Below are 54098 nucleotides of genomic sequence, written 5' to 3'. Positions count from 1 at the left end.
AATCCAATTCCTAAAATAACAGACGCAATAGCTATTGCTATATTCAACTTGATAAAGTCTTTATTATGTTGCATAGTAATTAACCTTTAGATATATAAGTGTCATTCTGAGTGTAAAACTGTCATTAGTCGCGTAGAGAAGAATCTCTATAAATTTCGATATTTATTAGATGCTTCACTACGTTCACCATGACAATTGTTAATATTTATTAGATGCTTCACTACGTTCACCATGACAATTGTTTTTCTTAATGAACAAAAGTAAGTAGTTGATAAATCAGTTGAGATAATCCAATTAAGAGGATGCTGAAAACCCCTAATAAAAAAGCAAAAAACGCTACAAATAAATGATTATTAGCTAAATTAAAACCTAAAATAGGAACAGATTGTAATGTGGATAGCGACACCAGCACAAACGTAAATGTGCCGCCGACAATAATAAATAAATGTTTTTTATTGAGAATTTTTTTATATTGAGCATAAACCATAACAGCTAAAACAATAGCAACTATACTAAGCCCTATTCCTGGAAATAAATTATTTAAAAATACTGCTAAAAGACCAATTTCAAACCCTGTTAGAAAAGGCGCCATTAACCACTCATAACTAGAAAAATCTGAAGAGTGTTTGCTTTTTCGTAAAGCAGTAAGCGCTTCAGATGCAGACTGAAATCTTTCAATTGGCTTTTCTTTGAGCATTCTTTCTAGAATATTAGCAAGCTTATCACTAATATTTACAGAGGGGCGCCAGTTCCAAGTATTTGTATAAGAATCTATAAAAGATGTTGGTTGTTTCGCAGTTAGTAAAAATAAACAGCTAGCGGCAAGAGCATATAAATCTGATGATGGAAATACTGCACGTCCATCCGTTTGTTCGGGTGGTGCAAAACCAGGTGTGTAAACATTAGTAACTGCTTCAGAGGGCATATTACTTGTAGAATTTTCGCTACTGTGTTTTGTTCCAACAGCGACAACTTGCTTAACGGCGCCAAAATCAACAAGATATAACTTACCGTCGCGTGAGCGCATTGTATTAGATGGCTTAATATCCCGGTGAATAGAGCCATTATTATGGACAAAATCTAAAATTTCTAAAACAGCTTCTAGTACTGATGTTACTTCAGCTTCCGAAAACTTGCCCTTGCTGTAGAGTTCTTGTTCTAAATTTTCACCATCGATATATTGCTGCACCAAATAGAACAACTCAATAGGTTCTTCACGAGTGGGAGGTTCCAACGCAAAAAACGCAAACAACTCTGGAATTTGCGGATGGGCGCCAAGTTTCTCTAGAACTTCGGCTTCGCGATGAAAAAGCTGTGTAACTTTTTTAATTTGTTCAGGCTTAAAATTTACTCCGGGCTGTAACTGCTTAACTACACACTCTCGCATTCCCGGAGTACGACGGTCACAACTCAAAAAAGCGGCGCCGAAACCACCTTGCCCCAATTTTCTTATGGGTACATAGCGACCATCTAAAATTAACGGCATCCCGCAACTTACACAAAACTTTTGCGGAACATTCTTAAGAACAACAGCATTATCTAAATCAGGAAAAGAGTTAATCGGTTTTGGGCAGCCAGGACGAGTGCAACAAATATCCAAACTATCCTCCAACAGCTTATATGGTGTGTAACTATATACTGCTCCTATTTATGTATCTATTCATAAACATACGTCAGAACAATATTAACTACGCTACCCACTCACTATATCTATTCATAACTTTATATTTCTTAAAATATATTCACTCTTCTTAAAATCCAAACACAAACCTTAACATATCTTGTGGCATAGGCATACGAACTGCAGGATTAAAGTAAGTAAAATATCTATCATAAGAGTGATGTCAGCAAGCAATACCCCTAAGTAACGTAAATTAGTATATGACAACACAAATTTTAACAACTGACTTCTGAATTTCTTCAATAATATAAACCCTCGCACCTAATGGAGAAAGGTCATGATTAAAGTCAACCTGGTGCAAATACAAAAAAAATTGAAAGAAGTTAATTACCCAATTAACAAAAAAGATTTGATAAAACATGCTGACGAAAAAGGTGCTAATGAGAAAATTCTTAGGTTTTTCAAGCAATTACCTTTAAGAGATTATCAAACAGCAACTGATGTAAGTGAAGCTCTCAATAATCTTGACTCATAAACGCGCGTGTTGTAGAGACCGAATTAATTCGGTCTCTACGCGAATATAATTTTTGACAAATTATATAGTCTGTATACATAATCCACGTTATCCCAATATAAATCATTTAGCAAATAAGTATGAAATTTGCAGACGCAACAACTGCTGATTTTCCAAATTTTGAGAATAAACCTCTAAACCCAAATTTGTGTGAACCAAGAAAAATTAACTTTCAGTTTAATAACATTCCAAAACTTTGGTTGAATAATAATTCTGCTCTAACTCATTTTTTTAATGCGATGAATTTATTTCTACCTGCATTTGAAGGATTTATGGTGCGGGTAATGAGAAATCAATTACCTCGTATTCAAAATACAGAACTAGAGGCGCCAATTCGGGGTTTTATTAAACAGGAAGCAACTCACGGACAAACGCACCAAAAGTATAACAAAATACTTGAAGCTCAGGGTTACAAATTTAAGACAGCATTAAAAATAGCCGATTTTTTCTTTACTGAAGTATTAGAAAAATACTTAAGTCCTAAAATGTGCCTAGCTTTAATTGCAGGTTTTGAGAACATGACAACAATAATATCTTATATTGTTCTTAAATCTAATATGCTTGTAACTGCCAACCCAACAATGCGTTCGTTGTGGGAATGGCACGCTGCTGAAGAAATAGAACATAGTGGACTAGCGTTTAAATTTTTAAATTATGTAGATAATCGCTATCGGATACGTATATTAGGAGGTTTGTTAGGAACTGTAATGGTTATTGGAGCTATCGTAGTTGGTATGGCATTGTTAATAATGCAAGACCAAAGCTTAACAAATCAAAAAACATTTCATGATTTGAGAAAATTCTTGTTTACTGAGTACAAATTTTTACCATTAACCTTAAAACATTTGACTCCATACTTTAAATTAGAATTTAATCCGAAATCAGAGGATTTATATCAGTATGGTGAAAAAGTTTTCTTAAATATTTAAAGTATGTTATTTTCACACTAAGAAAGTCTCTGAGCAAAACACCCAGAGACAATGCGGCATGAATATTAGAGGAATTCAAAACTCGAAAAACTAACTATTGGAGTTGAAAAGCTGCTGTTTCTGAGTTTTGGAAGCTTGCATAATTTGTTGTACTTGCTCTTGCTGTTCAGATGAAAGATTTAAGCTACTAACAGCTGCACGCATTTTTTGACCAGAAGCTAGCGCAGTTTGAAACTGTTGTTGCTGCTCAGGTGTCAAAACTGCTGAAACTTCTTGCAAAGTATTGCGCTGAACCTGTTGTAATTGAGATTGTTGCTGTGGTGTCAGCTGTTGGTTTGTCTTTTGACCACCTGGACAAGCAAACGCCGCAACAGGAAGGCCCACAGCAAACATAGCACCAGCTAACACGGGTAAAAATCTCAGCTTCATCGAAATCTCCTGAAAATATAGAAGAGGTAGATGATTACTACTGTGAGAGATAAAAATGACAACAATATGTCAAGCTAAATAAATTTAAGAATATTTTCGGCGCAATCAGTCATACAGTCACTGGCATCGTCCCCTATCACGAAGTACTAGCTTCTATTAGATATTAGTATTTTGATCCCCCCTGCTTTTTAAGACTTGTGTGTACACCGTAGCGCGATTTCGGGGGGGTTGGGGGGGATTCTTAAGTTCACATCAAAAATGTCAAACTAACTAAATTTACAAATAATTTCGGCGCCAATTTTTATAACTTTTATATCACTATGATTCATAACCCACTGCAAACCCCGTATATTGTCTAACAAATGGTTCATGAAAAGCCAAAACTATATCTTCTTTTGGAACTCCCAACCTAACTAACTCATTAGCCATCCCAACCTCAGTTCCATCATGTTGAATCCAAATTTTTCCATCAATTATATCTAAATGTAAAACACACCCGTACATCCGGCGCCTATTTTCCCACCCAGCATAAACCACTTGATAATGGTCACGTACAGTATCAAAAACTAACTCTGATTTAACCTCACTATCAGAAGAACCTTCGTTAACGTAATCGGTTAACACTTGTTGAATATATTTCCGGTATAGCTCTATTTTTTCCATTCTATAATCTCCTCTTTTTTCGGGTCATAAATCATTAATTCAATCTGGAGTTGTTGAATAACTTTTTGCACAAATTGTAGTTGAAAAAAAGTTTGATAAGTTCCAAACGGAACAGCTAAATACAAAGCACGCTCAGGTTGTTTTTCTTCTAATGCTACGCGGTAATTATAAAATTGACCAACAGCAGTATGAAATTCAGTAATATTTGACGGATTAATAAAACTTTTAATTTCAACAGCTATTTTCTCTCCTTCTTTTTCTGCTGCTATTACTCTTTCCGCTCCTAAATCTATTTGCATCTCAACCCCACCAGCTTTAATCGTGAATGGGTCTCCCGTAATCACCCAGCCTTCCTTCTCAAGAGCTTTACGAACTGCATAGTGAAAGACATCTCTAGCCATCCAATAGCAACCTATAATCTAAAATCTATTTCCAATAATATTATAAGTATAGCAAAAACACTTTAAACTAGCTTAATTTTAGACGCGCTCCTTTTAGAGGTTGTTTGAAAAGTCTAAAAATATACATCAAACCCCTCTCCAAACCTCTCTCCGTATCGGGGAGAGGCTTTAAAAAGCTTATATTATCGTTCCCCTTCCCTCGCGCGGGTTGGGGTTAGGGGTTAGGTTTTGGTAAATATTAATACTTTTCAAACATCCTTTTAGCCTTAAAACACCGTGGGGCGCCAAACCAAGTTTTTATGAATATTATTAGTAATGCTATTGACGCATTGCTTGCGTGCGATAAAAAGAAAAAACAAATTATTATTCAAACAAGTATATCTAATAATGAAACAATCGAAATTAAAATTAGTGATAACGGGTCAGGTATTCCAGATGAAGTCAAACATAAAATATTCAACCCCTTCTTTACCACCAAACCCGTTGGACAAGGTACCGGATTAGGTTTATCTATCTGCTACCAAATTATGGAAAAACACCACGGGAAAATCTCTGTTTCCTCCCAACCCAGAGCAGGAACCGAGTTCTTACTGTCTTTACCTTTGAAAATTGGAGTAGGAGCGGCGCCTGTCATATTAAAATAGCAGTAAACTTAACTGTTTTATTTTTGTGTCTAAATGTAAAACACACCCGTACATCCGTCTCCTGCTTGAGCGCGCTTAAGAAAATCAACTAGTTGTTGTTTCACTCTAACTAAATTTATAAATAATTCCGGCGCGAATATATATATATAGCATGTAGGAATATCATTAATTTGCCTCGCAAGCAATTCCATCTTTATCCCGGTCTAATCTACTAGCCCAAGGGTTCATGAATACGTCGATATTTTTAATACCCTGCGCTTTTAAGTCTTTACAATTGCCCGACTGCACCGAAACAACGCTATTTTTAACTGATGTGCTTCGAGTAGGCGCCAACTTGGTTTGAGTTTTAGATTGTTGCTTAAATGCAATACTACAATTCGCCTCTCGGTATTGAGCAACTAAATCATTAGCTTGTGCTTGGTTTTCGGCAATCGTTTGTCTAACTGCTTGATAAAATTGTCTTTCGGTAAGTTTTTTTACAGCTTTTGGACTATCGGAAGCTATCACCATTGCCATTACTTGAGCTTTATACTCCTTATCCACGGCGCCACAGCCAATGTTTTTACTAATATTAGCAACAAGTTTGGTGGGAGAAACAAAGGTACTCTGAGGTTGATAGACTACAACGCGCTTCAGAGCGTCTGAGCTTCTCTCTATTATAGTTTCCCGGCGTTTAATAGCAGTCGGCGCCACAGATAATGATTTAGAAGTAGTCGTTTTAATTGGTTTTACTGGTTCTGCTTCTGCTTGAATTGTTTCGTGGGATGAATTTTCAGATATATCTGTATTAGAAACAGTAGTTTCAACGGGCGCCGACTCCGTTGTTGTTTCCTTCACTGCAACCGCTACAGGTTTTTGTACTGGTGTTTGACTTATTTCTCTGTCTGGCGCCGAGCATCCGACTGTAACAAGTGTGAGTAATGATACAAGTACTATTCTGTTCATCGTGCAAGTCTCTGATTCAATAACTGAAAGTACTTTACACAATTCAGTATATCTACTCAGGACAATTTACTGGAAATAATTTATAGAATTTATATGTACGTTTATGGTGCCTAGGAACCGTTAGTAGATGGTGCCGATGAATTACATATTTCTCGGTTTCGGCACCGTTTATTGTCACATTAAGCTACAGAATCAAGTAAACCTGACATATCTAATACTCTTTGCGAGTAAATTTCCGCAAGTTTTGCTACTTCTCCTCGACGAAATTCATCTAAAAAAATATTGTCTAAATTTATTTGCCAGCGCACGAGTTGAACTTGGATGTTAACTAATTCCTCGGCTTGTTCCGGTTCAATTTCTGCTGCTATCCACTCGATAAACCACTCTGTCTCGTCTATCACAACTTCTACGCCTTTTTTAAACGCACTATTACAAAACGAACGAACGCGCGCTAAGTTTGAAGCGATATGTCCTAACCGATGAGGAATATCAACGCTAAGGAAAGAAGATTTTTTTTCATCTAAAGTCGATTTGGTATCCACCGATTAACTCCTCTGTAATTTGTTTTACACGTTCTTTTATCGTTGGGTCTTGAATTATCATCGATCTATTATTTTGGCTTGGACGAATATTAATAATCGATTCATAATCAATCGATTGGTTGAATGGTGTCCAATTGGCACCCCAAATATCTCGTTGCCTGCTACCATCCTCCAATAATAGAGCCTCGCACCAAGCGTGTTTTTCTCCTCCTCCAGCTAGTATGCCGCGTTCGATGTCAACTACTACCTTGATGTAGACTCTCAAAGTTTCTAGCATTTGCTCAACCTGTTCTAAGGTTGCACGTTCCCTAATTATAATTATCAATCCTCTACCCCCGTAGTTCAAATTTCATTTGATAAAGTGCCATCACTAATTGATGCGAACCCCTTGAATAAAGCTACCTCAGTAAATAGTACAAAAGTTCAGAAAAATTTTATATAGCTTTCTTTGCTATATATATAGCTTACAATGCTATAGTTATTCTTATTGCTGCAATACTTTAGCCGCGAGCTTATCAACAGGCATCCGCGCTATGCTAGAAAAGCGAGTTGTGTTGATGTGTGGGAAATGAGTGTTGTATTAAGTACGACAAGTGTACGGTGGAAGTTGCGTGAAGTAATGGCGCGCCGTAAAATAACCAATAAGGCGTTGGCGCATGAACTGGGTATCCATCAAACAACTGTGTCGCGACTAAAAACTCAAGATGTGCTGCCAGAAATTGGTGGTGTAGTGCTAGGACAAATGATTGATGCGATAAACAAACTAAGTAAAGATAATTACGGCACCTGTGATTTACTTGAGTTAATTGAATTAATTGCTGCCGATAAATAGCGCCTTTAATTGTAGATAATTTAAGTAATAACCTGTAAAAAATTACACGATAGGTACGAAAGTATGAAAAAAATCTTACCGAAAATGAGAAACGATGAAGATGCGGAAAGCTTACTAAAGCAAGATTTATCTGAATATCTTCACAAAGATAACTTTAAACCTGTAACTTTTAGATTCAAACCTCAAGCTAAATAGGCTTATCGGCGCCCTACCTAGTTTCAAAGTTATTAAAAATAGCTAACGCTTCCTGCTTTACAGTGTGACCTTTATACTTGAGTTAACTGGACAGGCAGGGATGCTCATCCCACAAGAATTAGTTTAAATCTAATAGTGCAAATTATAATCACGGCAGTTCAGTCTTACCAAGCTGACGTGTTTTTAGTATAATAGTATTCATAGATTAAATTTAAAATTGACTATCTTGAAGTTTTTATTCTAACTTGTGGGTCTTTTGTATGATTAATAGCATCAATGTGGCTCGCTACTTTATTATCAGAGCTTATGAAGACGGTATAGAAGCTGAAATGACCAACATGAAAGTTCAAAAGCTTCTGTATTATTCACAAAGTTTACATTTAGCTATGTATGACGAGCCACTGTTCTCTGAAGAAATTCAAGCATGGCGGTATGGTCCTGTCTGCCCAGAAGCTTACAAATTTTACAGTAATTTTGAAGCCAATCAATTACCCATTCCTAGCAAAGATAACTTGTCAGAAATTGCTGAAGATAAGAGAAAGCTTTTAGAAGAAGTTTGGGAAAATTTTGGGGCATATAACGCTTATCGATTAAGTAATATGACTCATGGAGAGTTTCCTTGGAAAAAAGCACGTAAGGGACTACCTCCTCAAGCAAGTTCAACTGAACAAATTCGTCTTGAAGACATGAAAGCATTAGGTTATCAAAAACTTGATACGATAGAGCGCTGTCATCCAGCCTATGAAGCAGTTATGTCTAAAGTTTTAGAAGATGCTCTAAATATAGAAATTTCAAATCCTGTTGGTAAAGGAGAAGTTCGTGACTGGCTCAAATCCCTTCTCGATTGAAAAATCTGATAATTTTAGACGCTCTTTGAAAAAAATAGCTAAAGCTCTTGGAGATGATTTTATAGACCTTCTCACAGAAGTTCTAGAAGGTTTAATTGAAGACCAGTATCCAGTAAATTCACGCCAAGAGCCTTTACCTGCAAAAATTCAATTACCAGAAGAATGGACATTTCACAAGCTTGAATTTAAGTATGGCAAAGGAGCATCAGGACAAATTCGATTAATGTATTTAGTCAATTCGACTGATTATTTAATCTATCTTGTCTGGATTTATAATCACGAACAATTTGCCAAACGTCCTGCCGATTCTGATTTGAAAAGCGTGATTAAAGAAATACTTGAAATTTAGATATTTATATGTACGTATATAAACAAATCATTTAAGAGGCATCGCCGCCTGTCATACTAAAACAGTGGTAAATTTAACTGTACAGCTTCTCCATCGTATGAGTGTATTTTTGCAATGTTTCGTTTAACGGTTCTAGTTTCTTGCATGGTAGTATTTGTGGAAATGCCGTCAGCTACAATAGTATCTACATTTAGTAGTTGACGTACTGCTACTTCCATTAACTTTTCACTATCACCAACAGATTGTTTTAGTTGCGCTTCTAATTTGTCGCATAAAGTCATTAACTGGTTTACTTTGGTAACAATACGAAGCTGTTGACTAAGTGGGTACAAAGGTATTAATAAATTTCTACATTGTTCAAGTGATAAATTATCTTGACCTGCTGTTCCCTTAGTTTCTTGTAATACTCTTTCCAATGTTGCATGGCAAGATAATACATAGTGAAGAAATTTATTATCTAAATATTTTAGTGGTCGAAATATAGCTAAGGCTTGATTTATATTCCATTCTGGGAAATGATGAGGAATAATAGCTACTTTACCTAAAGGTGGGCCGACAATATTCATTAAAACATCACCTGGATAAACTTTAGAACGTTTTAATTTTGTCTCATGTGTAATTCTTGCGATATATGTAGGCTTATAAAAAAAGTCTATTTTATTATTTACAATATTATAAACCTTTAGATATGGAATATCTCCTTCTGCCAGTAATTCATTGTTCGCTGGTGTTGTTCCTTTGGTAATAAAGTCACATACGCATATTGCTGGGATATATATAGCGTTAGGATTATTTGATTGAAGTTATTTTCTAACATCGGAGAACTTTTGTATAATATTTTTCTTATCTTTTTCACTTAATTCTAAAGAAAGTCTTTCCTCTTCTAACTCATTAATAGTTTTTTCTAATGGCTCATCGCGCGGGTCTTGCGGCGCCAGCTTACCCATCACAGCTAGTTGTAAAATTGCTTGACGCAGTTTACCAATATTTTCGGGAGTACTATAAAGTAGGTCAAAGTTATTGTAAATGCGCTGCCAGCTTTTGTTGAATTCTTCTGGCTCGCGCGCGCTCTTCAGTTGAGCGATAGCTGTATTATTAATTGTTACGCGCGCTTCTCGTTTTTTTTGTTGGCGTGCTTCGAGTTCATCGCATAGTTTCATTAGTTGGTCTACTTTGGCAACAATGCGATGCTGTTCTGCGATAGGAGGAATGGGTACTTTATACTGCTTTATAACTCCTAAACCTAAATCAGGAACGCCTATACTTTGAGTTCCAATATGCGCTTGATTTAATGCTAATCGTGAATCTAAGAATAACTGTAAATATTTACTATTAATGCATTCATGTATTGGACGAATCAGACAGCACGAGTATGAAATAAGGAACTTTTTTTCTACTTCAACTAGTCTTGCTTTTCCTAATTTTGCTCCAATTCGAGAATAGATTATATCCCCAAATCTCGGCTTTATTTTTCGAGAAAGCCTTTCAAAGTCTTCTTCAGATATATACTTAGGATTACTAAAATCTAATGTTCCGTCGTCCTTAAGGTCTTTGGCAGACAAAAAGGGTACTCCAACATCTACAGATTGAGGCATTTTATGGTCAATATCACCGATTTGCTCACATACACAATTTAAATAAGACCAGCACCAAGTGGCTGGTATATTAAAAATACCTTCGCAAGTTAGCGATAAAACTTCAGTATTACTATTTCTTTTCTTATTTTGTTTATTCTCTAAACTTTTACTCTTTTTAATCTTTTTTAAAAGTATGATAGATGGTTCATCATCTGGATTTTGCGCTTCAAAGGTATAGGAGATTTATAATCATCCTCAAGTAGTTCCCATTCTGCCTCGCGGTCATCAAAAATCTTAAGAAAAATCATCCATACCAGTTGGCTAATGCGTTGGGCGTCACCGTCTACCCCCGCATCTTTCCGCATAATATCCTGAATCGTTTTGATTGTGGTGCTGATTGACATAGGGCGGGTTTACTGTGCTTTGGTAAATAATGGAGTTCTTGGTTAACCCGCCCGTACAGGAGAGGCGGAGTTAAGATATTTTATGCTTTGCTGTAGGCGCCTGTATCTATAAGAATTTTCAGACATATAAATATACCATTTTTGTGCAGTGCCTTGTTGCATGTCTTGTGGAATGGGCATCCTTGCCCGTCCATTGCCAAGCATAAGTAATAATACTTAACTTATGACCAAAATAATTAATCTCTATAAAATTTGATAAATATAACTTGATATAAGTAAAATGTTAGAAACACTGTAACTACAGTCATGAAAACAGAAAGCGAAAGAAAAGAAATTATAAATACTATCAACGAACTATTAGAGCAAGCTTATGATAGTACCCTTGATGAAATACTTAGTTATCTACAAAAAATTGATGATATCGAAGATGGCGAGGTTTTAATAGCTGTTAAAGAAGCTAAAGAAGATATTCAAATTAATGAGACTGTAACTTGGGATGAATACAAAAATTGTGAGACATTCTAACAAAGGCGCCTACACTTTAAAAAAATCTCCTCTAATCCTCTAAAGTTTTGTATGTGTAGCTCTTTAATACGCATAATTATAATTAAATAACCACTTACATCATTTTAAACTAAGTTAACATTCTAGTTGTTTGGATAGTACTTAATAACACTGTAGTCATTTCGATCCCCCCCTAACCCCCCCGCGTGGAAGGGGGGGAACTTTAAACTTCTCTCTTATTAACTCTTTCTTTGTGTCCTTTGTGTCCGCTTTGTGGTTTTTTCTCCTCTCTCCGTGTACTCTGTGTCTCTGTGGTAAATATAAAAAGACATAACCTTATATCTTTGACAGATATCACTTGCGATATTGCCATTATTTCAAGCCGGTGCGTGACGCTACAAGTCTTATCACTACGCTCAAATTTTTTCTGCATGCGTCACACACCCTACGTCTATTTTATAATAATTGTACATCCGTTACATCCGTTACATCCGTTGCCAATCTTTCCATCACAATATATTAATACGGACAGGCGGTTAGCTATCCTACGGGTATCATATAAATTTGTGCTTTCAACTCTCGCAAAGCTTGCTCATACTTCTGCTTATTCCCAAACAACCTAACAACTTCCAAAGCAGTACCAAACTCGCTAATAGGCTTTACTTTCAAAACATTAATATCCTCAATGCTTTCCACACCTTCATCAACATATTTATCTAACAACGCATTCAAAACCTTCTTAGCTTTATCACTATACTTACTCAAATACTCACTTGCTCTAACTTGCCCCGCACGCTCACTTCTATCCACTACAGGTTTATCAAAAGCAACATGGCAAATTAAATCAAAAGGGTCATAATTTCCAACTTCTTGGGTTAAAGCTTCGAGTAAAATACCTTGGTCGAGTAATGAGTGAATAACGGCGCCTTTTCGTTCAGCGATATTCCAGTAATCAACAAAATCATTAAGATTTGCAAATTTTTGATGTACTATTTTGCGAGTGTAATCTTTGATTGATTCGGTAATTAGATTACCATTTTTATCATAATACTGCGTTCGTTCAGTTTGAATTGCTACTTCTACGTTGCTAACTGTATATTTACCGCTCGTACTACCCACTTTACCACGTCTATTTTCAGGTGGTACTAATGAATCACCAAGTTTCGGCTCGTATACTTGTACAGGGTCGCCATTAAACTTAGGGTCTGCGAATAACTTCGTGGCGCCTTTAAAGTCAATAATAGTAAAATAGCGTTTTTCAAATTCTTCATTAATACGAGTTCCACGTCCAATAATTTGCTTGAACTCGGTCATCGAACCAATATTACGGTCAAGAATGATTAATTTACAAGTTTGAGCATCTACTCCTGTAGTCATCAGTTTAGAAGTAGTAACAATTACCGGATATTGGCTTTCTGGTAAAATAAAGTTATCAAGTTCTACTTTCCCTTCTTTATCATCGCCTGTTATACGCATTACGTACTTACGATTTTTTGCTACTAAGTCAGCATTTTCGTTTACTAGCGCGCGACGCATCCGTTCAGCGTGGTCTACATCCTCACAAAATACGATAGTCTTATCAAAGCGGTTGGTGGCTTTGAGAAATTCGGTGATACGTTTGGCTACTAGTATATCTCGCTTTTCTAGTACTAAAGTTTTATTAAAGTCTTTTTGGTTATAAACGCGGTCTAGTATTAACTGGTTATATTTATCAAGTTGTCCTTGTTCTGGTTGCCATCCTTCCACATCTTTATCTATATCTACTCGTACTACTTTATATGGCGCCAGAAAACCATCTTCAATACCTTGCTTTAGTGAATAAGTATAAACAGGTTCGCCAAAGTAGTCTGCATTACTAACTTCCTTAGTTTCTGTAGGTGTGGCAGTTAAACCTATTTGGGTAGCTGATGAGAAATATTCGAGAATTTCACGCCATGCAGAGTCTTCAGCAGCACTTCCTCGGTGACACTCATCAATAATTACCAAGTCAAAAAAGTCACTCGAAAATTGCTTGTAAATATTTTTCTCTGCTTCTGTACCTGATACTCCCTGGTACAAAGCAAGGTAAATTTCATATGATTTATCTACCTGACGCTTCTTAATTTTAGTCATCGCCGAACCAAACGGTTTAAAGTCGTTTGTTTTGGTTTGGTCAATAAGAATATTACGGTCTGCTAAAAATAATATCCGTTTTTTGGTCTTTGATTTCCACAGGCGCCAGATAATTTGGAATGCGGTGTAAGTTTTTCCTGTACCTGTCGCCATTACCAAGAGTACACGGTTTTCGCCTTTGGCTACAACTTCAACGGTTTTATTTATAGCAATTTGTTGGTAGTACCTTGGCGCCTTACCACTGCCATCATCATAATAGTCCTGAGTCACGATAGCTTCAATGCCGCTATCAATACCTTTATATATACAGTAACGCTGCCATAGTTCTTGAGGAGAGGGAAAAGCATCAAGAGGAATTTCTTTTTCTTTAATTCCTGTGGTGATAGTAAAGTCATGTTCAATAAAAGCATCACCGTTAGAACTGTAAGCAAAAGGTAAATCTAGAATTTCTGCATATTCTAACGCTTGCTGCATCCCGGCGCCGACACTATGATTATTATCCTTTGCTTCAATTACCGCAATCGGAATGCCAGGTTTATAGTACAGAATATAGTCCGCGCGCTTTCCTTGACCTCGACTCACTATTTGACCCCGTACATGCACACGCCCTTTGGTAAAAGATACTTCTTCCCTAATTTGGACATGTAAATCCCATCCTGCTTTGTTTACCAGTGCAGGTATAATATATTTGCTACAAATATCCCGTTCGCTAAGGTCTTTCTTATTTAATGCTTCCATCGAGTTGAGCTAAGGTTGGCGCCTAGGCTTAAAGTAAAAAATGATTCACTACTCTACTTTAACCTACCCAATAACCGATGTGTCCCGTAGGATAGGCGTCCCGCCTGTCCTAGAAATGGCAGTTGCCGCACTTACAAAAATTTGATTTTGCGGATCGATAATTAAGTCCCGAATTGTAGAGGGTAACTTGGGATCATCTGCTAAGTACCAAATCAAAACATGGGTATCAATTAGCAATTTCATTCCATTTCGCCTGCAAAAGCTGCTGCTATTGATTCAGGTAGCACATCGAAATCGTTAGACATATGTACTTGACCACGCCACTGCCCATAAGGACGAGGCTGTTGGTTCGCATCATAACTATCTGATATATCAAACTGTACTACTTCTTCACCTAGTTTTTCGCGGCTATTTTCTTCTCTAATCACTTTTTGAACAATCTTGGTAATTAGAGATTCTAATTCACTCACTGTCAAACTACTAATTGGATAATTGGATGCTAGCTGTTGATCTGTCATCTAAGCCTCTATTTAATCGCTATACTTCAGCCTTATTTTAAATCACATTTAGGCATCTTGTGGAACATCTGTCCCAGATGTCCTCAAAATACTAAGTATTTTATGGAAATCGAACAACAATACTTAATGCCAATATTACGGCTTCAAGAGCTTTTTCTTCTAATACACCAAGCTTATCAGTAAAACGCTCTATAGAAACAGAGCGAGTCTGTAAAGGATTTGCAGCAGAAAGCTTAGATAAGCCATTTTGTGTAGAAGGATTAATTTTAATAATCCAAGGGATAGATGAAAATGCAGATTTCCAATTAGTAATTGGGACAACAAGACGTAATTTTAGCCCTTCTAATCCATTATCACTAATAACGATAGCTGGACGAGTTTTTTGTACTTCGTCTCCTCTAGTTGGGTCTAACTGAACCCACCAAATGTCACCTCGCAGAATCTCTTTACTCATCATCCCAGCTTTCATCTTCTACATATTCTTCTGCCCATTCCATTTCTTCGCTACCAGGTACAAAGTACTCAGCTAATTTAGCAGCGTGCTTCGCTAAAATAGCTTGACGCTCTTCTGGGGATAGTTTTAACAGTTCACGCAGGGCAGTTAATTGCTGGTCAATTTCATCGTTCGTTGTTGTAACATCGTCTTTTATAAAGATAGAAGTTAATTCTTCGTTTGTACTCATGGCTAGTACTCAATTAGTAATATTTATTATATTGTAACCTTTTCCGAATCTCATAATTTTGCAACTTTCATGCTTTCCAAATTTCTTTTACCGTCAACTTTAATTCTGGAAATATTCGAGAAATTATAATATCATTACCTTGATACTTTGCACGTTGATATTTCCCGTTTTCGTCTAGCAAATAAACAAATACTGTTGGAACTTTGGGGTTTCCTAGATATTGTCTCGAAGCTATGGCTAAATAATCAATAATCCAGTATTCAAGAATGCCCAAACGTTGGTAATCATCAAGCTTATCAATATAGTCATCTTCCCAATTTGTTGATGTCACTTCTACTGCTAATTGAATAGGTACATCTAAGGCATTATAGTTTGAGCCGTCGGAACGCCAAACAGTTTTATCTATGACACTGACATCTGGTTTGCGTCCTTGCACGACACCATATGAAGTTGTAGTTTGGATAGCGGTTGTAGTTTTTACTACATAATTTAAGTTTAAGCGTTTAATTTCTTCTTGATACGAGTCAGCAGTATAATCTGCCGTATCGTCGTGTTGTCTTGTCGGTCGCATTTCAACAATTTCTCCATCCACCAATTCATATAATCCCTCTTCTAGGCACTGTTCGAGAAATTGCTCGAATGTTAATTTTTGTTTAACTGTTGTATTCATAAAGAGAAAAAAATATATTTAGCATTTTTCTTGAGCATAACATTCGTGGATATAAGCGGCGCCCCTGTTGTACCTGATTTATTCGTTTGATTCGAGAAACCCGGTTTCTATGCGTTTTTGTCGAAGATTGTTTTATTCAGTGATGGAGAAACCGGGTTTCTTAGATTGGCTGTTTTGTAATACAGTAAGTTAATTACTTGTATGGGCGCCTACAAAGAATGAAGGTGGCGCGTAGGGAATCGAAATGTCACAAAATATTAGAAGTCAGGCTATTACTCAAGGGGTGCAGCGTTCACCAAACCGTGCGATGCTGCGTGCTACGGGTTTTCAAGATGAGGATTTTAATAAGGCAATAGTTGGTGTTGCTAACGCCTATAGTACTATTACCCCTTGTAATATGGGGCTGAATGATTTGGCGGTACGCGCGCAGGAGGGTATTCGTGCCAGTGGTGGAATGCCGCAGGTGTTTGGTACGATTACCGTTAGCGATGGTATTTCTATGGGAACTGAAGGGATGAAATATTCCCTGGTGTCGCGCGAGGTTATTGCTGACTCTATCGAAACTGCTTGTAATGGTGAGAGTATGGATGGTGTACTCACCATTGGTGGGTGCGACAAAAATATGCCTGGTTCGATGATAGCTATCGCTCGGATGAATATCCCGGCTATTTTTGTTTACGGTGGTACGATTAAACCTGGTAGTTATAGAGAATGTGATTTAACTGTTGTTAGTTCGTTTGAAGCTGTCGGCGCCTTTAAAGCTGGTAAAATTCCCGAAAGCGAATTAATCGAGATTGAAAAACGCGCTTGTCCAGGCGCCGGTTCGTGTGGTGGTATGTATACAGCAAATACCATGTCTTCAGCATTTGAAGCAATGGGAATGAGTTTACCTTATTCTTCTACAATGTCCGCCGAAGATGCGGAAAAAGCCGAAAGTGCCGAAAAATCAGGTTACGTTTTAGTAGAGGCAATTAAAAAACAGCTTTTACCTCGACATATCATCACCCGTAAATCTATTGAAAACGCCATTTCGGTAATTATGGCAATTGGTGGTTCAACCAATGCAGTATTACATTTTCTCGCTATCGCCCACGCTGCCGAAGTTCCTTTAGTATTAGATGACTTTGAAACTATACGTGCGCGTGTACCTGTACTATGCGATTTAAAACCCAGTGGTCGCTATGTAGCTACAGATTTACATCGTGCAGGTGGTATTCCTCAAGTTATGAAAATGCTACTTGACCATGATTTATTACATAGCGATTGTATTACCATTACTGGGCAAACAGTGGCAGAAACTCTTAAAGATATCCCTTCTGAACCACCTGCCAATCAAGATATTATCCGTCCTTGGTCAAAGCCAATGTACGCACAAGGACATTTAGCCATTTTAAAAGGTAACTTAGCAACCGAAGGCGCCGTTGCTAAAATTACAGGTGTCAAACTTCCGCAAATAACAGGTCCAGCGCGTGTATTTGAATCTGAGGAAGAATGTTTAGATGCTATCCTCGCCGATAAAATCAAACCTGGTGATATATTAGTCATCCGCTACGAAGGTCCCAAAGGTGGCCCAGGAATGCGCGAAATGCTTGCTCCCACTTCTGCTATTATTGGCGCCGGTTTAGGTGACTCGGTAGGATTAATTACCGATGGTCGCTTCTCTGGTGGTACCTATGGTATGGTCGTTGGACACGTGGCGCCTGAAGCAGCAGTTGGCGGTACAATCGCACTGGTACAAGAAGGTGATAGTATAACCATCGATTCACCCGCACGGTTATTGCAGTTAAATATATCTGAAGAAGAACTTGCGGACCGTCGCGCAAATTGGAAACCAAAACCACCACGTTATACAAAAGGTACTTTGGCTAAATATGCTAAATTAGTTGCTTCGAGTAGTTTAGGCGCCGTAACTGATTTAAATTTGTTTGAAGGTTAACAATTTAAAGTTGAAAGTTAGGAGGCGCAGAGGCGCGGAGTTAGAGAAGGTATAAACTGTCATTCTGAGCGCAGCGAAGAATCTTTAAGGTTTCGATAATTTATAGAGATGCTTCGATAATTTATAGAGATGCTTCACTACGTTCAGCATGACATGGAAAAAAACTTCTGAGTAACATCCTTTGCTTTGATGACTTGAACCATAAATTTTGATTTTTATTTTGATTTTAAAAAAGATATTTACTGCTAACTTGATTTATTAAATAATTTAAAAATTAGCCCTAAAAGTCTGTAATCTGTAGCTTAACCCCTGAATCGAGTTTAGGTACTGTAAAATATTGAAGCTTTTCGCCTAATTCAGGTGTTTGTGTCTTTTCTACTGTTGGACATTCTCTAAAAAACGAACCTGGGTCATTAAGTATTTCTTGCGCGTCAATTCTACGGCATTGGTCTTCACGTACTATAGATATAGAGCTAGCTGATTGATTAAAAGTGTCTGTTTGCTCTATGCGATTACCCCACTTACTATCAATAGTCGCTGGTTGTGTCGTCAATATCCCGGCTTGATTATATTCTGGTGCTTGGTCAGTACTGAGCGTTCGAGCATTCTGTGCAAAAGCGCGCGGCACCAGCATATTTAGCGCTACACCTGTTACAATAACTATCATCAACGATTTGTTTAACATAGATTTAAGCTTTGATTCCTATTGCCTATATTAACGAGTATAGCTATAGGGCATCACAAATGTAAGTGGGATTGTTGTTAATAGATATAGAAATTTTAGTAGAAATTTTATTTGTAATAATTAAGTAAAACTGCTGTTAAGTAGAGTTTATTATTTATTTATTTGCCGTAAAAATACTTATTAACTTATAAATACAAATGCTCAAACTTTTCTTGTGGGGTCTTGTGGGGTCTTATGGGGTCTTATGGGGTCTTATGGGGTCTTGTGGGGTCTTGTGGGGTCTTGTGGGGTGGGCATCCCTGCCCGCCTTGTGTATGAGACAAGTTTGGAACGGGCAAGGATGCCCATTCCACAAGAGTAGACAATTAGCTCCATGCTGGATGTGTTAGGAGTGAGGCAATAACACGCACACCGCGAAGCTGGTTTGATAAAGGCAAATGACCTTTCGGCGCCTTTAAATCCCATATAAACTCGTTCGGGTATCTTGTCCAGTTATTACCAGATTTCCAGCCAATTTTTGTCCAGAGATTATCCCAGTTTTTACCGAGAGAAAGCCAAATTTCACGCTGTACAGAAAAACCGAATTTCCCTTCTGAGTGAATAAGCCATAACTGATTTATTGTTTGTAAATCGGTTATAGGAAAACTTTCTACCTCAGTAAAATATAACCACTTACGTGCGCTCGCACTAGGCCCCGCAAGTTCACACATCTTTTGGATTGTCATTTTGTCGGCAGCTTGAAAATCTTGAACAGCTAATAACTGTTGCAGAGGACTATAATCTATAGCACATTCTGATTTCAGTGGTACTACACCCGTAGGAAAGTAGGTTTGTAAAAATTCTTTAGCTTTCCCATATTCAGAATTAAACAATATTTGATATACTTTGCCATCTACCAAGCTGACTGGGGTTTGGCGCCGATTATATAAAAATTCCATTAATATATCGAATCCATTATCACCACGACTAACTAACTGGGGGATCAGCTGTTGTTGAGCTTGAAAAGACCCATCAATTAACTGGACGCGGAGTGAATCGATATCACTTGGATAGCTTGATAAAATCATTGGGTCTGTCGTCATGCAGTTTCTCTAAAAAACACAGTCTAAAGATTTGTAGATTTGTTAAGGGAATGAGCGTGGTTATTTTGAGCAAATTTGCCTAAAGTTCTGATAAATTCGCGCAAAATGTCGGTTTTTGTCCGACCCACCGCTTGACAGTGCGTTTCTAACATAGCAAACTCTTGCTCACTCACTCGAATTGTTATTTCGCGTTTTTGGGTCATTTGCTGGTATTTTGCTGTATATCTAAGAGCCTACACTAATCAGGCACCCTTTATAGAGCATAAATTACAAATACTTGGCATTTATATAGCTAATGGTTATCAGTATGATAAAACAGTACAAATGAATGCAAAAGTCAAAATTAACAATTTATTTGAACTTGCTATATAATTCGTACATTGCGATTAGCGTTTGCATAGCACAAATGCATTACTTGAATCGGCTCTAATAAATAGGCGCCTCATGATGTGAGAATAGAACAGGAAAATCTGCGGAAACGAGACGTGTTTGTTTAATAAACCCGAACCTACTGACGGGTTATATTGTGTTGCGGCAAAAATTTAGGAGTGTTGTAATGTACGAAAAGCTTACCCCACCGAAGACGGGAGAAAAAGTTACTTTTAAAAACGGTGAACCAGTGGTTCCAGACAATCCAATTATACCGTTTATTCGAGGGGATGGTACGGGGATCGATATTTGGCCAGCGACTCAGAAAGTTTTAGATGCAGCAGTTCAAACCGCATATAAAGGTAAACGTCAAATTAGCTGGTTTAAAGTTTATGCTGGTGATGAAGCTTGTGATTTATATGGTACATATCAGTATTTACCTCAAGATACTTTAACTGCGATTAAAGAATATGGTTTAGCTATTAAAGGTCCTCTTACTACTCCTGTTGGGGGTGGTATTCGCTCTTTAAATGTGGCTTTACGTCAAATTTTTGACCTTTATGCTTGTGTACGTCCTTGTCGTTATTATGCTGGTACACCTTCTCCCCACAAGAACCCTGAAAAGCTTGATGTAATTGTTTACCGTGAAAACACTGAAGATATCTATTTAGGTATTGAGTGGAAACAAGGTGATGAAATTGGTACCAGATTAATCAAACTTCTGAACGAAGAACTAATACCAGCGACTCCCGAACACGGTAAAAAGCAAATCCCTCTTGATTCGGGTATTGGTATAAAACCAATTAGTAAAACTGGTTCGCAGCGTTTAGTGCGACGTGCTATTAAACACGCTTTAACGTTACCAAAACAAAAGCAGATGGTGACTTTGGTGCATAAGGGTAATATTATGAAGTACACCGAAGGCGCCTTTCGTGACTGGGGTTATGAATTAGCTACGAGTGAGTTTCGTAACGAGTGTGTTACTGAGCGCGAATCATGGATTTTGGAAAATAAAGAAAAGAATCCTAATATTACGTTAGAAGAAAACGCGCACATGATAGACCCTGGATATGATGCCCTCACACCAGAGAAAAAAGCGCAAATAGTCAAGGAAGTTGAAACAGTTCTTAACGCAATTTGGGATACTCACGGTGCAGGCAAGTGGAAAGATAAAATTATGGTCAATGACCGTATTGCCGACAGTATTTTTCAACAAATTCAAACTCGTCCTGATGAGTATTCGATTTTGGCTACGATGAACCTCAACGGAGACTACTTGTCTGATGCTGCTGCTGCAATAGTTGGTGGTTTGGGTATGGGACCTGGCGCCAATATTGGTGATGCGTGTGCGGTATTTGAAGCAACCCATGGAACGGCGCCGAAACATGCTGGTTTAGACAGAATTAATCCAGGTTCGGTGATACTGTCTGGTGTGATGATGCTTGAGTATATGGGTTGGCAAGAAGCTGCTGACTTAATTAAAAAGGGACTAGGAGGCGCCATTGCTTCGGGTCAAGTTACCTACGACCTAGCACGGTTAATGGAACCCGCTGTTGAACCTCTCAAGTGTTCCGAATTTGCTGACGCAATAATCAAAAGGTTCAATTAACAATTTTTTAATATTTGGGTAAAGAATAAAAGGAGTGAAAACGTTTGCTGTAAAGGGTTTTCACTTACTTTTAAAACTTTATCCTAACTCAATTCATTACTTTAGATTTTTACACTTCAACCTTGCGGTCGAATAAACATCTTTATAAATACTACGTGTGGATGGTGATTTTAGCGTGAAGTAGTCGTTATTATTACCCATAGTCATTTCTAGACAACTAACTTTCAATTATACTGTGAGCGGTTGACAACTAAACTTTTGAAATAACTATTAGCTAATGGCTTACAGCTAATAGCGAACCTTTATAGCAAATTGATAAAAGTCTAAATAATTATGGACATCAGAAACATGACGACTACTACACCTACCCGAGGACAAATAGAACGTACACTATCACAGCGTATTCAAGGTTTCTATCGGGAACAGCTAGGACATCAACCAAGTAAAGTTACTTGTCAATTAAATGACCGCAATTTGGTAATTGTAATCGAAGATTCTATTACACCACCGGAACAATTGCTAGCACAACAAGGTCATCAAGAGTTAGCAGAACAGGTTCGTTCCGATTTAGACGAAGCAATTCGGCCCCAGCTAAAAGATATAGTGCAGGAAATTTTGAACGTTGATGTAGTTGAAGTACTTAGCGACGCTAAGTTAGAGACTGGGCGTACTGGTATGATTGTAATTTTAAGCGACCTACCCAACTTTCGGGTTCCCTCTGCTAACGCAAAACTTAGGAGACGGGATGGAAATAATCGACACGAAGAAGAATCAAACTAAAAGATTATTCCAAGCACGAATTAATACTAGCGTGAGGATTGAGCTTTCTATCTAGGTGTTGATGTATCATAAATTCAAAGTCCTCAATCATGAAAGGCTTTGAAAGATAATCATTAAAACCAGCGAATAAAATACGCTCTCTATCCTCCGCTGACGCTAAGGCCGTAACAGCGACAACGGGTATATGATAAGTCAAAGGCTCCCGCTTCAAAAGCTTTACTATATCAATACCGCTTAAACCAGGTAATAAAACATCCAACAATATCAAGTCAGGTTGATGCTCTTTAGCTAAAACAACAGCACTATAGCTATCTTGCAAGCAAATAGACCTGCACCCAACAGCTTCTAGCGCATATCTCATCAGCACTAAATTATCTTCATTGTCTTCCACCACTAAAACTAGGGGTGACATGAAGCTCTGCACCTTGTTTTGATTCATAAACTCACGCGCCAGTTCCATTTTGTCGTCTCCAAAAGACTAACTTTGGACTACTTTGAAAAGCCAAACGAGAGCAAGGCGCCTAGCGAACGGAAAAAACTGCATCCATACTAGACTGGCTCGCGCTCAACAATGATTAGTCTGGTTGTCTTTGCTCACATACAAAACTGAGGAAAGAACTTCTCAAATAGAGCGACCGCGAATACACTTCTTCGATTATAGAAAAAAATAGTTGATAATGATATCAGTATTCTTCTCAAATCTTCATAAATTTAATTATTTTTTAAAAATAATGCAAGTAGGTTCACAAATTAAATGATTTTTTGTAACGAAAGTTACTAAATCCTAAAAATAGCAACCCGAAATGCGTGCCTGATGATTATATGCCCTTAAGCAAAACCATCCAATAAGTAAATTTAACTATTCGACAATACATACAAAAATACTACAAGTTGCGTAGGTTGGCTTTAGCTATGCATAACCCAACAAAACCTCTTGACATCATTTGTAGTATAAGTGTAGTATGTAATATAGAAACAAACTACAAGGAGGAAAACAATGCAAGTAGCTTACTTAACAATCAACCAACCGCATCAAAACACTACATACACCAACCAAGTAAGTAAACTAGCCATTGTTTTCCAATATGAGCGAACATCGTTTGGGGCAGATAGTAATAGAGCGTCCACGTAACGGAAGAAGAATAAGCCAAAAGAAAGTAACAGGGTATAAAAAGTTTCTCAGCCAAATTACGCAAGAAGCAAGCGAAGACGGATTATTTAGTCATTACTTGATAAAAAACAAGTGGCGTACAAAATATTTTTCTGATAACTTATCACCATTAGAGCGTTGGTTAAAATCCAAAGTTGGGCAACCTTGGGATGCTGTATACAGCGAACTATGCCAGAAAATAGAAACCAAAACGCTTGCGGGGCAACACCTGATATCTCATTTATGGCAAATGGTAGAGCGTCATGTAATATTTATTGATCGACTACCCTATTCTCGGCACAATTTATACCACGCTTATCCTCTAGGAAAATGGAAAGATGCACTATATGTACATCCAGAAACAGGCATTCTTTGTTTAGCAAAAAAGCTACCAAAAATTCCTAAGAAAAAGCCAGATGACCTGGTAGTAGTAGATAAATACAAAGAGTACCGTAAAATAAACGACTTATGGTATCTGCTTACTTTCGATATTCCATGCGGCGCCATAGATAAAAAATTGCATTCAGAAATTAGAAACATAGACGGAAGCATTTACATAGCTCGCAGGCGCCAGTGTAACAAAAAAGAAATCAAATTGATTTTGCAACAAATTAAATAGGAACGAAACAAATGTCATATAAAACATTAGAAATACTCGAACAACTCAAAACCTTATCCGCACTCGAAACAACCGAACTAGTTGAGGATATTAAAGATACATTCAATCTATATACTACACATAGTTCCACAAATTGTTTTCCCATACCTCTACTAGATTACGACATAGAGGTGCGCTTTGAATTTGATGTTATTCTCGAAGCGGCGCCTGCTGGTAAAAAAATATCAGTATTAAAAGCAGTGCGTCAAATTACAGATTTAGGTTTAAAAGAAGCCAAAGACTTTGTAGAGTCACTACCAAAAACCATCAAATCTGGAATTAGCAAACCCGAAGCTGAAGATATTAAAAAGCAACTTGAAGATGCAGGCGCCACTATTTCAATCATATAATTCATGATGAGCGATATTGAAAATCTGGTAGCAGCATTCGATAACTGCACCCTAGCACATGGAGAATGGACTCATGCAGCACATCTAACAGTAGCTTTGTGGTATCTCAAAAACTACGAATTACAAGAAGCAGTAAAGCATATAAGTCAAGGAATCCAAAAATATAACGTTGCTATTGGTATTCAGAATACCCTCAATAGCGGTTATCACGAAACCATTACCTTATTTTGGATTCAAGTAGTGCAAAGTTTTTTATTATCTACGGACGCTAAAGGCTCCATACTACAACTAGCAAATCAACTAGTTAGTAATTTTGATAAGAATCTTCCATTGCAATATTATAGCTATGATTTGCTTATCTCTAGGGAAGCGCGCGCTAATTGGGTTGAACCAGATTTGAAAGCCTTGGCAACTGATACAACGGATGTAACGGATAGTTAATTTGTAAGAACAAATTATGATTTTATGACAAATATATCAGCAAAATTAGTTCAAGCACTGCGGCGTAAGACTAATGCTGGGATGATGGACTGCAAAGAAGCTTTGATAGCTTGTAATGGTGACATTACTCAAGCTGAAGAATGGTTAAGAAAAAAAGGTATAACTTCAGCAGGAAATAAAGGAGAGCGTACTACGGCAGAAGGGGTAATTGGTAGTTATATACACACAGGTGGAAAAGTTGGTGTATTAGTGGAAGTTAACTGCGAGACAGATTTTGTTGCACGTACAGAAGAATTTCAAAACCTTGTACGTAATATCGCAATGCAAATCGCAGCATCTCCAGATGTGGAGTATGTAAAAGTCGAAGATATTCCTGCTGATGTAGTAGAGAAAGAAAAATCTATTGCAATGGGACGCGATGACTTAGCAAACAAGCCAGAAAACATTAGAGCCAAAATTGTTACAGGGAGAATTGAGAAGCTTTTAAAAGAAATGTGCTTACTCAACCAACCTTATGCGCGCGACTCCAATATAACAATTGAAGAACTAATCAAGCAAAACATCGCCAAACTAGGAGAAAACATCCAAGTAAAACGTTTTGTACGTTTTGTGTTAGGTGAAATACCAAGCTGATGTAAGGTGGGCAGTGCGCACCCTACGTTTTTTTTATTTTCCACAAATAACTAGAAACCAAATTAGTCACAATATGAGCAACAATAGGCACAAGTAAATTACCGCTAATCAAAGCGCTATAACCAAAAACAAATCCAACAATAGTAGCCCATGCAACATAAGGCCATTGCTGCGGTCCACTTAAATGTAAAACTCCAAAACTAACACTAGAAACAAACACAGCCAAATGACTGGCGCCTAAAGCAGGTAATAACACTCCACGAAACAATAACTCTTCGCTTAACCCAGGTAACAAACCTAACCAAATCAAATCAGGTAAAGCCAAAGGTTTTAAAACTATTTCAAGATAATAATCAGCACTGCGACGATAATCAGGACTAAAGCGATAAGCAACTCCACTCAACGCAGTAATTGCGAGTCCTAAAATAATACCCGAAAAAAATGCTGCTTCATCCCAACGCCAAGCCATAAGTGGAACATTAGCAAATTGTAAGCAGAGTTTAGCAACTATCCATAGAATAATTGCCGTCACTCCCATTGCTATCAGCACTTGGGTGCGAGTTAAAAATGGAATTTCTGGTTCTTGGTTTTGCTGTTGCGCCACGAGTAATTTATTTAATAGTTATGAGTTAGGAGGGGCGGGTTTAGCTGTATCCTGCGTTGATAACGAAAATTTAGGTGAACCCGCCCGTACAGGAGTTAGGAATTCATTATATATTCAAGAACCTAAGCGATGTAGTTATCGAAGTTAACGCTTCGGGGTTAACACCTGCCCTATGCGCCGCTATCACACCTACCGCTTCCAGGTACGAACTTACCTGTATTGATTTTACCCCTATTGGCTCAGGTGGAACTTGTAACTGTGTTTCGTTTTCTTCTATTGTAACAATTAGACACTTTTGACTCAAACTTAGTATTGCACTACTACCGCAAGCAGTCGCAGGTACAATCACAGCATCTATAAGACTTGCCCAAATATCATTTGGTTCACTCATATAGCCATGCTTATCTTTAACAATAAACTGCGGCGCCTTATTCAAGCCAACTAAAACACTTGGAAGAAAAGTATAACCTATTTCCTCCGCCGCCGAACGTGGGGATAAATTTATATCTAAAGGAGGAGGCAAAAAAGCAGGCGCATGGGCACACGGAACTTCAAACTCGCGTACTATCAAATGACTAATCACCGCTTCGGCGCCAGCTATTAAATCAACACCCTTACCCAAACGGTAATTTTTATCTGCCTCGGAATCAACTTCATCAGGAAACCGCGCCACAACAGCTACAGCGTCGGCGCCTACTTTATTGATCAAAGTATCTGCTGCCCGCAACAAACTATCAGCATTACCAATAGTACCCCAACTTGCGCCAGACTCCGAAGTACGTAACTCTACATTCAACGGCGCATCTGTCACTACATAATCAGTCACCGTAATTCCCAAAGTCGCCCTAGCAGCATCAACAGCTTGTAACTGTCGTAATCTTAAATCAGGCTCAATACCCTGGTCTAAAAGCAAACCTATCTTATTATTATGAACCGGACGTAACCCCCAATCACCCGCCGCAAATCTGTCAAGTCCATACCCTTCAACATACAACGCATTCGGAATATTCCAATACAACATGGCGCCGTTCATCACATTAGGGTGCGTAATAAGTCTATCTACAACTTGTGCCAAAGTCTTCGCCACTGGTAACGCATCACCCGCATAACCACCAATAGAGGCGCCGATCCCAGTAGGTATAATTAAAATTGCAGTATATGGACGCATATAAATATTTGAAACCGGGTTTCTTCAACACTTTACCAAAAGAAACCCGGTTTCTCTAATTTTGTTTCAACTGTCTCAACTCCGTAGATAGTCGCTTGACATTACTTAGACAGTAAAAACAAAGTAGATGCATCAAACCCATACCAGCCATTGCTCCCATAACATAAGGAATAGATGGTCTACTAAGTAAACTTATTCCAAAAGAAACGCTAACGATGATAATTTGGATATTGATAGCGATTTGAATAATTTCAGGTGATTTGACAAGCATTTGCCTTAATGTAAAGCCAATATATAAAAGCCCTACTGAAAAGCACAACCTAAAAAAATTTAATAATAAATCAATTATATTACCACTATTTGACAAAGCTATTAAACTGCCAAAGCCACTTAAGGCGCCGATAAAATAAAAGAAGAGCCTTAATGAACTAACCGTTACACGCATATTACCTTAATCTTATTTACAGTATTATTATTCCCAGTAAAAATACTTTTATAACAATATGCTAATTTTTAGTACTGGTGTAGAATTAATATAGAGAACAAGTTAAAAGAGGAAGTTCTAGCAATGGAGCGTCAAGGCTTTCACTCTCCTAAACCTCAAAGTGCAATATGTATATCAGAAGAGCATTTAGAAGCAATGCTTTTAGAAGGTTTAAATTCTGGAACTCCCACTGAAATGACATCGTGAAGTTTACGATTATCTGTACCCGCTAACATCAGAAGAAATTAGACAGCATTGCAATGAAGCAGTGGATTTCAACTAATTCTCTGCCATCCAAACTAAAAAAGCTAAAATTTGCCCTACAGGAGGTAAAGGATAATCATTCAAATCTATCGTCAAAACCTTTTCTTGTAATTGCATGAAACGCCATTGAGTCCCATTGCTAACACAGCCATAAATTGTAGCGATGGACTGCCCTTTCATCTGGTTAAACATCTGTGCTGCTACCATCTCTGAAGCACACTGCCCCAAACCCGTTTTCAGGTCAGCTTTTTTTGCTTCAACTAAAATAAAAACTGGTGCTTCAATTTCAATTTGCTCTATGGAGCGACTTAATAGAAAATCACAAGTCCCATTTAAACCTAGTGCTTCATCAACTGTAAAATCCTCGCCTGAAAAAAAGCTGATTTTTTGTTGTAAAATTTGACGCACTTCTAATAAAACAGGGCTGATTATTAACTCTGAACGAGCTTTCTCACTTCCTGTTGCCGTTGCTATAGGTAAACTATATTCTAAAAAATTTTGAAGTGTTAAAGAAGGCTCTAAGGGTGATAGCTGGGGTAAGAAGCGCACATTCTCACGGGTGACAATCCCAAATGCTGACTTTACACTTGTCAATGTTTTGAATTGACTGTAAGGCACAATGTAACTCCTGTGGCATGTATATCTTGTAGGATAGCCTGTCTATATGATAGATATTATCTAGAGGCGGGCAGGGATGCCCGCCCCACAAGAGATTTTTGAAGATTTTTTATTTTTTAGGGTTGTTTTGTTACTACTGCTTCTACTTTGACTTTTTGTTGTTCTGTGTCTACAGAGGTGATTGCCCAGCGTAGGGGTTCACCTTGTTTTTTCAGTTCTGTTTCTACGGCTTTTTGTAGTTCGGTTGGGGTTTCTTGTAAATCGATTTCCGCGCTGATGAAATGTGTGGTCATAGTTGTATATCCAGATTTGTTTATAAATATAGCTGGCGCCGGGGCGGGTTTACAATGATTTTTCGTTTTTGTTGAGGATTTTTGGTTAATCCTACACCGAGGCGGGTTTACGATAATTTTTCGTTTTTGTTGAGGATTTTTGGTTAACCCTACACCGAGGCAGGTTTACGATAATTTTTCGTTTTTGTTGAGAATTTTTGGTTAACCCTACACCGAGGCGGGTTTACGATAATTTTTCGTTTTTGTTGAGGATTTTTGGTTAACCCGCCTCTACTGCGGTATTTACTGCTTTGCTCATCCGGTTTACCTCACTGTCTGTATGCACAGAATTGGCACAATAGGGACATATGCAACAAAGATTAATGAAGTCGCAGCAATCGAGGGATTATTTAGATATGGCTATTATCAGCTGGCAACGTCAAGGTGATATTCAAGCTATGCGTCGTGCAATGGATTCTATGTTTGGAGATATGATGGTACGTCAACCTCAAATGGTAGCTTTTAAGCCAGCAGTTGAACTGCAAGATACTGATGAAGCTTTGGTTTTACGCGCGCAAATTCCTGGTATCGATGCAAGAGATTTAGATATTCGCGTTACCAAGCAAGCGGTTGTTATCTCTGGTGAAAAGAGTGACAACAATCAAACTGAGAAGATTGGTTATTTCCGTTCTGAGTTTACTTATGGCAAGTTCCAACGGGTGATTCAATTGCCTGTTGCAGTTGACAATGATAAGGTGCAAGCTGAATACAAGAATGGTATTTTGTCTTTGACATTACCCAAAGCAAGCGCTGCACGTAATCAAGTTGTGAAAGTTAACTTATTAGGCAATGCTCCTGCAACTTCGGCGCCTGCTATTCAAGAGACAGAACCTACTAAAGCTACTGAGGCACCAGCTACTCAAGAGTTAGAACCTACCACAGCAATTAAAGAAGTTCAACCTATTCAAGAGAAGAGCGAAGTCGTAGCGACTGAAGTTGCTCAACCTACTTACATGGCTGAAGAACTCCAAGATGTTTGGGCAGCATAATGTAAGATTTTGAAATTTAGTAGCGCGTTATTTTTGATTTCAACGCCTAGATTCTAATAACTCACCCTTACTAACGGGTGGGTTTCTTGTTTCCCCAAATTATCGCAGGGTGTGTACATACACTTACAAATAGCATTTATTAAAAAAAGTTAATAATCACAACTTACTCGTGCAAGATTTAATAGTAGGATAGTAGTGTGTCCTTGAAAGGAGAATTTTCAGAATGCAAGCTGATAGCACAACGGAACAAAGAGTAATTGATAAAATTCGCGGATTGTTTCCTGAACAGATATTGCAGGTTGAAGAGTTCATTGACTCTCTCTATAAAAAAAATACCACCAATACAGATAGTGAGATAGCTTTCGTTGCAGCAAAGCTTTCTGAGCCAGCTTTTGAAAAAATCTGGGATAATCCTGATGATGCAGAATATGACAAATTATGAATTTGGTGATGTTGTTTTAGTGCCTTTCCCTTTTACTGACCAGACCACTACCAAAAAGCGCCCAGCTATTATTGTTAGTTCTGACGATTATCATCTTCAACGCTTAGATTTAATACTAATTGGTGTTACTAGTCAAGCAAACCCAGCAAGCTATTTTGGTGAAATGACAATCACTAACTGGAAAAATGCTGGCTTAATTAAGCCTTCAATTATTAAACCAGTTTTAACAACTCTTGATATAAAACTTGTGATAAAAAAGTTAGGGCGGCTTGAAGAATCTGACTACCAAGCTTTACAAAACTTGTTGACAACTATTTTAGGTTAGGGATGTAACGGATGGAAAGATCAACTATCCGTTACATCCGTTATATCCGTTGCCAAGCTTACTTCCCAAATTGTTGTTGATACACAACCTCTTCCTGGTCGGTTACAATTTTCAAATCAGAGCGAGGATATGAAACGCAAAGCAGCGCATAACCTTGTTTTTGTAATTCAGGACTAATACCCATACCTTCGCTTTGGTCTACTGTCCCACCGTTGGTAATTTTTGCTGCACATGTAGTACAAACACCAGCATGACATGAAGCGGGTAGTTCTAGACCGGCTTTTTCTGCTACTGCTAAAACTGTTTCGTTTTCGGGTACTTGGATGGTGAGAATTTTACCCTGATGGTTTAGTTCAACGGTATATGTTTGTGTCATATGGAGATTTGATTATAACGCTGTAATAGACAAGCGCAATATTTTAACTCAAAGAATTGTATCCTACCAAACTTGTAGCTATATTTAACACTAACTCAGGAGTCAGGACAATTTACCTTTATCCTTATAATAATTGGCGATACAGTGATTATTATAAGCTAGAGGCTTACAAACACTTATAAATTTGGCTGTCACCGCTAAAAAGTTGGATTGATACTTGGAGAGCAGAATGCTGGAATCATACCGCAAACACGTTGAAGAGAGAGCAGCACTAGGAATACCACCGCTGCCATTAGATGCAAAACAAACATCAGAACTGTGCGAACTACTGAAAAATCCACCTGCGGGTGAGGAACAGACATTACTGCATTTATTACGTGACAGAGTACCACCCGGTGTTGACCCTGCTGCTTATGTTAAAGCTGGTTTCCTAACGGGTATTGCCAAGGAAGAAATTACTAGTCCTTTGGTTTCCCCGATAGAAGCAGTTGAGTTATTGGGTACAATGATGGGCGGTTACAACGTCCAATCGCTCATCGATTTGTTACAAGTCCCAACCGTTTCAGTATCTACATCTTCGGAAACCCCGTTAGTAATGGGGGGACAAGGTAAGGAACCAATAGCTGCATATGCGGCTGCGGCTTTGAGTAAGATATTGCTCGTATATGATGCATTCCATGATGTTATTGAATTATCTAAAACGAATCCTTTTGCGAAGCGAGTTGTAGACTCTTGGGCAGAAGCTGAATGGTTTACTTCGCGCGCGCAGTTACCAGAATTTATTAACGTCACTGTCTTTAAAGTACCTGGTGAAACCAATACCGATGATTTATCACCGGCACAACACGCTACAACTCGTCCCGATATTCCTTTACATGCTTTAGCGATGTTGGAAACTCGGCAACCTGGAAGTTTAGAAACTATTGTTGAACTAAAGAAAAAAGGACACCCCATTGCTTACGTTGGAGATGTAGTAGGTACAGGTTCCTCACGGAAGTCAGCTATCAACTCGGTGTTATGGCATATTGGTCAAGATATTCCTTTCGTTCCTAATAAGCGCGCGGGTGGGTATGTACTTGGCGCCACTATTGCCCCTATTTTCTTCAATACCGCAGAAGATGCAGGCGCCTTGCCAATAAACTGCGATGTCACAAAAATGGAAACAGGGATGGTAATTACTATATATCCTTACAAAGGAGAAATTACCAACGAAGCCGGAGAAGTTATTTCAACATTCCAATTAAGACCCGACACAATTTTAGATGAAGTGCGCGCTGGTGGACGTATACCCTTACTTATCGGACGCACCCTCACAGACAAAACGCGCGTAGCTCTAGGTTTAGAAGCAAGCAAATTATTTACCCGTCCTCAACAACCAGCTGACACAGGTAAAGGTTACACCTTGGCACAAAAAATGGTAGGTAAAGCTTGCGGTTTACCAGGAGTTCGTCCTGAGACATCATGCGAACCTATTATGACAACCGTTGGTTCCCAAGATACCACAGGGCCAATGACGCGCGATGAACTCAAAGAACTCGCATGTCTAGGTTTTAGCGCTGACTTAGTAATGCAAAGCTTCTGCCATACTGCTGCATATCCCAAACCAGTAGACATCAAAACCCATAAAGAACTCCCCGACTTTATAGCTCAACGTGGAGGTGTAGCATTACGTCCTGGTGATGGAATTATCCACTCATGGTTAAACCGGATGTTATTACCTGACACAGTAGGAACAGGTGGAGACTCACATACACGTTTCCCTCTTGGTATCTCATTTCCCGCAGGTTCTGGGTTAGTTGCATTTGCAGCAGCTTTAGGTGTAATGCCTTTAGATATGCCAGAATCAGTATTAGTACGCTTTAAAGGAGAATTACAACCAGGTGTTACATTACGCGATGTTGTAAATGCAATTCCCTACGTAGCGATTCAAAAAGGTTTACTAACAGTTGAGAAAAAGAACAAAAAGAACATTTACGCTGGAAAGATATTGGAAATCGAAGGTTTGCCAGACTTAAAAGTCGAGCAAGCATTTGAATTAACCGACGCTTCCGCCGAACGTTCCTGTGCCGGTTGTACAATTAAACTCAGTGTAGAAACAGTTTCCGAATATATCCGCTCCAACGTAGCACTGCTTAAAAATATGGTAGCGCGAGGTTACGGTGATGCTAGAACCATCATGCGCCGTGTTGCCAAAATGGAAGAATGGTTAGCAAACCCAGTATTAATGGAAGCAGATGCAGATGCGGAATATGCGGAAATTATCGAGATAGACTTGAACGAAATTAAAGAACCAATTGTAGCGGCGCCAAATGACCCTGATAACGTTAAATTACTATCAGAAGTAGCAGGCGACCCAGTACAAGAAGTATTCGTAGGTTCCTGCATGACCAACATTGGACATTATCGTGCAACTGCGAAGGTGTTAGAAGGCGCCGGTCAGGTTTCAGCAAGGTTATGGGTGGCGCCTCCAACACGGATGGACGAAACACAGTTAAAGAACGAAGGTGTTTATGATATTTTTGTAGCAGCAAACGCGCGGACAGAAATGCCAGGTTGTAGTTTGTGCATGGGCAACCAAGCCAGAGTTGAAGATGGAACAACAGTATTTTCAACTTCCACCAGAAACTTTAATAACCGCATGGGTAAAGACGCTCAGGTGTATTTAGGTTCTGCAGAGTTAGCTGCTGTGTGCGCGCTGCTAGGTAGAATTCCTACAGTACAAGAGTATTTGGATATTGTGGCGACGAAGATTCAACCGTTTGCAGATAATTTGTATCGGTACTTGAACTTTGACCAAATAAGCGGGTTTGAAGATGAAGGAAGAGTGATAAGTAAAGAAGAGGAGAAGATTTTGGAACTAACCGTGAAATAGTTTTTATGTCTTGTCTTGTGGAGCGGGCATCCCTGCCCGCCCCAAGTTTTAAAGGGCTTGCAGAGGCGCATACCCCACAAGATACACAATTTGCTTTTTGGTTTCCCTTTTAATCTTTGATGCTTGATAACGTTTACTCGCTTCGTTCATAACCGCTTAGGGTTGCAAACCCCAAGCTAATAGCAAAAGTCCGTTTAAAAGGACTAGACAAAATAAAATTTTCTACTCATAAATAATATACTTATTACGGGAAAGATAGTATTAATTTCAAACATTTTCCTACAACTTCACGATATTCTACATACTCTTCTTTAGTAACTCCCCATGCAATTTTGTCTGATATGCTAGGATGAGATACAGTATTTCTATTTCTTCTATCAAAAAGATTACGAATAGATATACAAATTTCGTGAGGTATAGCTTTAGACGTTAAGAAATCAACAACATCGTCTGCTTCATATTTTGTTTTTTGCTTAATTGTATCAAAACACATACATACTGCATGAATTTCATTTAATAAGTGATTTAATCCTACTGAATAAGAGTATATTTTTTCATTAAATATACGTAAGCGTATTTGCTCTATTACATTTGAATATTGTGTTATCAAAACAACTTCCTCATATGATAATTGAAAGTATCCTGGCTTTTCTGAGAATATAAAGATTTCCTCAAAAGCATTGAAGATGTGCTTAAAACTATCGATAGTTTTGATTCTACTAAATAAGTGGGTGTATTGAAATTCATGTTGACATAGTAATGTTAATATTAAATAAGCATCTCTAGTCGATAGTTTGATCTTTGAGTCTAAAAAATTAACAAATTCTTGTAAAACCTTCTTGCTTTTAGATATTATTAAAATAATTTCACGGGGCATAACATTAACTAAATCAAAGTTAAACTCATTGAATGTAGCTTCGATTTGTATTATATTTTCTTCCTTTGATAAAAGCTGATTTACAGATTTTTCGTAAATTTCTCTTAAAATATCTGCTTCAATCGTTCCATCTGAGTAAATGGAAAAGTCGATACTTGAATTTTTAAGTTTTTGGAGTTCATGAAAAATATTAGCTAATTTATTTTCTGGAGTTTCATCGTTTTCTTCGTCATTAAGATGGTATTCTGGTGAAACTTTTTTCAAATCTTTTAATATAGCTTCTTTATCATGTTTATTTCCAAGCCAATAAAGTTTTGTTTTTTTATTTAATTTAAGTTTCAAATGAGAGTATAGCAAATCTGAAATTTGTGAAGTTAATGAATATATAATTTTTTCTCTTTGTAATTGAGTTGCTTCATTACAAAAACTCACAACTATGAATATATCATCAACGTAGCGAATTATTATATGCTCATTTATAAATTCTTTATATGTAAGTATTTCTGAGTCTATTAGTAAATCACTAAAAGTTAAATACAAGTAACCAGTAAAGCTAGAAATTATATCATTATCAGCTTGCGGAATTCCACCTTGATTATGCGATAAATAATTATAGAAAAACTTTAAATTTTCTTGAGTAGATGTTGTAAAATTTAACTCCTCTTTAATACTTGGTTTTATGAATTTATCAAGATTCTCAAGTAGAATAGAGATAGAAATATTATCAAAAAAATTTTCTATATCAAGCTTAATTACAAGCTTATCTTCAGGGCTATTAGTAATTTGTTTTCTAATTTGTTTTTTAAAGTCTTTATAGTAATTTTTATAGAATGTAGTCTCATGCTTTACTGTTAAAGAATTTTAATTAAAGAGTAAATTACCACCATAGTAGCATTTTAAGCGTTTGTTTTTAGCAATATATGTTTGTAAAAAATCTTGGGACAGCTTGAGTAAGTAAAGACCTATTGAGTAATACAAAACTCTTAAAGGATAAGTAAGAAATTTTTGATTCCTTAGCCCCAGGTAAGATTTTGGAACAACATAATCGTAAAAAGCAAACTCACGCTCTAGGGCATAAAATAGGGCATTAGCAACTCGTTTATCAAAATATTCTTGAGTATTAACTATATTTGTTAAATGAGAAATACGTTGATAGTAAAACATACTGAGCGTCAAATAGTGCTTATTTTTATCCATTTGATTAATTTGAAAATCAAGTAATTTTTTTGCTTCTTGCCATAAAGTGAAATCTATAAAATTAAGTAGTGATAATGTATTGTTTTTCATAAATATAAATCTTGACGTTGGTTACAAAGTGGCAAAATTAAAAATGTATAAAAGTTATATAAATTGATGTAGGATAAATTTGATGCTATCCATTAGAGCAAATAAACAAATTGAACTAATAAAAACTGTTAATAAATATAGTATTAAGAGTTAGATGACTTAATTAATCATAATAGAGTCCAAGCGACTAAAGAAGTTTGATTCATTATTTTTGAAAAAGCTTGGAGACTGCCAGTAATTCTCTCCCCACTACTTCTACTGTTGATGAATCTTTTCTTGTAAAAACTTTATCACCAAGAAATGAAACATCTTTTTGAGCAGGTATAGTAATCCTAATTACTGAATAACTTTTAGGTTTGTACGAAATGGTATCGAATTTAGCTAGCACCTGGGTTTTTAGTGGCTCTGTTAAGGCAGAGTTTTGAATTGTATTAGTGATTAGCTTAATATATTCTTCTATGCTTTTATTTTGCAATTTTGCTTCTCTATCAATTCCAACAATATATCTTCCATTTACTTCAATTGGTATAATTTTATCTAACTCTTCGATTCTACGAGCATGTTTCTCGCAGTCTGTTACTCCAATATGAATATATCCATCACTATCTGACCCTAAATTGGCTATTCCACATATAGTTTCGGTAAGCCTTGTCAGTAAATCTTTATTTAGCTCTCTTTTCAATGATAAATCAAGTAAGCCTTGTTTACATTCATATCTTGAAGTTTCTATACGAGAACGACGTAGAGAATTTTCTAAGTCAAGTACAAGCTCGGCACCATGCCCTAGTGCAGAAGGTTCTTTTTTAGCAAAACAATCTTGAATTAAACCTATAGTTCTTCTAATGTTTTTCTTTCGATCATCTGTTGTGGTATAATGACTACTTAAGTCAAGTGTTTTTTGAAGCCCTCGTAAAGCATTAATAATACCATCTGGGTCGGCTGGAGAAAGTTCTCTACGGATAATTAGGTCGAAAAATGCCATGAAAATAGTGTAAAAAGCTGTTCGGATGGGGTTATTACTAGATGGATTAACTATACGTGATAAACGTTTTGTGTCTGAGCTACAAGCTTCAATAGTTTCACGCATTACAGCGAATGTTGTAATAATATCATGAGTCAATTTTTTTGAACCGTAAGTAGCTAAAGCCGTTTCCAAAACATGAAAGTATTTATTATCTTTATCATACAAACTATCCAAACGCTCTGTACTTACAGGTAAAGGTTCATTAAGCAAGATAGAAGCAGCAATATCAGCTGTCATTTGTTCATCTTCGCTTTCTCGAAGTTGTTTTACTGTTAAGGCGCCTTGCTTACACCAAATAGTATCTTCAGCTTTGATTTTATAATTTTGGTTACTTTTTTGTGAATCAATACTGATTTCAGGCATATCTATAAGGCGTAATACTTTGTCAGATACATCACCACGCAATTCCATAGAGATTGACCGTACTAATTCTGCAAACGCTGTTGTTATGCCTGCTTGTCTTTTTTCTTGGCTACTTAGGTGTTTACCACTAGAATTAATGCGACCAAACACTTCTGTTATATCTTCTTCTCCCATTGCAGTATACACTGTCACTGCAAGCTGATAATCTAATACATCAGCACACTCTTTACCTGACATAAAAATTATTTTTTGCTTTTCTATATCTTCTTTATTTATTTCAGGTTGAATTACTCGATCACTTACTAATTGTTTGGCGTAGGAAAACTCATCAAGATTAAAATATTTATTATCAAAGCTAAAACAATTTTCTATAAAACTAAAAATTGCATTAAGGCGTTGCATTCCATCAATGATTTCATACTTACCACTGCCATATATTTGAGGACGTTCTGCAAGTAAAATCAGTGGAATTGGATACCCTTTTAAAATGCTACCAATTAGCCTTTCTTTCTCTGAGACTGTCCAAACAAGCTTTCTTTGATACTTTCTATTGACTAATAAACTGCCTGAACGGTAGAGTCGGTAAGCTTCTGTAACACTCATCCCGCGAGGTGTAATACTCATATGTAATTAAAATTATATTTGTCAACCCCAATTGTACTAAATACAATAGTAATATTTAATACGCACAATGTTAAGATTTTTGTCTTATAGTATTTCTATACGGTGATGATGCCAAAGGCTGTTCTAAGAATATAGAACTGTCGCATTCACATAAAAGGGTATAGGAGAATACCTTCCAGCAATTCCTCGTTGTCATGCTTGGGGACAAACTATAGATCAAGCAGGCGCCGAAATTATGAATGTTTTTGAGATGATACAAGAAGACTATGCACGATTAAGGTTTTATAATGTCTGAAGATGTTAAATTGCTTGTAGCAAATGCCTTTATACAGTCATCGAAATAGAACGAGTTGCCAACACACGGTGTTTTGAAAAAGCGCGACACAAGGAAACTCACCTTTAGAGGGTATTTATAAAGTAAATCTTAAGGCGGGAAGTAACAGAGTGATGGTCTCGTAATATACTCCATAACGTAACGAAGCTGGGTTTAAAATACTGCCAAGGCGATGGGTAGTTGAAAGGACTTTTGGTTGGCTAGGGCGTTACCGCCGTTTGAGTAAAGATTATGAGTTGTTGCCACAAGTAAGCGAAGCAATAATATATGCCGCAATGGTTAGATTAATGTTAAATAGTCTTGTGTGTTAAATGTTACTCCTCCCTATATGGTTTTAAGGCATTAGCATTTACTTGTACTGAATATAACTTGGATATCAGTCGTGCCACGGATATGCGGGCGCACTTTTTTTGTTTGACTATTTTTCTTGCTATAGCAATCCTAAATCATTTGTGTTCACGAAGTGTACCGAAGGTAAATCCGCACGTCGTAGAGACGCGATTAATCGCGTCTCTACAGGGTTATAATTTTTACAAATCATGTAGGACTGCTATATCTGTATTGCTTCATCAAAATCTGGCATTGGTATCCATCGTGCATTTGATTCTGTTACATTATCAAGATTGTTGAGGTAGCTTTCAATCTCATCAAAAACGGTAGACGCATTTACATTTTCTAATTTTGATTCTGTTGCAAAATCAAAGTTGCCTGAAATGCTTTGCTGATAATTAAAATTTGAATCTGTTACGTAATCATGATTTTCGTCTTCAGACCAATTTGATTCTGTTACAAATTCAATTATCTCCCCTGAATCCAAAGCTCGCGCAAACCTTAAAATTTCGTTGGACAAAGCTTTGGGAATACGAATAGTGCAAGTTTCTTCATTATTCCAAGTTGCTTTCCTGCCTGCATTCAGTCTATATCCTCCCCAGTCAGACTTAGATTTTTTAGTTTTTTTCGCTTTACTCATTGGATACATCCACATGATTATGTTACATAATCATAATAGCTGTAACCTTTTTACTATCCAAGATTTTAATCTTTTTTTTAAAGCGTCAAAATAAAACTGTCGGTTTTTTCCCCAATAATGCGCTACTGAGTGTGCTTGATTATGTCTCGTACAAAATTACTGCTCACTGTTCTTAAGATTTACTTTATAAATACCCTCTTAGATTTACCTCCGCTACGAGATTTAAGTAGCGGTGAGTGGGCACGCTTTAAATAGATTCAAAATTAGCACATCGCAGAAATCAAAATTTCTGCGTTGAAAACTTAACCTGCGGCTTCAAGTGATTGTCGAATATCTTTGAAAAGCAAAAGCAAGTGCAGGCGATTGGTTGGAGATTCTTCCATGCCGAATTTGAGGTAAAACGCGCGGGCTTCGTCGTCTTTAGCATGGACAAGAAAAGCTCGACCGCCAATAGTTTCAGCCCCCGCCAGAGAGCGGCGTAGTGCGTTGCGGAACATGGCTTTACCTAAGCCTTTTCCCTGTTCACCTTTGTCTATGGCAAACCGCGCCATAAGGATAACCGGGACGGGATAACGCCCCTGCCCTTTCATGACGCGAGCAGGCACATCGTCCGGCGATACGGATGCCGGAGCAAGACTGTAATAGCCAATGACGCGCTCGGCGCAAGTCAGGACATAGGTTCTGGCTCCCCCGCTTGCCTGATTTTGCAAAGCATATTTAATCAGGAAATCATTAAGTGGCAGTTTGCCACAATCAAAATCCGCAATGATATGACTTTTGGCAAGCAGAATAGGCTCATTTAAAGGCTCACTTTGCATTAAAACAATTCCAGTTTCTTACATTCCTTACATTAGAACGGTTCTGATTCGCTAAAAAGCCGCTCTAATTCTGGAATGACTTTCGGCGGCGCGTCAAGACGTTCACAGAACGCTTCCCACTGGTCGGGCGGCAAAGAAAACTCTGTTTGATACATAAGAATAGCATTTGCAGCATCAAGCGATGCTTGCAGGACAAACTTGCTTACATTCGTGTGCTGGACTCGTGCCGCTTCTGCCAGTATTGCCTTTTCCTGCTCCGTTGCGCGAATGGAAAGCCGCGTTTCTTTTGGCGTAGCCGCTGCTGCCTCAAACATGATTTTCCTCCTATAGTTCTCTCTGTATTCCCAATGTACACCCAATTAGTTAAAACTGCAATCTATTTAAATGCGGTCGCACCCAGAAGCCCATTTTTCCCTAACGGAAGTTAAACAAGACTATTGTAAGGTAGGCATCTCGCCTGCCCATAAAATATTGTAGGACAGGCGAGACGCCTACCCTACGGGATAATTTATTTCTTGGACTACTCTAACCAATCGAACATAGCTCGCGATCCCAACAGCATCGTTTTGAAAAGAGGCGCTAGGACACTATACCTGAATGCCCAGCTATAATCTGCCAAGTTCCTTCCCCAGAATGAGACCAAACCCTGGTAAAACGAAAAATGCCATTTGTAGGTGTGTCATTGTAGCTGCCCGATAGTTGCATTTTTACTGAGACTATCGCTACATCACCTGTTAATAAAATATGCTGCTCGGAAGCTAACAACGAGTTGAGTTTAAGGGCGCCCGATTTGTGACCAGCTAAATCCTCCTCTTTACTTACCAAATGTCCCTGGTGGTTTGTAAAAATTAATCGAGATGATAGCAGTTCATCTAGTGCTTTCACATCAGAGTTAAGCATTGCCAGCCTGAGCTTTTCTTCTGCCTCGATGATTTGATGCTCAATTTGATTATCCATTATCTTGTCGCTATTAGTTCGGGATGAATCGTCAGAGTTGGGCGCTCGATGACCCGATCTACCAAGCCATACTCCACTGCCTCTTGTGCCGACATAAAGAAGTCTCGGTCGGTGTCAAGCTCAATTTGCTCATGAGATTTCCCCGTATAGTTAGCCATCCGCTCATTGATCTGCCGTTTCAGGTAGATAATTTCCTTGGCTTGAATCTCGATATCCACTGCCTGCCCCTGCGCTCCACCGGAAGGCTGGTGAATCATAATCCGCGAACTCGGTAAACTGCTGCGCTTGCCTTTAGCACCCGCACCGAGCAAAAAGGCGCCCATACTAGCTGCCATGCCATAGCAAATCGTGCAAACATCTGGACGAATATGGTTCATCGTGTCATAAATGCCTAAACCTGCTACCACAGAACCACCAGGAGAATTGATGTACAGATAAATATCCTTTTGGGGGTCTTCTGCTTCTAAAAACAGCATTTGCGCCACAATTCGGTTAGCCGTATCCGAGTCGATGGCTTCTGCTAAAAAAATAATCCGTTCTCGCAGTAAGCGAGAGTAAATGTCGAAGGCTCTTTCACCCCGACTCGATTGTTCAATTACGGTAGGAATCATAATGTGGAGTTCTCCAATGAAGTGGACGATTGGGTAATGGAACTTTTAATCGATTATTAATTGCCCATTACCAGTTTGCGACAGAATTTTAAGCTACTAATGCCAATACATCTTCGATTTCTAACAGGCGCTTGAGGTAGGATACGCTCTTCTTCCATCTGTAGCTCATGGTTCATGCTGCTTTGAACATCAAGAGCCGTTTGAATTAGCGTTAGCTTCACTCTAGGCCCGTACTGCTCCAGCTTGAAGCGGACGTGACATGGCGCAGTTCCAGTTACATTGGATGAGCCAAAGGTATAAGAAAGTAGTTGCGGCGCCTGGGATTCCAATACTTCCCCAATGCTTTCGGTCTCGCCGTCCTGGTTGATATGCTGCACGAATGAACCCACCTGCCAGTCAGACTCAAGTTGCCCGCCAGACCAATACTGCTGGGTGAATTCTTCACTGACGATTGCTTCCCAAAGTTGTTCGAGCGTGGTCGCAATATAGGTCACGTAAACGAAGGTGGGTTTATTCATGTTTAGTCTCCTTGGTGTTTCTAGTTGTCAACCTTCGAGATTTCGCTTTAATTGACTCAATGCATCTAGTTGAGGGCGTTCGTATTTACTCAGCCAGCGATCGTAAATCTCCTGAATCGGTACTGCGTTAAGGTAATGCAGTTTTTCTCGGCCATGCCAGACGACGACAACCAGATTTGCGGCCTCTAGTAGCGTCAGATGTTTTGTCACGGCTTGCCGCGTCATGTCAAGGTATTCGCACAGTTCGTTTAATGTTTGTCCATTATGGGCATACAACTGGTCGAGCAACTTTCTCCGACTCGGATCGGCAAGGGCTTTAAACACTGCATCCATGTTTCTCATTATATGCAACCTTTTAGTTGCATGTCAAGCGATTTAATCAAATCCAAAGTATTTGTTTGTTACCTGAGCGCTGTCAACCCCGACTGTCCGTCAGTTTCACCTAGAAGAATCGAATTTATGCTATCTTTGTACTAATAATTTAAAAGTGTAGCTTTTATGCAAGCAGATAAATATCCATTTGCCCAAGAACTGATTACCGATACTCAAGGGAATATTCGTAAGGTAGTAATAGATTTTAACGATTATCAACATTTACTTAAAGCACTAGAGGTTAGAGGGTTAACCCAAACAGCCATAAAAACCTCAGCGAAAAGCCTACTTAGTCAGGAAGAACTTGAAAAATTTGACCCTGTGAAGCAACATGAGGCTTTGAGCCAGTTAATGCAAGAGTGGGAAGAAGAAGATGACGATGAACAAGAACAAACAGAAACTTGGGAATTTCTTCGTAAAGCGTTAGATGAAGATCGTCTTTCTAATAGACCATTATTCCCATGAGTCAAGTTGTATTGCTCGACTCCGGGCCTTTGGGAATGGTGACAAATCCAAAAGCATCTTCCATAGAAGTTCAGGAATGTAAATTGTGGTTCAATACTTTGCCACAGAAAAATTATACAGTTATGCTCCCTGAAATTACTGATTATGAGGTTAGACGTGAATTATTACGTGTTGGTAAAATAAAAAGTATTAGGCGCCTAGATAGACTGAAGTTACAAATTCCATACCTTTCACTCACAACAGAAACAATGCTTTTAGCCGCTCAGTTATGGGCAGAAGCAAGACTTAGAGGAAGACCAACAGCAGAACCTTCGGCATTAGATGGTGATGTAATTTTAGCCGCACAAGCAATATTACTAGAAAATGAAGGGTATAAAGTGGTAATTGCAACAACTAACGTAGGTCATCTATCACAGTTCATAGATGCTCAGGAATGGCGGGCTATTTAATAAATATCCCTCTGTAGAGACGCTATAAATCGCGTCTCTACGTGTCTCTGTGGTAAAAAATTTTATATACTGTTTTGTGACTGCACAGGCTAGAAGCCTGTGCTACAAGACAATATTTTTTAAAGCTGGACATTTTTCTAAAAAACTAGCAGCCTTATTACTTGCATCAACATTATTCATATGTATAGGAGTCGGACGAATTACACCATTAAACAAATCATCTAGCCCATAAGGTGTAAAAAATTCCCATTCCCCCTCACTATCCACTCGCACCCCTACCGCAGTAGCAGTATGTAACCACTTACTAATACCATCTTCTGTACTCTCAAAAGTCTGGCGCCCATTACGCCACCTTGCAAAGCTAGCCTGATTTTTTACATCAAATATATAGTTAGGAAATTGGTTTGCTAAAGCTTCTTTGGCGCCAAGTTCTTGAGAACGTTCTCCTTTATCATCAAAGAAAGCAATATCAAAGTCTTTAATAACTAATTTACAATCATCACCAAATAGAAAGCGCCAAACTGTATTACGAACGGCGCCACCTGCTAACCACCAGTTAGGAAGTTGAAGTTCTGCGATAGCTGGCAATACTTCACTAACAGGAGAATTCAGAAGTATTTCTTTTAGCTGTGCTTGGTTTAATGTCATTTTGCTGGAAATAAAAAGAAGTAGCTAGTTATGGAAACTCCAATACACGTAATAAAATTACGTACCCATACTGAACTGACCTTACGCGCGAAGAAAGCACTGCTATATCCACCAATTAAAGCACCAACTGCCATCAAAATCGCACTTGACCACACAATAATGCCTGCTTTCATAAAATAAAGTAAAGCGCAAGCGTTTAAAGTTGTTGCTAGCCAGCTTTTTACAGCATTCATCGTATGAATACTTTTAACACCCATCATTTCTAAAATAGCTAGTATAACAATACCACCACCGCCACCAAAAAAACCTCCATATATAGCAATCAGGAATTGAAAGATAATTACTAACCACATTGGTAATTTAAAACGATTTTGCAACCAGCTATTAATTCGCTTACCAAATGCAAATAGTAATGTGGCAGTTAGCATTAAATATGGAATTAAACCAGCAAAGCTTTTAGAGGGAGTATTTAACAGTATATATGAACCAATAGTTCCTCCTAAAACGCTTGCTACAGTCAGTGTGAAAAATTCCCACCGACGAATTGACATATCTTGACGGTAAGCAAATGTCGAAGCAGCAGTTCCCACCCACATTGCTGCTGTGTTCGTCGCATTTGCTGGTATTGGTGGAATTCCAACGAACATTAATGCTGGAAATGCAATTAACCCTCCTCCACCTGCAACACCATTCATGGCGCCTGCTATTACAGCTACGATAAATAAGAATAAATTAGATAGCATTAACTTTCCCTCATAGCAATAATTCGCAGGCGCCTATAATCAGCCGTCCAAGTACCGTTTTTATATAAAATAGGTTTAAGTTGTTCTTCTACTGTTTTGATTACTTCTTGCTGTGTAGAGTTAGCCAAAAATCTACTTGCGAACATCATCAACCAATTTCTTAAACCTGCTTCTCCATCAGGTAAAGGTGTTGGACGGTTGAATAGTACTGCATAGGTAACATCAAAACCCTGCTTTTCTAATAGAGTCGTATATTCTCCAATGCTGGGAAAGTACCAAGATGATGGGGATTTAATTTCTAAGGCTTGGTAGAGGGCATCTGTAATTAATTTGACGTTACCTTTACCACCAAATTCTGCAATAAAGCGACCTCCAGGCTTTAAAGCACGGTAAATAGAACTTATTACTGCTTCTGCTTCTGGTATCCAATGCAACGTCGCATTTGAAAATACGGCATCAAATTCTGTATCAAATTGGAATGAGCGCGCGTCTGCTACTGTGAATTCTAAATTCGGATAATTCAGCTTTGCTTTTTCCACCATTGCTGCATCAGCGTCTATTCCTGTTACTATGGCGCCTGTATCTGCTATTTTTGCAGTGAGTTGCCCTGTACCGCAGCCAACATCTAAAATTCTTTCCCCAGATTGCGGGGACAGTAAGTTGAGTAAATCTTCACCATATTGCCAGACAAACGCATGTTTACCCTCGTAAAGGGTTGGGTTCCAAGTATTTTGAAGCATAAATTTAATTCCTATATTTCTATGTGGCGCCGTAGACGCTGCTTGTATCTACAAGAGTAGGTAATATATAAATTAATGTCCAATATATTTTTCACTGTTTATTAATATATAAAAAATATTACTAACGCTAATCTTCCATTCATTAACTCCTAACTCCTAACTCCTAACTCCTAACTCCTAACTCCTAACTTATTAAATGGAACTGCGACATCTACGTTATTTTGTGACCTTGGCAGAAGAATTACACTTTGGACGCGCTGCTGAACGGTTACATATAGCTCAACCTCCTCTGAGTCAGCAAATTCGACAACTAGAAGATGAACTTGGTTTCCAGTTATTCCATCGTACTAAACGAGTAGTACAGTTAACTGAAGCTGGAGAAGCGTTTTTATTGGAAGTTCAGAAAATATTTAAGCAACTCGAACAAGCTGTACAAACAGGGCGCCAAACTAGTCGTGGTGAAGCAGGACAATTGGTAATTGGGTTTGTAAGTTCGACTGCATATAATGTGTTACCAGAGATTTTGCGTAAATTCCGTGCTGAAGTTCCAGGAGTCAAGTTAGAACTGCATGAACTTACAACTGACGAACAATGGCGCCATTTACGCGAAGGTAAAATAGATATTGGTTTTGTGCGTCCTCCAATTGAAGAACCTTTATTTGCTACCGAAACCGTATATAAAGAGCTTCTTATTGTCGCGTTACCAGAAGGACATCGATTAGCCAAAGAAACGAGTGTCTCAATCAAATCTCTTAGTAACGATGATTTTATATTATTTCCTCGAACATTTTCTCCTGGTCTTCACGATGCAATGATTAGTTTATGCCAACAAGCTGGCTTTTACCCAAACGTCACACAAGAAGCTATTCAAATGCAAACAATCGTCAGCTTAGTTGCTGCACAAATGGGTATAGCAATTGTACCCTCATCACTTCAGCACCTACAACGTACAGGTGTTATTTATAAACCTATTGAAGAGTTTGTTACTGAAGTGACTATTAATATTATTTGGCGCCGAAACGACACATCCCCAACTGTTCAAAAATTCCTAGAAATAATATTATCTAAAACACACTCTTAGCCCCCCGAAATCGAGGGGGGTTGGGGGGATCAATCCTCATCAAGTGCAGGAAAATATTCCTCAAACTTCCACAACTCATCTTTATTCGCAACAAACCAAACGCGCGTTTCTGGCTTTAGCTTACTCCAAACAATGGACGGCGCCACATCTGGTAAAGCATATCGGTATTCATAACCAAGTACTCGCAAATTTTCTAACACATCATTTGGAACACCCAGTTCTTCCCAGTCAACCTCTATATCAATACCCGACATACAGCTAGCAGGATTATACATTAATTGTGCCGTGCGTACTAAATCAGCAAAATGTACAGGTTTAATGCCAAGAAGCTGAAGCTCTAGTAATTCCTTATCCATTTGAGACATAATGAAAGTAAAAATAGGTAAATGTTCTCAATTGGATTTACGAACAGAGATTTTCGCAACGGATGATGAACGGATGTAACGGATAGTTGATTTTAAATAACTAGCTTTTGTTTGTAACAATAGCTCATCCGTTACATCCGTTGCCATTAATTATCCCTTTGTACCGAAGCGAATAGTTGTTGCCAATCTATATAATCAGCTTTATCCTCGGTTGCCTTAACCTCGAATGTCACATTACAAGCTTTATCATACTGAAGTGCTTGTACACAAATCTCGGCAACATCATCTCGGCTGATTTTACCTCTAATATTATCACCCTGTTCAAATACTAATTGTTTCCCACCTACTTCTTCTGTCAACGCACAGGGACGAATAATTGTATAATTTACACCGCTTGCTCTAACGCTATCTTCACCTTTTAGTTTCCAAGTAAGAATACCTCCTAATTGGTCATTTAACCGTACTGCTGGTGGTTCTTCTTCTAAATTTATACCTGGTCTTCCCGGACGTGTAACTCCTGCGGAACTTACTAATACAAACCCTGGTAAAGGACTTCCACCATAAGCTTTTATTGTTTCGACTTCTAACGAAAAACTACCTGGTGAAAAGTAAGGATTCAAATTACCGTCGTATTCAAATTTACTCAACATTAATTGAAACGAGCGAATTTGAGCAATATTAACAGGAGGACGGTCTCTAACTACTTTGGCACGAAATACAGGAATTAAATCAGCAAAGGGTACACGAATGTCTATCCAGGCGCCATCTACCGTATCAAAAGAGTGACTATAACCAACACCATCCCAAGCAGAGTCACTACGCAAAAATAGTTTATATCGCTTACCGTCTCCTTTGACTCGCAGTTTCACACCTTCATAACCCGATAAATTTATAGCTGGGTCAAAGTTCTTGGTGCGTACAGAAGCGAAACCACCCGAATTGTCTGTAGATACATTTCCTGTAAATAAAGCTGTTTCGCCAGTCAATATTATATTACTTTGGCTAACTCCACCCATCACCACATCATCTAAGGCGCCCCAAACGTTTTTTAAATTTTCTTGATGTTGGGTAAAATCAAATATAGTTTTGACCGAAGCCTTTGGTAAGTATTTTGCTGCTGCCTCAACTAAATTTTTCACACCTTTGTATTCAACGTTTTCAGGTGTATCACCAACTATTTCTGGCATGTAAAATTTAATGCCTTGATTATACTTCGCACGGTCGGCAGTATCTCCTTCTTTTGGTTGCACACGTACAGCAGTACAACAAATCACACCTTGAATATTCGCCATTACCAGCGGTGTTAAAGTTTCAGGGTTGGTAATATCTCCTACAACCATCTCAACTTCGTTACCGAGAATTAACCGTGCTTTTTCAATATCGCGCACTAAACACCGCACACGATAGCCAAGTTGATTCAATCGTCGCACAACCCGCTTACCAACACCACCCGTGGCGCCTGCTACTAGTATTACACCCACCTGTTTAGCTCCAACTAGCTTACTTTGAGTATCTTGGGAACTACCTTGAAATAGATTTTGTACCCAGTTGAGTAAAGGGAAAACTTCAAAATAGCTAAGAGTCTTAATAAATCTACCTAAATCCCACGGCTGCCGATTTTTGTCGCTCATAATGTTAAAAGCTAAAATAACTAAAGCCTATTAATTCAATTTTATGCGCGCTCGTATCGAAGAGGACTTATTATTTTTGCACAAAGAAGATTTGCCCGAATACAAAAAAGGTGGTTCGGTAGTCCGTAACAGTTATTTTTGGGCACTAAAATCTATAGCTGGTAAAGCTTCACGCTATGGAGACTGGGAATATGAACAAGAAGTTTGGTTTGCGTTAGGACGAATGCTAATGTCGTTTACCGAGTCTGGGTATCTGGGACATCGCGAGACCATATTAGAATTTCCTGTCTCACAAGGAGAAATTCCCGACCCGTTCCGTTTGGTCGCAACATGGGAGTAGAGGCGCCCTAATATTGTTTATATGCGCTTCTCCTTATAATCGCGCAAAGAATTCTTCTATCCTATAGTCGTATACAACTTCCCAAAATAAACACCCATTATGTTTTACTTGATAAACACCTTCTGACTGGTATTTTTTGAAGTTAAGAGCTATTTGAAAAATTGTGCGTGGTTCAACTTGTGCTAGTTCATATGGGGTAAAGGTATCAAAAGCTGCTTTTACCTTTAGGTAAGCTTTTTCTTCACCTTCCCAACCAAGCTCGCTTAATAATTCTTTATATTCTTTTCTGGGTAAAGTTGCTTTTTGCTCTGCAAGCCAGAATGAATAACGCAGAAGCTGCACGGTGGACGTGTATATGGCGCCTATTGGATGCAAGCAATCCGAAGCATTATTCATAAACTCGATGAACTGTGCGGGTGATATTGCTAGTTCATCTGGACTGGTGATGCCGAAACCTTGTATTTGTGCCAACATAGTAATGATTTTTTTGTTTTTTTTGGGCGACTGTTTTAAACCTTTTTGAGGAATCTGGCAGGCGCCTTGTTTTTTTGCCTACAAATATTATAACGTTTCACGGATACACGGATACATCCATTAATAAAAATTAATGTTAATCTAGTAATCGACAATAGAAATGTATGATGTATTATCACCGCAATAATAATGAGTGCCCCTGTCCCACCCAAATTCATTAAAAGAGACGATAGAAGAGCTGTACAGCAATCGAAGGTAAAAATTCGCTGCCGTCTCCAAGACCTCATAGACGCTCAAGATATGACTAGAACGGGATTATCTCAAGCCACAGGATTGACTAATGCAGCTGTCAGAGGATTATGCGAGAACACGACAAAACGTTATGACGCTGATACCTTAGCAGCTTTGTGTGACTTTTTTGGGTGTGATCTGAATACTTTGTTCGAGATTATACCTAGGCACGGAAAGGATGATTCTTCCAACCCTTAACTGTTTTTCTGCAATTATCGGCGCCGGGTTATATTGCTTAAATATCGCCGGTAATGCTTCTAGTTAGCCAAAACTAATGGTATTAAAAGCAACATTCCGGAATACTGAAAACAGGCTTTGTATCAAAATTAAGTATACTTTCCTGTTTACCTAAAGTAAAAATTATGTCTCTAGCTTCTAAAATTAACAATCAAAACTTAATTAACTTTCTCGTATCAAAGGCAATTTCGATTCTCAGCTTACTATATTTCGTCTCTATCCCATTAGGATGGACAAAGACCAAATTTGAAACCGACGATGTAGTAATACTTTTTATTATCTTATTATTCAACTCTGAACTATTAGAAAAACTAGTTAAACTCGTAATTTCCAAAGATGGTATCACGCTTGATTTAAATCAAATTAAAGAAACACAAGACAGTCAGCAACTCAGCATCCAAGCGAATCAATCCAACATCGAAGCAGTAACAAGCATAATACAACGTATTACGGCATTAGAGCAGCAAATAGCTCAAAACAAAGATGAAAAAGAGCTGATTGTAAATAGTCTATTAAGCGAATACGAGTTAAAGCATCTCGAACAATTATCAGGTAATCAGCCTTTCGTGTACACAAAACAACGCGCATTTGAACAAGAGTTACGCCATTTACGCGCGTTTGGCTTTATCGAAAATTTAGCCGGTAAAACAATTTCTGGAATGGCGCCAACGGGTGACTTGAGAGACTATGTACAAATTACTCAAAAAGGTATAGATTTCTTAAGTAAAAAACAATACAACTTAGTATAAAAATATATAAGTAATTTAATAAAAACTTTTGGCACAAATTCGGTGCAATTCGACAACTTTCTGTTATACCTGATATTTGGAAGCCCAACTCAAAATACATTTCACATATCTAATGGTAAACAGCACAAGTTATCAACCGCCTATAGATAAACTCTTAACTCTTGGTTCGCAGCACTTGAATGATGTTGCAGAACTCGGTATTGGTTCTGAGCATATTCCCGACTTGATTAAAATGGCGGTTGATGACGAGTTGCTAGGCGCCGATAATGAGAAAGAGACAATGGCGCCAGTTCATGCTTGGCGTATATTAGGTCAACTACAAGCAACTGACGCAATAATTCCATTAATACAGTTGTTTAAGCTGGTAGATAATGATTTAGTCAACGAAGAACTGCCAAAAGTTTACGGCAATATAGGTACTGCGGCAATTCCAGCACTTGTAGAATATTTAGCTCAAAACCAAAATCAGCTTTTAGCGCGCGTTACTGCCATAAACAGCCTAGAAGAAATTGCCTCGCAACACCCGAGTGCGAGTAATCAAGTTAAAAGCGTACTAACTCAAAGTTTACAATCGTGTAATCAAAATGAAGCCGAACTGAATGGATTTATTGTAAGTGCGCTTATTAATTTACAGACACAAGAAGCGGCGCCTATAATAAAATACGCATTCAATACGAACCAAGTCGCTGAAGATATTGTCGGTAACTGGGACGAAGTACGACAAAGTTTAGGTATTAATTCAGACGAAGAAGTTCAAGAGTTTATACCAACTCCACAACATAGCGTTACAGAAGCATCGACACCAGATGTAGAAGAGGCAAGCGAAGATGAAATTAATGCTTTGATTGATTTAGTAGCACAAGTCACTGAGACAGAAACCCAAACTAAAGAAAATGCAGTACCTACATCTGAGTTAGCTTCCGAAACCGAAAATACATCTTTACTATCAAATGAACCAGAAGTACAGCAGCAGATTATCGACACGGAAGAAAACTTAACTAATACGATAGATAAAGTAGAAGAAGAGATAGAGGACGTTGTATCTGAAATTGAAGCGAGTGAAGATACACAAGTAGCTGTTGAAGCATCAACTAAAACCGATGAATGGCACGAACAAACTAAAGATGAATCTATCGAAACTGTAATTGTAGAATCGGACGAAGAGTCAAACCTATTGGAACAAGAAGATAATAAAGGTTTTGGGCGCCCTGCCACAAGTAAAGAAAAACCAGAGAAACCACAGAAAGCAAAGCCAAGTAAAAAGAAAAAGCGTGGTTTCAGTGATTTATAATTAAGGAATTAATTTATGAGTATTCGTTGCGAAGCTTCCCCAGATTATTCAAAAATAGCAGAAGTAATTACCAGCGCTTTTGGACAGCCAAACGAAGCTAAACTTGTTGAAGCAATACGTAATTCAGAAAATTATATTCCCGAACTTTCCTTAGTTGCAGAAATTGACGGTAACATTGTCGCTCATCTTCTATTTAGTTACATACATATTATCAGTAATGAAATTTTACCTGTGTTAGCATTGGCGCCCGTAGCTGTGTTACCACAATTCCAAAATCAAGGTATAGGAACTGCTTTAGTACAATACGGATTAGATAGAGCAGACGAATTAGGAGAAGCGTTAATTATTGTACTTGGTCATCCCTCATTCTATAGTCGTTTTGGCTTTGTTCAATCAACTTATTATGGGATAAAATCACCTTTTGAAGTTCGAGCAGAAGCTTTCATGGTGAAGCCATTGAAGAACTACGAAATAAAATATACTGGTGAAGTGATTTATCCACAACTATTTAACGATGTTTAATAAACCCGGTTTCTTCTTGACTGAATAAAATAACCTTCACTGAAAAAAATAGAAACCTGGTTTTTCAACGAAGCGCAAAAACTAGAGCATTATAAAAGCCTTCGTTGGTGTTGAGAAACCGGGTTTCTTTTCGTTTATATTGATGATTGTTGTGTTCAGTGACAAAGAAACCCGGTTTCCAAGGTTTCAAGGTATGCTGCTACTTGTATTATTTTGGCTTCGTTGTAAGGCGCCGCTATTAACTGTACACCTAGGGGTAAAGCGTTTGGGCGCCTAATTGGGATTGATAATACTGGTAGACCGATAAAGGATAATGGTTGGGTAAATTGTCCTAAGTAAGGACGAACTAAAATTTCCTCACCATCCAGTATCATGGTTTGTTGTCCAATTAACGGCGCCGTAATTGGTGTAGTAGGGGCGATAATAACATCTACGTTTTGGAATATTTCTCTGACTTTATCGCGATACCATTTTCTAAATCTTTGTGCTTGTATATACCAGTTACTTGGAATTAAGGCGCCTGCTAAAAATCTATCGCGTGTAGCTGGGTCGAAGTCTTGGGGACGGGAGCGAAGTTTTTCTAAGTGTAAGTTGGCGCCTTCTGATGCTGTAATAATAAATGCGGCTGCACGCGCACGATGTGCTTCGGGAATGGTAACGTAATCTTTGACGTTTAATGCAAGAGCTACTTTTTGAACTGCTGCGAGTGCTTCTGGTTCAGCTTTTTGATTGAAATAATCGTCTGCGATGGCTATTTTAATTCCATCAATGTTACGTAGAGACGCGATTAATCGCGTCTCTACAGGTGGACGTGTTGTACAAACAGGGTCTTTATCATCTGCACCTTGCAACACATCAAACACTGTTGCAATATCACGAATCGAACCTGCAAACGGGCCAATATGGTCAAAGCTAGTAGAAAATAACGCTACACCCGCACGCGATAACCTACCATAAGTTGGTTTAAAACCA

General features: G+C 38.1%; 71 protein-coding genes and 2 pseudogenes (2 of these 73 running past the window's edge). 29 read left to right on the top strand and 44 right to left on the bottom strand.

The features are described 5' to 3' along the window. A protein-coding gene (locus tag DSM106972_RS15705) for an ABC transporter substrate-binding protein (RefSeq protein ID WP_127081573.1) crosses the window boundary here: on the bottom strand, positions 1–74 show its start. Its footprint begins 1480 nt before the window's first position; the window shows 74 of its 1554 coding nt (coding positions 1–74); its start codon is at positions 72–74; its stop codon lies beyond the left edge, outside the window. Positions 75–247: 173 nt separating this feature from the next. Next, positions 248–1600, bottom strand: a complete 1353-nt coding sequence (locus DSM106972_RS15700; protein WP_127081572.1) for a serine/threonine-protein kinase — start codon at positions 1598–1600, stop codon at positions 248–250. A 358-nt stretch (positions 1601–1958) separates the two neighbouring features. Between DSM106972_RS15700 and DSM106972_RS15695 the strand changes: the two genes are divergently transcribed. Beyond that, entirely contained in the window at positions 1959–2156 is a 198-nt protein-coding gene (locus tag DSM106972_RS15695) for a DUF2795 domain-containing protein (RefSeq protein WP_127081571.1), read from the top strand. Positions 2157–2275: 119 nt separating this feature from the next. Beyond that, entirely contained in the window at positions 2276–3124 is an 849-nt protein-coding gene (locus DSM106972_RS15690; protein ID WP_127081570.1) for a metal-dependent hydrolase, read from the top strand. A gap of 90 nt (positions 3125–3214) precedes the next feature. Here the strand turns inward: DSM106972_RS15690 and DSM106972_RS15685 are convergent, their stop codons facing one another. The 3 genes from DSM106972_RS15685 to DSM106972_RS15675 form a co-directional block, all read right to left on the bottom strand. Continuing rightward, the gene (locus DSM106972_RS15685) at positions 3215–3553 is read right to left on the bottom strand and encodes a hypothetical protein (protein ID WP_073621141.1); all 339 of its coding nucleotides are present in this window, start codon (positions 3551–3553) and stop codon (positions 3215–3217) included. 318 nt (positions 3554–3871) lie between these two features. Next, entirely contained in the window at positions 3872–4216 is a 345-nt protein-coding gene (locus DSM106972_RS15680) for a XisI protein (protein ID WP_127081569.1), read from the bottom strand. Further along, positions 4204–4617, bottom strand: a complete 414-nt coding sequence (locus DSM106972_RS15675; protein WP_127081568.1) for a XisH family protein — start codon at positions 4615–4617, stop codon at positions 4204–4206. The genes DSM106972_RS15680 and DSM106972_RS15675 overlap by 13 nt, the downstream gene beginning before the upstream one ends. Positions 4618–4916: 299 nt before the next feature. Here DSM106972_RS15675 and DSM106972_RS15670 point away from each other — a divergent pair, with 299 nt between their 5' ends. After that, positions 4917–5261, top strand: coding sequence for a sensor histidine kinase (locus DSM106972_RS15670; RefSeq protein WP_127081567.1), 345 nt, complete (start codon positions 4917–4919; stop codon positions 5259–5261). Between the two features lie 165 nt (positions 5262–5426). On the opposite strand, the gene DSM106972_RS15665 is transcribed toward DSM106972_RS15670, so the two are convergent. The 3 genes from DSM106972_RS15665 to DSM106972_RS15655 all read right to left on the bottom strand — a co-directional run bounded on the left by DSM106972_RS15665 (position 5427) and on the right by DSM106972_RS15655 (position 7073). Continuing rightward, positions 5427–6206 (bottom strand): excalibur calcium-binding domain-containing protein, encoded by a 780-nt coding sequence (locus tag DSM106972_RS15665; RefSeq protein ID WP_127081566.1) that lies wholly within the window; start codon positions 6204–6206, stop codon positions 5427–5429. Between the two features lie 179 nt (positions 6207–6385). Continuing rightward, on the bottom strand, positions 6386–6748 hold the full coding sequence (locus DSM106972_RS15660; RefSeq protein WP_127081565.1) for a hypothetical protein: 363 nt from the start codon (positions 6746–6748) through the stop codon (positions 6386–6388). After that, positions 6723–7073 (bottom strand): DUF5674 family protein, encoded by a 351-nt coding sequence (locus DSM106972_RS15655; protein WP_222596597.1) that lies wholly within the window; start codon positions 7071–7073, stop codon positions 6723–6725. Before DSM106972_RS15655 ends, DSM106972_RS15660 begins: the two co-directional genes overlap by 26 nt. A gap of 243 nt (positions 7074–7316) precedes the next feature. Here DSM106972_RS15655 and DSM106972_RS15650 point away from each other — a divergent pair, with 243 nt between their 5' ends. The 4 genes from DSM106972_RS15650 (at position 7317) to DSM106972_RS15635 (ending at position 8972) form a co-directional block, all read left to right on the top strand. After that, on the top strand, positions 7317–7580 hold the full coding sequence (locus tag DSM106972_RS15650; protein WP_127081564.1) for a helix-turn-helix domain-containing protein: 264 nt from the start codon (positions 7317–7319) through the stop codon (positions 7578–7580). Between the two features lie 63 nt (positions 7581–7643). Then, on the top strand, positions 7644–7775 hold the full coding sequence (locus tag DSM106972_RS15645; RefSeq protein WP_267901117.1) for a CopG family antitoxin: 132 nt from the start codon (positions 7644–7646) through the stop codon (positions 7773–7775). A gap of 260 nt (positions 7776–8035) precedes the next feature. Next, positions 8036–8623, top strand: a complete 588-nt coding sequence (locus DSM106972_RS15640; RefSeq protein WP_127081562.1) for a Panacea domain-containing protein — start codon at positions 8036–8038, stop codon at positions 8621–8623. Beyond that, positions 8595–8972 (top strand): hypothetical protein, encoded by a 378-nt coding sequence (locus DSM106972_RS15635; protein ID WP_127081561.1) that lies wholly within the window; start codon positions 8595–8597, stop codon positions 8970–8972. The genes DSM106972_RS15640 and DSM106972_RS15635 overlap by 29 nt, the downstream gene beginning before the upstream one ends. Positions 8973–9028: 56 nt before the next feature. Here DSM106972_RS15635 and DSM106972_RS15630 read toward each other — a convergent pair whose 3' ends face one another. The 4 genes from DSM106972_RS15630 to DSM106972_RS53465 form a co-directional block, all read right to left on the bottom strand. Then, complete coding sequence (locus tag DSM106972_RS15630) at positions 9029–9718, bottom strand: restriction endonuclease subunit S (protein WP_267901123.1); 690 nt, start codon at positions 9716–9718, stop codon at positions 9029–9031. A gap of 57 nt (positions 9719–9775) precedes the next feature. Then, positions 9776–10567, bottom strand: coding sequence for a restriction endonuclease subunit S (locus DSM106972_RS15625; protein ID WP_127081559.1), 792 nt, complete (start codon positions 10565–10567; stop codon positions 9776–9778). Positions 10568–10734: 167 nt separating this feature from the next. Then, a complete protein-coding gene (locus DSM106972_RS15620) occupies positions 10735–10953 on the bottom strand; it encodes a type I restriction-modification system subunit M N-terminal domain-containing protein (RefSeq protein WP_233787235.1) in 219 nt (72 codons plus the stop codon). 42 nt (positions 10954–10995) lie between these two features. After that, entirely contained in the window at positions 10996–11157 is a 162-nt protein-coding gene (locus tag DSM106972_RS53465; RefSeq protein ID WP_222596598.1) for a hypothetical protein, read from the bottom strand. A gap of 102 nt (positions 11158–11259) precedes the next feature. Here DSM106972_RS53465 and DSM106972_RS15615 point away from each other — a divergent pair, with 102 nt between their 5' ends. Next, on the top strand, positions 11260–11478 hold the full coding sequence (locus DSM106972_RS15615; RefSeq protein WP_127081558.1) for a hypothetical protein: 219 nt from the start codon (positions 11260–11262) through the stop codon (positions 11476–11478). A 519-nt stretch (positions 11479–11997) separates the two neighbouring features. On the opposite strand, the gene hsdR is transcribed toward DSM106972_RS15615, so the two are convergent. From hsdR to DSM106972_RS15590, 5 genes are all read right to left on the bottom strand, one after another. Next, positions 11998–14307 carry an EcoAI/FtnUII family type I restriction enzme subunit R gene (gene hsdR / locus DSM106972_RS15610; protein WP_127081557.1) on the bottom strand — a complete coding sequence of 770 codons (2310 nt, stop codon included), beginning with the start codon at positions 14305–14307 and terminating at the stop codon, positions 11998–12000. A 239-nt stretch (positions 14308–14546) separates the two neighbouring features. Then, entirely contained in the window at positions 14547–14825 is a 279-nt protein-coding gene (locus DSM106972_RS15605) for a hypothetical protein (RefSeq protein WP_127081556.1), read from the bottom strand. Positions 14826–14925: 100 nt separating this feature from the next. Next, the gene (locus DSM106972_RS15600; RefSeq protein WP_222596599.1) at positions 14926–15282 is read right to left on the bottom strand and encodes a type II toxin-antitoxin system PemK/MazF family toxin; all 357 of its coding nucleotides are present in this window, start codon (positions 15280–15282) and stop codon (positions 14926–14928) included. Further along, positions 15272–15508 (bottom strand): hypothetical protein, encoded by a 237-nt coding sequence (locus tag DSM106972_RS15595; protein WP_127081555.1) that lies wholly within the window; start codon positions 15506–15508, stop codon positions 15272–15274. Before DSM106972_RS15595 ends, DSM106972_RS15600 begins: the two co-directional genes overlap by 11 nt. A gap of 67 nt (positions 15509–15575) precedes the next feature. Further along, complete coding sequence (locus DSM106972_RS15590) at positions 15576–16178, bottom strand: Uma2 family endonuclease (RefSeq protein ID WP_127081554.1); 603 nt, start codon at positions 16176–16178, stop codon at positions 15576–15578. Between the two features lie 244 nt (positions 16179–16422). On the opposite strand from DSM106972_RS15590, the gene ilvD reads away from it, so the two are divergent. Continuing rightward, entirely contained in the window at positions 16423–18114 is a 1692-nt protein-coding gene (ilvD, locus tag DSM106972_RS15585; RefSeq protein WP_127081553.1) for a dihydroxy-acid dehydratase, read from the top strand. Positions 18115–18394: 280 nt separating this feature from the next. On the opposite strand, the gene DSM106972_RS15580 is transcribed toward ilvD, so the two are convergent. The 3 genes from DSM106972_RS15580 to DSM106972_RS15570 form a co-directional block, all read right to left on the bottom strand. Next, on the bottom strand, positions 18395–18799 hold the full coding sequence (locus tag DSM106972_RS15580) for a hypothetical protein (protein WP_127081552.1): 405 nt from the start codon (positions 18797–18799) through the stop codon (positions 18395–18397). A 365-nt stretch (positions 18800–19164) separates the two neighbouring features. Then, a complete protein-coding gene (locus DSM106972_RS15575; protein WP_127081551.1) occupies positions 19165–19881 on the bottom strand; it encodes a GUN4 domain-containing protein in 717 nt (238 codons plus the stop codon). 23 nt (positions 19882–19904) lie between these two features. After that, positions 19905–20084 (bottom strand): hypothetical protein, encoded by a 180-nt coding sequence (locus DSM106972_RS15570; RefSeq protein ID WP_127081550.1) that lies wholly within the window; start codon positions 20082–20084, stop codon positions 19905–19907. 353 nt (positions 20085–20437) lie between these two features. Here DSM106972_RS15570 and DSM106972_RS15565 point away from each other — a divergent pair, with 353 nt between their 5' ends. Both DSM106972_RS15565 and DSM106972_RS15560 read left to right on the top strand, forming a co-directional pair. Continuing rightward, positions 20438–21859 carry an NADP-dependent isocitrate dehydrogenase gene (locus DSM106972_RS15565; RefSeq protein ID WP_127081549.1) on the top strand — a complete coding sequence of 474 codons (1422 nt, stop codon included), beginning with the start codon at positions 20438–20440 and terminating at the stop codon, positions 21857–21859. Between the two features lie 348 nt (positions 21860–22207). Next, positions 22208–22639: a Na-translocating system protein MpsC family protein gene (locus DSM106972_RS15560; RefSeq protein ID WP_127081599.1), complete on the top strand. Its 432-nt coding sequence runs from the start codon at positions 22208–22210 to the stop codon at positions 22637–22639. 4 nt (positions 22640–22643) lie between these two features. On the opposite strand, the gene DSM106972_RS15555 is transcribed toward DSM106972_RS15560, so the two are convergent. After that, on the bottom strand, positions 22644–23099 hold the full coding sequence (locus DSM106972_RS15555) for a response regulator (RefSeq protein ID WP_127081548.1): 456 nt from the start codon (positions 23097–23099) through the stop codon (positions 22644–22646). 625 nt (positions 23100–23724) lie between these two features. Here DSM106972_RS15555 and DSM106972_RS15550 point away from each other — a divergent pair. Genes DSM106972_RS15550 through tsf form a run of 4 tightly spaced genes read left to right on the top strand, consistent with a single transcriptional unit; the run spans position 23725 to position 25871 of the window. Beyond that, positions 23725–24408 (top strand): hypothetical protein, encoded by a 684-nt coding sequence (locus DSM106972_RS15550; RefSeq protein WP_127081547.1) that lies wholly within the window; start codon positions 23725–23727, stop codon positions 24406–24408. An 11-nt stretch (positions 24409–24419) separates the two neighbouring features. Then, positions 24420–24797, top strand: a complete 378-nt coding sequence (rplL, locus tag DSM106972_RS15545; RefSeq protein WP_127081546.1) for a 50S ribosomal protein L7/L12 — start codon at positions 24420–24422, stop codon at positions 24795–24797. A 3-nt stretch (positions 24798–24800) separates the two neighbouring features. Continuing rightward, positions 24801–25238 (top strand): hypothetical protein, encoded by a 438-nt coding sequence (locus DSM106972_RS15540; protein WP_127081545.1) that lies wholly within the window; start codon positions 24801–24803, stop codon positions 25236–25238. Positions 25239–25262: 24 nt separating this feature from the next. Then, entirely contained in the window at positions 25263–25871 is a 609-nt protein-coding gene (tsf, locus tag DSM106972_RS15535; RefSeq protein ID WP_127081544.1) for a translation elongation factor Ts, read from the top strand. Between the two features lie 22 nt (positions 25872–25893). Here the strand turns inward: tsf and DSM106972_RS15530 are convergent, their stop codons facing one another. From DSM106972_RS15530 to DSM106972_RS15520, 3 genes are all read right to left on the bottom strand, one after another. Next, on the bottom strand, positions 25894–26475 hold the full coding sequence (locus DSM106972_RS15530; RefSeq protein WP_127081543.1) for a CPBP family intramembrane glutamic endopeptidase: 582 nt from the start codon (positions 26473–26475) through the stop codon (positions 25894–25896). A 106-nt stretch (positions 26476–26581) separates the two neighbouring features. Beyond that, entirely contained in the window at positions 26582–27643 is a 1062-nt protein-coding gene (locus DSM106972_RS15525) for a DUF3326 domain-containing protein (protein ID WP_127081542.1), read from the bottom strand. A gap of 55 nt (positions 27644–27698) precedes the next feature. Further along, positions 27699–28088 (bottom strand): hypothetical protein, encoded by a 390-nt coding sequence (locus tag DSM106972_RS15520; protein ID WP_127081541.1) that lies wholly within the window; start codon positions 28086–28088, stop codon positions 27699–27701. A gap of 123 nt (positions 28089–28211) precedes the next feature. Between DSM106972_RS15520 and DSM106972_RS54910 the strand changes: the two genes are divergently transcribed. Then, positions 28212–28334 (top strand): hypothetical protein, encoded by a 123-nt coding sequence (locus DSM106972_RS54910; RefSeq protein WP_267901116.1) that lies wholly within the window; start codon positions 28212–28214, stop codon positions 28332–28334. Positions 28335–28406: 72 nt separating this feature from the next. On the opposite strand, the gene DSM106972_RS15515 is transcribed toward DSM106972_RS54910, so the two are convergent. Both DSM106972_RS15515 and DSM106972_RS52190 read right to left on the bottom strand, forming a co-directional pair. After that, positions 28407–29009 (bottom strand): hypothetical protein, encoded by a 603-nt coding sequence (locus DSM106972_RS15515; protein WP_127081540.1) that lies wholly within the window; start codon positions 29007–29009, stop codon positions 28407–28409. Positions 29010–29125: 116 nt separating this feature from the next. Continuing rightward, positions 29126–29302, bottom strand: coding sequence for a DUF8621 family protein (locus DSM106972_RS52190; RefSeq protein ID WP_170213577.1), 177 nt, complete (start codon positions 29300–29302; stop codon positions 29126–29128). A 395-nt stretch (positions 29303–29697) separates the two neighbouring features. On the opposite strand from DSM106972_RS52190, the gene DSM106972_RS15510 reads away from it, so the two are divergent. The 3 genes from DSM106972_RS15510 to DSM106972_RS15500 all read left to right on the top strand — a co-directional run bounded on the left by DSM106972_RS15510 (position 29698) and on the right by DSM106972_RS15500 (position 31097). Continuing rightward, complete coding sequence (locus tag DSM106972_RS15510; RefSeq protein ID WP_127081539.1) at positions 29698–30330, top strand: Hsp20/alpha crystallin family protein; 633 nt, start codon at positions 29698–29700, stop codon at positions 30328–30330. Between the two features lie 223 nt (positions 30331–30553). Then, positions 30554–30772, top strand: coding sequence for a toxin-antitoxin system, antitoxin component, Xre family protein (locus DSM106972_RS15505; protein ID WP_127081538.1), 219 nt, complete (start codon positions 30554–30556; stop codon positions 30770–30772). Next, the gene (locus DSM106972_RS15500) at positions 30759–31097 is read left to right on the top strand and encodes a type II toxin-antitoxin system PemK/MazF family toxin (protein ID WP_127081537.1); all 339 of its coding nucleotides are present in this window, start codon (positions 30759–30761) and stop codon (positions 31095–31097) included. Before DSM106972_RS15505 ends, DSM106972_RS15500 begins: the two co-directional genes overlap by 14 nt. Before the next feature lie 58 nt (positions 31098–31155). Here the strand turns inward: DSM106972_RS15500 and DSM106972_RS15495 are convergent, their stop codons facing one another. Continuing rightward, positions 31156–31473, bottom strand: a complete 318-nt coding sequence (locus DSM106972_RS15495; RefSeq protein WP_127081536.1) for a 2Fe-2S iron-sulfur cluster-binding protein — start codon at positions 31471–31473, stop codon at positions 31156–31158. A gap of 229 nt (positions 31474–31702) precedes the next feature. Between DSM106972_RS15495 and acnB the strand changes: the two genes are divergently transcribed. Beyond that, positions 31703–34345, top strand: a complete 2643-nt coding sequence (gene acnB / locus DSM106972_RS15490; RefSeq protein WP_127081535.1) for a bifunctional aconitate hydratase 2/2-methylisocitrate dehydratase — start codon at positions 31703–31705, stop codon at positions 34343–34345. A 244-nt stretch (positions 34346–34589) separates the two neighbouring features. Here acnB and DSM106972_RS15485 read toward each other — a convergent pair. From DSM106972_RS15485 to DSM106972_RS15480, 3 genes and pseudogenes are all read right to left on the bottom strand, one after another. Further along, a pseudogene (locus DSM106972_RS15485) lies at positions 34590–36053 on the bottom strand (AbiA family abortive infection protein); the annotation flags it as partial. A 30-nt stretch (positions 36054–36083) separates the two neighbouring features. Beyond that, the gene (locus tag DSM106972_RS52530) at positions 36084–36509 is read right to left on the bottom strand and encodes a hypothetical protein (RefSeq protein ID WP_201800730.1); all 426 of its coding nucleotides are present in this window, start codon (positions 36507–36509) and stop codon (positions 36084–36086) included. 205 nt (positions 36510–36714) lie between these two features. Beyond that, positions 36715–38520, bottom strand: coding sequence for a GmrSD restriction endonuclease domain-containing protein (locus tag DSM106972_RS15480; protein WP_127081534.1), 1806 nt, complete (start codon positions 38518–38520; stop codon positions 36715–36717). Between the two features lie 477 nt (positions 38521–38997). On the opposite strand from DSM106972_RS15480, the pseudogene DSM106972_RS15475 reads away from it, so the two are divergent. Next, positions 38998–39165: pseudogene (locus DSM106972_RS15475) on the top strand (transposase); the annotation flags it as partial. A 239-nt stretch (positions 39166–39404) separates the two neighbouring features. On the opposite strand, the gene DSM106972_RS15470 reads toward DSM106972_RS15475, so the two are convergent. From DSM106972_RS15470 to DSM106972_RS15440, 7 genes are all read right to left on the bottom strand, one after another. Further along, entirely contained in the window at positions 39405–39824 is a 420-nt protein-coding gene (locus DSM106972_RS15470) for a hypothetical protein (RefSeq protein WP_127081533.1), read from the bottom strand. Between the two features lie 302 nt (positions 39825–40126). After that, on the bottom strand, positions 40127–40642 hold the full coding sequence (locus DSM106972_RS15465) for a GNAT family N-acetyltransferase (protein ID WP_127081532.1): 516 nt from the start codon (positions 40640–40642) through the stop codon (positions 40127–40129). Positions 40643–40674: 32 nt separating this feature from the next. Beyond that, positions 40675–40956 carry a type II toxin-antitoxin system TacA family antitoxin gene (locus DSM106972_RS15460; protein WP_127081531.1) on the bottom strand — a complete coding sequence of 94 codons (282 nt, stop codon included), beginning with the start codon at positions 40954–40956 and terminating at the stop codon, positions 40675–40677. A 265-nt stretch (positions 40957–41221) separates the two neighbouring features. Further along, positions 41222–41599, bottom strand: coding sequence for a nuclear transport factor 2 family protein (locus DSM106972_RS15455; protein WP_127081530.1), 378 nt, complete (start codon positions 41597–41599; stop codon positions 41222–41224). Next, positions 41599–42210, bottom strand: coding sequence for an ATP-dependent Clp endopeptidase proteolytic subunit ClpP (clpP, locus tag DSM106972_RS15450; RefSeq protein ID WP_127081529.1), 612 nt, complete (start codon positions 42208–42210; stop codon positions 41599–41601). Before clpP ends, DSM106972_RS15455 begins: the two co-directional genes overlap by 1 nt. Positions 42211–42266: 56 nt before the next feature. Further along, entirely contained in the window at positions 42267–42728 is a 462-nt protein-coding gene (locus tag DSM106972_RS15445; RefSeq protein ID WP_127081528.1) for an SRPBCC domain-containing protein, read from the bottom strand. 27 nt (positions 42729–42755) lie between these two features. After that, positions 42756–43070 carry an ArsR/SmtB family transcription factor gene (locus tag DSM106972_RS15440; protein ID WP_127081527.1) on the bottom strand — a complete coding sequence of 105 codons (315 nt, stop codon included), beginning with the start codon at positions 43068–43070 and terminating at the stop codon, positions 42756–42758. 156 nt (positions 43071–43226) lie between these two features. Between DSM106972_RS15440 and DSM106972_RS15435 the strand changes: the two genes are divergently transcribed. Both DSM106972_RS15435 and DSM106972_RS15430 read left to right on the top strand, forming a co-directional pair. Then, complete coding sequence (locus tag DSM106972_RS15435; protein ID WP_201800729.1) at positions 43227–43565, top strand: RelB antitoxin-like protein; 339 nt, start codon at positions 43227–43229, stop codon at positions 43563–43565. Continuing rightward, positions 43562–44014 (top strand): PIN domain-containing protein, encoded by a 453-nt coding sequence (locus tag DSM106972_RS15430; RefSeq protein WP_127081526.1) that lies wholly within the window; start codon positions 43562–43564, stop codon positions 44012–44014. The genes DSM106972_RS15435 and DSM106972_RS15430 overlap by 4 nt, the downstream gene beginning before the upstream one ends. A 102-nt stretch (positions 44015–44116) precedes the next feature. Here the strand turns inward: DSM106972_RS15430 and DSM106972_RS15425 are convergent, their stop codons facing one another. From DSM106972_RS15425 to DSM106972_RS15415, 3 genes are read right to left on the bottom strand one after another with little or no spacing between them, the layout of a single operon-like run. Continuing rightward, positions 44117–44662 (bottom strand): nucleotidyltransferase family protein, encoded by a 546-nt coding sequence (locus DSM106972_RS15425; protein ID WP_127081525.1) that lies wholly within the window; start codon positions 44660–44662, stop codon positions 44117–44119. Further along, a complete protein-coding gene (locus DSM106972_RS15420; RefSeq protein ID WP_127081524.1) occupies positions 44659–45405 on the bottom strand; it encodes a sulfite exporter TauE/SafE family protein in 747 nt (248 codons plus the stop codon). Before DSM106972_RS15420 ends, DSM106972_RS15425 begins: the two co-directional genes overlap by 4 nt. After that, complete coding sequence (locus tag DSM106972_RS15415; protein ID WP_127081523.1) at positions 45405–46145, bottom strand: class I SAM-dependent methyltransferase; 741 nt, start codon at positions 46143–46145, stop codon at positions 45405–45407. Before DSM106972_RS15415 ends, DSM106972_RS15420 begins: the two co-directional genes overlap by 1 nt. 196 nt (positions 46146–46341) lie before the next feature. On the opposite strand from DSM106972_RS15415, the gene DSM106972_RS15410 reads away from it, so the two are divergent. Beyond that, positions 46342–47226: a LysR family transcriptional regulator gene (locus DSM106972_RS15410; protein ID WP_127081522.1), complete on the top strand. Its 885-nt coding sequence runs from the start codon at positions 46342–46344 to the stop codon at positions 47224–47226. A 29-nt stretch (positions 47227–47255) separates the two neighbouring features. On the opposite strand, the gene DSM106972_RS15405 is transcribed toward DSM106972_RS15410, so the two are convergent. Both DSM106972_RS15405 and DSM106972_RS15400 read right to left on the bottom strand, forming a co-directional pair. Continuing rightward, entirely contained in the window at positions 47256–47591 is a 336-nt protein-coding gene (locus DSM106972_RS15405; RefSeq protein WP_127081521.1) for an excinuclease ATPase subunit, read from the bottom strand. 146 nt (positions 47592–47737) lie between these two features. Further along, positions 47738–49222, bottom strand: coding sequence for a CIA30 family protein (locus DSM106972_RS15400; protein ID WP_127081520.1), 1485 nt, complete (start codon positions 49220–49222; stop codon positions 47738–47740). 43 nt (positions 49223–49265) lie between these two features. On the opposite strand from DSM106972_RS15400, the gene DSM106972_RS15395 reads away from it, so the two are divergent. Further along, positions 49266–49562, top strand: coding sequence for a hypothetical protein (locus DSM106972_RS15395; protein WP_127081519.1), 297 nt, complete (start codon positions 49266–49268; stop codon positions 49560–49562). 33 nt (positions 49563–49595) lie between these two features. On the opposite strand, the gene DSM106972_RS15390 is transcribed toward DSM106972_RS15395, so the two are convergent. Further along, on the bottom strand, positions 49596–50036 hold the full coding sequence (locus DSM106972_RS15390; protein ID WP_186538513.1) for an Alr2735 family protein: 441 nt from the start codon (positions 50034–50036) through the stop codon (positions 49596–49598). 189 nt (positions 50037–50225) lie between these two features. Here DSM106972_RS15390 and DSM106972_RS15385 point away from each other — a divergent pair, with 189 nt between their 5' ends. The 4 genes from DSM106972_RS15385 (at position 50226) to DSM106972_RS15370 (ending at position 53126) form a co-directional block, all read left to right on the top strand. Then, complete coding sequence (locus DSM106972_RS15385) at positions 50226–50525, top strand: helix-turn-helix domain-containing protein (RefSeq protein ID WP_233787236.1); 300 nt, start codon at positions 50226–50228, stop codon at positions 50523–50525. A gap of 164 nt (positions 50526–50689) precedes the next feature. Next, a complete protein-coding gene (locus DSM106972_RS15380) occupies positions 50690–51313 on the top strand; it encodes a hypothetical protein (RefSeq protein ID WP_127081517.1) in 624 nt (207 codons plus the stop codon). A 112-nt stretch (positions 51314–51425) separates the two neighbouring features. Continuing rightward, positions 51426–52604: a HEAT repeat domain-containing protein gene (locus tag DSM106972_RS15375; RefSeq protein WP_127081516.1), complete on the top strand. Its 1179-nt coding sequence runs from the start codon at positions 51426–51428 to the stop codon at positions 52602–52604. A 15-nt stretch (positions 52605–52619) separates the two neighbouring features. Further along, positions 52620–53126 (top strand): GNAT family N-acetyltransferase, encoded by a 507-nt coding sequence (locus DSM106972_RS15370; RefSeq protein WP_127081515.1) that lies wholly within the window; start codon positions 52620–52622, stop codon positions 53124–53126. Positions 53127–53281: 155 nt separating this feature from the next. On the opposite strand, the gene DSM106972_RS15365 is transcribed toward DSM106972_RS15370, so the two are convergent. Beyond that, a protein-coding gene (locus DSM106972_RS15365; RefSeq protein WP_127081514.1) for an AtzE family amidohydrolase crosses the window boundary here: on the bottom strand, positions 53282–54098 show its 3' portion. Its footprint extends 569 nt past the window's final position; 817 of the gene's 1386 nt are visible here — the last part of the coding sequence; the start codon falls outside the window, past its right edge; it ends in the stop codon at positions 53282–53284.

The organism is Dulcicalothrix desertica PCC 7102 (genome assembly GCF_003991905.1).
Lineage (GTDB): Bacteria > Cyanobacteriota > Cyanobacteriia > Cyanobacteriales > Nostocaceae > Dulcicalothrix > Dulcicalothrix desertica.
The sequence above is the reverse complement of the archived record's forward strand: the minus strand, read 5'-3'. Positions and strand labels throughout refer to the sequence as shown.

Excerpts from the sequence above, each read along its gene's own strand:
- DSM106972_RS15695 (WP_127081571.1), top strand. The coding sequence starts at position 1,959 with ATGATTAAAGTCAACCTGGTGCAAATACAAAAAAAATTGAAAGAAGTT.
- DSM106972_RS15690 (WP_127081570.1), top strand. The coding sequence starts at position 2,276 with ATGAAATTTGCAGACGCAACAACTGCTGATTTTCCAAATTTTGAGAAT.
- DSM106972_RS15685 (WP_073621141.1), bottom strand. The coding sequence starts at position 3,553 with ATGAAGCTGAGATTTTTACCCGTGTTAGCTGGTGCTATGTTTGCTGTG.
- DSM106972_RS15680 (WP_127081569.1), bottom strand. The coding sequence starts at position 4,216 with ATGGAAAAAATAGAGCTATACCGGAAATATATTCAACAAGTGTTAACC.
- DSM106972_RS15675 (WP_127081568.1), bottom strand. The coding sequence starts at position 4,617 with ATGGCTAGAGATGTCTTTCACTATGCAGTTCGTAAAGCTCTTGAGAAG.
- DSM106972_RS15670 (WP_127081567.1), top strand. The coding sequence starts at position 4,917 with ATGAATATTATTAGTAATGCTATTGACGCATTGCTTGCGTGCGATAAA.
- DSM106972_RS15665 (WP_127081566.1), bottom strand. The coding sequence starts at position 6,206 with ATGAACAGAATAGTACTTGTATCATTACTCACACTTGTTACAGTCGGA.
- DSM106972_RS15650 (WP_127081564.1), top strand. The coding sequence starts at position 7,317 with ATGAGTGTTGTATTAAGTACGACAAGTGTACGGTGGAAGTTGCGTGAA.
- DSM106972_RS15645 (WP_267901117.1), top strand. The coding sequence starts at position 7,644 with ATGAAAAAAATCTTACCGAAAATGAGAAACGATGAAGATGCGGAAAGC.
- DSM106972_RS15640 (WP_127081562.1), top strand. The coding sequence starts at position 8,036 with ATGATTAATAGCATCAATGTGGCTCGCTACTTTATTATCAGAGCTTAT.
- DSM106972_RS15625 (WP_127081559.1), bottom strand. The coding sequence starts at position 10,567 with ATGCCTCAATCTGTAGATGTTGGAGTACCCTTTTTGTCTGCCAAAGAC.
- DSM106972_RS15620 (WP_233787235.1), bottom strand. The coding sequence starts at position 10,953 with ATGTCAATCAGCACCACAATCAAAACGATTCAGGATATTATGCGGAAA.
- DSM106972_RS53465 (WP_222596598.1), bottom strand. The coding sequence starts at position 11,157 with ATGCTTGGCAATGGACGGGCAAGGATGCCCATTCCACAAGACATGCAA.
- DSM106972_RS15615 (WP_127081558.1), top strand. The coding sequence starts at position 11,260 with ATGAAAACAGAAAGCGAAAGAAAAGAAATTATAAATACTATCAACGAA.
- hsdR (WP_127081557.1), bottom strand. The coding sequence starts at position 14,307 with ATGGAAGCATTAAATAAGAAAGACCTTAGCGAACGGGATATTTGTAGC.
- DSM106972_RS15605 (WP_127081556.1), bottom strand. The coding sequence starts at position 14,825 with ATGACAGATCAACAGCTAGCATCCAATTATCCAATTAGTAGTTTGACA.
- DSM106972_RS15600 (WP_222596599.1), bottom strand. The coding sequence starts at position 15,282 with ATGATGAGTAAAGAGATTCTGCGAGGTGACATTTGGTGGGTTCAGTTA.
- DSM106972_RS15595 (WP_127081555.1), bottom strand. The coding sequence starts at position 15,508 with ATGAGTACAAACGAAGAATTAACTTCTATCTTTATAAAAGACGATGTT.
- DSM106972_RS15590 (WP_127081554.1), bottom strand. The coding sequence starts at position 16,178 with ATGAATACAACAGTTAAACAAAAATTAACATTCGAGCAATTTCTCGAA.
- ilvD (WP_127081553.1), top strand. The coding sequence starts at position 16,423 with ATGTCACAAAATATTAGAAGTCAGGCTATTACTCAAGGGGTGCAGCGT.
- DSM106972_RS15580 (WP_127081552.1), bottom strand. The coding sequence starts at position 18,799 with ATGTTAAACAAATCGTTGATGATAGTTATTGTAACAGGTGTAGCGCTA.
- DSM106972_RS15575 (WP_127081551.1), bottom strand. The coding sequence starts at position 19,881 with ATGACGACAGACCCAATGATTTTATCAAGCTATCCAAGTGATATCGAT.
- DSM106972_RS15570 (WP_127081550.1), bottom strand. The coding sequence starts at position 20,084 with ATGACCCAAAAACGCGAAATAACAATTCGAGTGAGTGAGCAAGAGTTT.
- DSM106972_RS15565 (WP_127081549.1), top strand. The coding sequence starts at position 20,438 with ATGTACGAAAAGCTTACCCCACCGAAGACGGGAGAAAAAGTTACTTTT.
- DSM106972_RS15560 (WP_127081599.1), top strand. The coding sequence starts at position 22,208 with ATGACGACTACTACACCTACCCGAGGACAAATAGAACGTACACTATCA.
- DSM106972_RS15555 (WP_127081548.1), bottom strand. The coding sequence starts at position 23,099 with ATGGAACTGGCGCGTGAGTTTATGAATCAAAACAAGGTGCAGAGCTTC.
- DSM106972_RS15550 (WP_127081547.1), top strand. The coding sequence starts at position 23,725 with ATGAGCGAACATCGTTTGGGGCAGATAGTAATAGAGCGTCCACGTAAC.
- rplL (WP_127081546.1), top strand. The coding sequence starts at position 24,420 with ATGTCATATAAAACATTAGAAATACTCGAACAACTCAAAACCTTATCC.
- DSM106972_RS15540 (WP_127081545.1), top strand. The coding sequence starts at position 24,801 with ATGATGAGCGATATTGAAAATCTGGTAGCAGCATTCGATAACTGCACC.
- tsf (WP_127081544.1), top strand. The coding sequence starts at position 25,263 with ATGACAAATATATCAGCAAAATTAGTTCAAGCACTGCGGCGTAAGACT.
- DSM106972_RS15525 (WP_127081542.1), bottom strand. The coding sequence starts at position 27,643 with ATGCGTCCATATACTGCAATTTTAATTATACCTACTGGGATCGGCGCC.
- DSM106972_RS15520 (WP_127081541.1), bottom strand. The coding sequence starts at position 28,088 with ATGCGTGTAACGGTTAGTTCATTAAGGCTCTTCTTTTATTTTATCGGC.
- DSM106972_RS54910 (WP_267901116.1), top strand. The coding sequence starts at position 28,212 with ATGGAGCGTCAAGGCTTTCACTCTCCTAAACCTCAAAGTGCAATATGT.
- DSM106972_RS52190 (WP_170213577.1), bottom strand. The coding sequence starts at position 29,302 with ATGACCACACATTTCATCAGCGCGGAAATCGATTTACAAGAAACCCCA.
- DSM106972_RS15510 (WP_127081539.1), top strand. The coding sequence starts at position 29,698 with ATGGCTATTATCAGCTGGCAACGTCAAGGTGATATTCAAGCTATGCGT.
- DSM106972_RS15505 (WP_127081538.1), top strand. The coding sequence starts at position 30,554 with ATGCAAGCTGATAGCACAACGGAACAAAGAGTAATTGATAAAATTCGC.
- DSM106972_RS15500 (WP_127081537.1), top strand. The coding sequence starts at position 30,759 with ATGACAAATTATGAATTTGGTGATGTTGTTTTAGTGCCTTTCCCTTTT.
- DSM106972_RS15495 (WP_127081536.1), bottom strand. The coding sequence starts at position 31,473 with ATGACACAAACATATACCGTTGAACTAAACCATCAGGGTAAAATTCTC.
- acnB (WP_127081535.1), top strand. The coding sequence starts at position 31,703 with ATGCTGGAATCATACCGCAAACACGTTGAAGAGAGAGCAGCACTAGGA.
- DSM106972_RS52530 (WP_201800730.1), bottom strand. The coding sequence starts at position 36,509 with ATGAAAAACAATACATTATCACTACTTAATTTTATAGATTTCACTTTA.
- DSM106972_RS15480 (WP_127081534.1), bottom strand. The coding sequence starts at position 38,520 with ATGAGTATTACACCTCGCGGGATGAGTGTTACAGAAGCTTACCGACTC.
- DSM106972_RS15470 (WP_127081533.1), bottom strand. The coding sequence starts at position 39,824 with ATGAGTAAAGCGAAAAAAACTAAAAAATCTAAGTCTGACTGGGGAGGA.
- DSM106972_RS15465 (WP_127081532.1), bottom strand. The coding sequence starts at position 40,642 with ATGCAAAGTGAGCCTTTAAATGAGCCTATTCTGCTTGCCAAAAGTCAT.
- DSM106972_RS15460 (WP_127081531.1), bottom strand. The coding sequence starts at position 40,956 with ATGTTTGAGGCAGCAGCGGCTACGCCAAAAGAAACGCGGCTTTCCATT.
- DSM106972_RS15455 (WP_127081530.1), bottom strand. The coding sequence starts at position 41,599 with ATGGATAATCAAATTGAGCATCAAATCATCGAGGCAGAAGAAAAGCTC.
- clpP (WP_127081529.1), bottom strand. The coding sequence starts at position 42,210 with ATGATTCCTACCGTAATTGAACAATCGAGTCGGGGTGAAAGAGCCTTC.
- DSM106972_RS15445 (WP_127081528.1), bottom strand. The coding sequence starts at position 42,728 with ATGAATAAACCCACCTTCGTTTACGTGACCTATATTGCGACCACGCTC.
- DSM106972_RS15440 (WP_127081527.1), bottom strand. The coding sequence starts at position 43,070 with ATGAGAAACATGGATGCAGTGTTTAAAGCCCTTGCCGATCCGAGTCGG.
- DSM106972_RS15435 (WP_201800729.1), top strand. The coding sequence starts at position 43,227 with ATGCAAGCAGATAAATATCCATTTGCCCAAGAACTGATTACCGATACT.
- DSM106972_RS15430 (WP_127081526.1), top strand. The coding sequence starts at position 43,562 with ATGAGTCAAGTTGTATTGCTCGACTCCGGGCCTTTGGGAATGGTGACA.
- DSM106972_RS15425 (WP_127081525.1), bottom strand. The coding sequence starts at position 44,662 with ATGACATTAAACCAAGCACAGCTAAAAGAAATACTTCTGAATTCTCCT.
- DSM106972_RS15420 (WP_127081524.1), bottom strand. The coding sequence starts at position 45,405 with ATGCTATCTAATTTATTCTTATTTATCGTAGCTGTAATAGCAGGCGCC.
- DSM106972_RS15415 (WP_127081523.1), bottom strand. The coding sequence starts at position 46,145 with ATGCTTCAAAATACTTGGAACCCAACCCTTTACGAGGGTAAACATGCG.
- DSM106972_RS15410 (WP_127081522.1), top strand. The coding sequence starts at position 46,342 with ATGGAACTGCGACATCTACGTTATTTTGTGACCTTGGCAGAAGAATTA.
- DSM106972_RS15405 (WP_127081521.1), bottom strand. The coding sequence starts at position 47,591 with ATGTCTCAAATGGATAAGGAATTACTAGAGCTTCAGCTTCTTGGCATT.
- DSM106972_RS15400 (WP_127081520.1), bottom strand. The coding sequence starts at position 49,222 with ATGAGCGACAAAAATCGGCAGCCGTGGGATTTAGGTAGATTTATTAAG.
- DSM106972_RS15395 (WP_127081519.1), top strand. The coding sequence starts at position 49,266 with ATGCGCGCTCGTATCGAAGAGGACTTATTATTTTTGCACAAAGAAGAT.
- DSM106972_RS15390 (WP_186538513.1), bottom strand. The coding sequence starts at position 50,036 with ATGTTGGCACAAATACAAGGTTTCGGCATCACCAGTCCAGATGAACTA.
- DSM106972_RS15385 (WP_233787236.1), top strand. The coding sequence starts at position 50,226 with ATGAGTGCCCCTGTCCCACCCAAATTCATTAAAAGAGACGATAGAAGA.
- DSM106972_RS15380 (WP_127081517.1), top strand. The coding sequence starts at position 50,690 with ATGTCTCTAGCTTCTAAAATTAACAATCAAAACTTAATTAACTTTCTC.
- DSM106972_RS15375 (WP_127081516.1), top strand. The coding sequence starts at position 51,426 with ATGGTAAACAGCACAAGTTATCAACCGCCTATAGATAAACTCTTAACT.
- DSM106972_RS15370 (WP_127081515.1), top strand. The coding sequence starts at position 52,620 with ATGAGTATTCGTTGCGAAGCTTCCCCAGATTATTCAAAAATAGCAGAA.